Origin of the sequence: Wenzhouxiangella sediminis, from assembly GCF_003410055.1 — a bacterium.
Classification (GTDB): Bacteria; Pseudomonadota; Gammaproteobacteria; order Xanthomonadales; family Wenzhouxiangellaceae; genus Wenzhouxiangella; species Wenzhouxiangella sediminis.
In genome coordinates, this window is sequence record NZ_QUZK01000033.1 from 1 (window position 1) to 57,671 (window position 57,671).

General features: G+C 64.8%; 51 protein-coding genes (1 of these 51 running past the window's edge). 35 read left to right on the forward strand and 16 right to left on the reverse strand.

Annotated elements, in window-relative coordinates:
• Nucleotides 1–195: 195 nt before the first annotated feature.
• Together DZC52_RS06940 and DZC52_RS06945 are read left to right on the forward strand one after the other, a co-directional pair.
• A complete protein-coding gene (locus tag DZC52_RS06940) occupies nt 196–981 on the forward strand; it encodes a type 1 glutamine amidotransferase domain-containing protein (RefSeq protein WP_245960786.1) in 786 nt (261 codons plus the stop codon).
• A gap of 7 nt (nt 982–988) precedes the next feature.
• Entirely contained in the window at nt 989–1,651 is a 663-nt protein-coding gene (locus DZC52_RS06945; protein WP_245960781.1) for a DinB family protein, read from the forward strand.
• Nucleotides 1,652–1,698: 47 nt separating this feature from the next.
• On the opposite strand, the gene yghU is transcribed toward DZC52_RS06945, so the two are convergent.
• Nucleotides 1,699–2,574: a glutathione-dependent disulfide-bond oxidoreductase gene (gene yghU / locus DZC52_RS06950; protein ID WP_116650406.1), complete on the reverse strand. Its 876-nt coding sequence runs from the start codon at nt 2,572–2,574 to the stop codon at nt 1,699–1,701.
• A gap of 187 nt (nt 2,575–2,761) precedes the next feature.
• Here yghU and DZC52_RS06955 point away from each other — a divergent pair, with 187 nt between their 5' ends.
• From DZC52_RS06955 to DZC52_RS15715, 9 genes are all read left to right on the forward strand, one after another.
• Complete coding sequence (locus DZC52_RS06955) at nt 2,762–3,736, forward strand: class I SAM-dependent methyltransferase (RefSeq protein ID WP_116650407.1); 975 nt, start codon at nt 2,762–2,764, stop codon at nt 3,734–3,736.
• A gap of 40 nt (nt 3,737–3,776) precedes the next feature.
• Nucleotides 3,777–5,201, forward strand: coding sequence for a pyruvate kinase (gene pyk, locus DZC52_RS06960; RefSeq protein WP_116650408.1), 1,425 nt, complete (start codon nt 3,777–3,779; stop codon nt 5,199–5,201).
• 283 nt (nt 5,202–5,484) lie between these two features.
• Entirely contained in the window at nt 5,485–6,507 is a 1,023-nt protein-coding gene (locus DZC52_RS06965) for a class I fructose-bisphosphate aldolase (protein ID WP_116650409.1), read from the forward strand.
• A 132-nt stretch (nt 6,508–6,639) separates the two neighbouring features.
• Nucleotides 6,640–8,949, forward strand: coding sequence for an NADP-dependent malic enzyme (locus DZC52_RS06970; RefSeq protein ID WP_116650454.1), 2,310 nt, complete (start codon nt 6,640–6,642; stop codon nt 8,947–8,949).
• A 244-nt stretch (nt 8,950–9,193) separates the two neighbouring features.
• Nucleotides 9,194–9,886 carry a class D sortase gene (locus tag DZC52_RS06975; RefSeq protein ID WP_181918828.1) on the forward strand — a complete coding sequence of 231 codons (693 nt, stop codon included), beginning with the start codon at nt 9,194–9,196 and terminating at the stop codon, nt 9,884–9,886.
• Nucleotides 9,883–10,542: a hypothetical protein gene (locus tag DZC52_RS06980; RefSeq protein ID WP_116650411.1), complete on the forward strand. Its 660-nt coding sequence runs from the start codon at nt 9,883–9,885 to the stop codon at nt 10,540–10,542. Before DZC52_RS06975 ends, DZC52_RS06980 begins: the two co-directional genes overlap by 4 nt.
• A 275-nt stretch (nt 10,543–10,817) precedes the next feature.
• Nucleotides 10,818–12,359 (forward strand): sensor domain-containing protein, encoded by a 1,542-nt coding sequence (locus tag DZC52_RS06985; protein WP_116650412.1) that lies wholly within the window; start codon nt 10,818–10,820, stop codon nt 12,357–12,359.
• The gene (locus tag DZC52_RS06990) at nt 12,356–12,778 is read left to right on the forward strand and encodes a PRC-barrel domain-containing protein (RefSeq protein WP_116650413.1); all 423 of its coding nucleotides are present in this window, start codon (nt 12,356–12,358) and stop codon (nt 12,776–12,778) included. The genes DZC52_RS06985 and DZC52_RS06990 overlap by 4 nt, the downstream gene beginning before the upstream one ends.
• A gap of 94 nt (nt 12,779–12,872) precedes the next feature.
• On the forward strand, nt 12,873–13,199 hold the full coding sequence (locus tag DZC52_RS15715) for a hypothetical protein (RefSeq protein ID WP_245960782.1): 327 nt from the start codon (nt 12,873–12,875) through the stop codon (nt 13,197–13,199).
• Nucleotides 13,200–13,367: 168 nt separating this feature from the next.
• Here DZC52_RS15715 and DZC52_RS15720 read toward each other — a convergent pair whose 3' ends face one another.
• Both DZC52_RS15720 and DZC52_RS07000 read right to left on the reverse strand, forming a co-directional pair.
• Nucleotides 13,368–13,613 (reverse strand): hypothetical protein, encoded by a 246-nt coding sequence (locus DZC52_RS15720; protein WP_245960783.1) that lies wholly within the window; start codon nt 13,611–13,613, stop codon nt 13,368–13,370.
• A 99-nt stretch (nt 13,614–13,712) separates the two neighbouring features.
• Nucleotides 13,713–14,159: a hypothetical protein gene (locus DZC52_RS07000; protein WP_116650414.1), complete on the reverse strand. Its 447-nt coding sequence runs from the start codon at nt 14,157–14,159 to the stop codon at nt 13,713–13,715.
• Between the two features lie 586 nt (nt 14,160–14,745).
• Here DZC52_RS07000 and DZC52_RS07005 point away from each other — a divergent pair.
• The 3 genes from DZC52_RS07005 (at nt 14,746) to DZC52_RS15380 (ending at nt 16,957) form a co-directional block, all read left to right on the forward strand.
• On the forward strand, nt 14,746–14,895 hold the full coding sequence (locus tag DZC52_RS07005) for a lmo0937 family membrane protein (protein ID WP_116650415.1): 150 nt from the start codon (nt 14,746–14,748) through the stop codon (nt 14,893–14,895).
• A gap of 224 nt (nt 14,896–15,119) precedes the next feature.
• Nucleotides 15,120–16,103, forward strand: coding sequence for a M48 family metallopeptidase (locus tag DZC52_RS07010; protein WP_116650416.1), 984 nt, complete (start codon nt 15,120–15,122; stop codon nt 16,101–16,103).
• Between the two features lie 248 nt (nt 16,104–16,351).
• Entirely contained in the window at nt 16,352–16,957 is a 606-nt protein-coding gene (locus DZC52_RS15380; RefSeq protein WP_147307631.1) for a type III secretion system effector protein, read from the forward strand.
• Between the two features lie 54 nt (nt 16,958–17,011).
• Here the strand turns inward: DZC52_RS15380 and DZC52_RS07015 are convergent, their stop codons facing one another.
• From DZC52_RS07015 to DZC52_RS07025, 3 genes are all read right to left on the reverse strand, one after another.
• Nucleotides 17,012–17,683, reverse strand: coding sequence for a Crp/Fnr family transcriptional regulator (locus tag DZC52_RS07015; RefSeq protein WP_220338291.1), 672 nt, complete (start codon nt 17,681–17,683; stop codon nt 17,012–17,014).
• A 199-nt stretch (nt 17,684–17,882) separates the two neighbouring features.
• Nucleotides 17,883–18,596, reverse strand: a complete 714-nt coding sequence (locus DZC52_RS07020) for a Crp/Fnr family transcriptional regulator (protein ID WP_116650418.1) — start codon at nt 18,594–18,596, stop codon at nt 17,883–17,885.
• Nucleotides 18,597–18,820: 224 nt separating this feature from the next.
• Complete coding sequence (locus DZC52_RS07025) at nt 18,821–19,426, reverse strand: exopolysaccharide biosynthesis protein (RefSeq protein ID WP_116650419.1); 606 nt, start codon at nt 19,424–19,426, stop codon at nt 18,821–18,823.
• A 132-nt stretch (nt 19,427–19,558) separates the two neighbouring features.
• On the opposite strand from DZC52_RS07025, the gene DZC52_RS07030 reads away from it, so the two are divergent.
• The 7 genes from DZC52_RS07030 to DZC52_RS07060 all read left to right on the forward strand — a co-directional run bounded on the left by DZC52_RS07030 (nt 19,559) and on the right by DZC52_RS07060 (nt 29,499).
• On the forward strand, nt 19,559–19,834 hold the full coding sequence (locus DZC52_RS07030) for an ElaB/YgaM/YqjD family protein (protein WP_116650420.1): 276 nt from the start codon (nt 19,559–19,561) through the stop codon (nt 19,832–19,834).
• Nucleotides 19,835–19,861: 27 nt separating this feature from the next.
• Entirely contained in the window at nt 19,862–20,329 is a 468-nt protein-coding gene (locus tag DZC52_RS07035; protein ID WP_116650421.1) for a phage holin family protein, read from the forward strand.
• 190 nt (nt 20,330–20,519) lie between these two features.
• Nucleotides 20,520–21,746 carry an efflux RND transporter periplasmic adaptor subunit gene (locus tag DZC52_RS07040; RefSeq protein WP_181918829.1) on the forward strand — a complete coding sequence of 409 codons (1,227 nt, stop codon included), beginning with the start codon at nt 20,520–20,522 and terminating at the stop codon, nt 21,744–21,746.
• A complete protein-coding gene (locus tag DZC52_RS07045; protein WP_116650423.1) occupies nt 21,743–24,859 on the forward strand; it encodes an efflux RND transporter permease subunit in 3,117 nt (1,038 codons plus the stop codon). The genes DZC52_RS07040 and DZC52_RS07045 overlap by 4 nt, the downstream gene beginning before the upstream one ends.
• A 177-nt stretch (nt 24,860–25,036) precedes the next feature.
• Entirely contained in the window at nt 25,037–26,323 is a 1,287-nt protein-coding gene (locus DZC52_RS07050) for an ATP-grasp domain-containing protein (protein WP_245960784.1), read from the forward strand.
• Between the two features lie 51 nt (nt 26,324–26,374).
• Nucleotides 26,375–28,384, forward strand: a complete 2,010-nt coding sequence (locus tag DZC52_RS07055; protein WP_116650424.1) for a hypothetical protein — start codon at nt 26,375–26,377, stop codon at nt 28,382–28,384.
• Nucleotides 28,384–29,499: a histone deacetylase family protein gene (locus DZC52_RS07060; RefSeq protein WP_116650425.1), complete on the forward strand. Its 1,116-nt coding sequence runs from the start codon at nt 28,384–28,386 to the stop codon at nt 29,497–29,499. The genes DZC52_RS07055 and DZC52_RS07060 overlap by 1 nt, the downstream gene beginning before the upstream one ends.
• 5 nt (nt 29,500–29,504) lie before the next feature.
• Here DZC52_RS07060 and DZC52_RS07065 read toward each other — a convergent pair whose 3' ends face one another.
• A complete protein-coding gene (locus tag DZC52_RS07065; protein WP_181918830.1) occupies nt 29,505–29,888 on the reverse strand; it encodes a hypothetical protein in 384 nt (127 codons plus the stop codon).
• A 204-nt stretch (nt 29,889–30,092) separates the two neighbouring features.
• Between DZC52_RS07065 and DZC52_RS07070 the strand changes: the two genes are divergently transcribed.
• Nucleotides 30,093–30,773: a TMEM175 family protein gene (locus DZC52_RS07070; RefSeq protein ID WP_116650427.1), complete on the forward strand. Its 681-nt coding sequence runs from the start codon at nt 30,093–30,095 to the stop codon at nt 30,771–30,773.
• Between the two features lie 161 nt (nt 30,774–30,934).
• Nucleotides 30,935–32,572, forward strand: a complete 1,638-nt coding sequence (locus DZC52_RS07075; RefSeq protein WP_116650428.1) for a right-handed parallel beta-helix repeat-containing protein — start codon at nt 30,935–30,937, stop codon at nt 32,570–32,572.
• Nucleotides 32,573–32,629: 57 nt separating this feature from the next.
• Here DZC52_RS07075 and DZC52_RS07080 read toward each other — a convergent pair whose 3' ends face one another.
• The 7 genes from DZC52_RS07080 to DZC52_RS07110 form a co-directional block, all read right to left on the reverse strand.
• Complete coding sequence (locus DZC52_RS07080) at nt 32,630–33,232, reverse strand: response regulator transcription factor (RefSeq protein ID WP_116650429.1); 603 nt, start codon at nt 33,230–33,232, stop codon at nt 32,630–32,632.
• Nucleotides 33,229–34,338 carry a sensor histidine kinase gene (locus DZC52_RS07085; protein WP_116650430.1) on the reverse strand — a complete coding sequence of 370 codons (1,110 nt, stop codon included), beginning with the start codon at nt 34,336–34,338 and terminating at the stop codon, nt 33,229–33,231. Before DZC52_RS07085 ends, DZC52_RS07080 begins: the two co-directional genes overlap by 4 nt.
• A gap of 62 nt (nt 34,339–34,400) precedes the next feature.
• On the reverse strand, nt 34,401–35,675 hold the full coding sequence (locus tag DZC52_RS07090) for an amidohydrolase family protein (protein WP_116650431.1): 1,275 nt from the start codon (nt 35,673–35,675) through the stop codon (nt 34,401–34,403).
• 15 nt (nt 35,676–35,690) lie between these two features.
• A complete protein-coding gene (locus DZC52_RS07095) occupies nt 35,691–36,425 on the reverse strand; it encodes an ABC transporter permease (protein ID WP_116650432.1) in 735 nt (244 codons plus the stop codon).
• Complete coding sequence (locus DZC52_RS07100) at nt 36,422–37,333, reverse strand: ABC transporter ATP-binding protein (protein ID WP_116650433.1); 912 nt, start codon at nt 37,331–37,333, stop codon at nt 36,422–36,424. Before DZC52_RS07100 ends, DZC52_RS07095 begins: the two co-directional genes overlap by 4 nt.
• Before the next feature lie 92 nt (nt 37,334–37,425).
• Entirely contained in the window at nt 37,426–38,052 is a 627-nt protein-coding gene (locus tag DZC52_RS07105) for a glutathione S-transferase family protein (protein WP_220338292.1), read from the reverse strand.
• Between the two features lie 28 nt (nt 38,053–38,080).
• The gene (locus tag DZC52_RS07110) at nt 38,081–40,252 is read right to left on the reverse strand and encodes a carboxypeptidase-like regulatory domain-containing protein (RefSeq protein ID WP_116650434.1); all 2,172 of its coding nucleotides are present in this window, start codon (nt 40,250–40,252) and stop codon (nt 38,081–38,083) included.
• Nucleotides 40,253–40,435: 183 nt separating this feature from the next.
• On the opposite strand from DZC52_RS07110, the gene DZC52_RS07115 reads away from it, so the two are divergent.
• On the forward strand, nt 40,436–41,305 hold the full coding sequence (locus DZC52_RS07115; protein WP_147307632.1) for a hypothetical protein: 870 nt from the start codon (nt 40,436–40,438) through the stop codon (nt 41,303–41,305).
• Nucleotides 41,302–42,513 (forward strand): hypothetical protein, encoded by a 1,212-nt coding sequence (locus DZC52_RS07120; protein WP_116650436.1) that lies wholly within the window; start codon nt 41,302–41,304, stop codon nt 42,511–42,513. Before DZC52_RS07115 ends, DZC52_RS07120 begins: the two co-directional genes overlap by 4 nt.
• A 6-nt stretch (nt 42,514–42,519) precedes the next feature.
• Here the strand turns inward: DZC52_RS07120 and DZC52_RS07125 are convergent, their stop codons facing one another.
• Nucleotides 42,520–42,795, reverse strand: a complete 276-nt coding sequence (locus DZC52_RS07125; protein WP_116650437.1) for a hypothetical protein — start codon at nt 42,793–42,795, stop codon at nt 42,520–42,522.
• A gap of 169 nt (nt 42,796–42,964) precedes the next feature.
• Between DZC52_RS07125 and DZC52_RS07130 the strand changes: the two genes are divergently transcribed.
• The 9 genes from DZC52_RS07130 (at nt 42,965) to DZC52_RS07170 (ending at nt 55,622) form a co-directional block, all read left to right on the forward strand.
• Complete coding sequence (locus tag DZC52_RS07130) at nt 42,965–43,993, forward strand: sodium:calcium antiporter (protein ID WP_116650438.1); 1,029 nt, start codon at nt 42,965–42,967, stop codon at nt 43,991–43,993.
• A 50-nt stretch (nt 43,994–44,043) separates the two neighbouring features.
• Entirely contained in the window at nt 44,044–45,696 is a 1,653-nt protein-coding gene (locus DZC52_RS07135; RefSeq protein ID WP_116650439.1) for an FAD-binding dehydrogenase, read from the forward strand.
• Between the two features lie 107 nt (nt 45,697–45,803).
• A complete protein-coding gene (locus DZC52_RS07140) occupies nt 45,804–46,319 on the forward strand; it encodes a GNAT family N-acetyltransferase (protein ID WP_116650440.1) in 516 nt (171 codons plus the stop codon).
• Nucleotides 46,320–46,473: 154 nt separating this feature from the next.
• Nucleotides 46,474–49,149: a pyruvate dehydrogenase (acetyl-transferring), homodimeric type gene (aceE, locus tag DZC52_RS07145; RefSeq protein WP_116650441.1), complete on the forward strand. Its 2,676-nt coding sequence runs from the start codon at nt 46,474–46,476 to the stop codon at nt 49,147–49,149.
• Nucleotides 49,150–49,207: 58 nt separating this feature from the next.
• A complete protein-coding gene (locus tag DZC52_RS07150; RefSeq protein ID WP_116650442.1) occupies nt 49,208–50,623 on the forward strand; it encodes a dihydrolipoyllysine-residue acetyltransferase in 1,416 nt (471 codons plus the stop codon).
• Nucleotides 50,620–51,120: a retropepsin-like aspartic protease family protein gene (locus tag DZC52_RS07155; protein WP_220338293.1), complete on the forward strand. Its 501-nt coding sequence runs from the start codon at nt 50,620–50,622 to the stop codon at nt 51,118–51,120. The genes DZC52_RS07150 and DZC52_RS07155 overlap by 4 nt, the downstream gene beginning before the upstream one ends.
• A 152-nt stretch (nt 51,121–51,272) precedes the next feature.
• Nucleotides 51,273–53,123, forward strand: coding sequence for a dihydrolipoyl dehydrogenase (gene lpdA, locus DZC52_RS07160; protein WP_116650443.1), 1,851 nt, complete (start codon nt 51,273–51,275; stop codon nt 53,121–53,123).
• A 102-nt stretch (nt 53,124–53,225) separates the two neighbouring features.
• Entirely contained in the window at nt 53,226–54,962 is a 1,737-nt protein-coding gene (locus DZC52_RS07165) for a multiheme c-type cytochrome (RefSeq protein WP_147307633.1), read from the forward strand.
• Between the two features lie 93 nt (nt 54,963–55,055).
• On the forward strand, nt 55,056–55,622 hold the full coding sequence (locus DZC52_RS07170) for a hypothetical protein (protein ID WP_116650445.1): 567 nt from the start codon (nt 55,056–55,058) through the stop codon (nt 55,620–55,622).
• Here DZC52_RS07170 and DZC52_RS15845 read toward each other — a convergent pair.
• Nucleotides 55,601–55,777 (reverse strand): DUF2256 domain-containing protein, encoded by a 177-nt coding sequence (locus tag DZC52_RS15845; protein WP_116650446.1) that lies wholly within the window; start codon nt 55,775–55,777, stop codon nt 55,601–55,603. The genes DZC52_RS07170 and DZC52_RS15845 overlap by 22 nt on opposite strands.
• A gap of 107 nt (nt 55,778–55,884) precedes the next feature.
• Between DZC52_RS15845 and DZC52_RS07180 the strand changes: the two genes are divergently transcribed.
• Nucleotides 55,885–57,671, forward strand: the 5' portion of a protein-coding gene (locus tag DZC52_RS07180; protein ID WP_181918831.1) for a DUF885 domain-containing protein. Its footprint extends 67 nt past the window's final position; 1,787 of the gene's 1,854 nt are visible here — the first part of the coding sequence; the start codon lies at nt 55,885–55,887; the stop codon falls past the right edge of the window.

The window sequence follows — 57,671 nt, forward strand, 5'->3', positions numbered from 1 at the left end:
GTCAGGTCGATATCGCCGCCTGACTTAAGCCAACGAGCCTCCGCGAAACCCGGGGCGGTTCATGCCGGTAAAAACGCGGGAGGAGTCCATTTCATCACTCAAGTACGCTCGGCCCTTCGGGCCTCCACCGGACGCGGCTAGCGCCGCGCCGCTTGGATAAAAGCATTGGGCACCAGAGGAAGGAATCCGTTGAACGTGAAGCTTATTGCGAAGAAAGCCTATGCTTTTGCGATTGCTTGCTGCCTGATTGCAGCATTAGCTGGCCCGGCTACCACATTCGCTTCGGAGAAGAGTAAGGTTTTATTCGTAGCATCGAATGTGCTCGATATGGGCGATGCCGAGCGGCACGATGCTCGTAACAACCTCTGGGAATATGCGCCGCCTTTCCACATCTTCGTGATGCATGGTTACGAGGTTGATTTCGTCTCACCTCAAGGTGGTCCAGTTGAGTTCATGATGGACCCCCTGGGTATCAGTAGTTATGCAATCAAGTACGAGAACTTCCTCGGGAAGGCCGGAAGCACGCTAGAGCCCGGCCAAGTCGATACGGCCCAGTATGCGGCGGTATATGTTGGTGGTGGCTACGGCACATTGTTCGACGTTGCCCCGAACCCAACGTTGATGAGTCTCATTGGGGAGATTTACGAGCAAGGTGGCGTTGTGGGCGGCTGCGGGCATGGTCCGGGCGGTTTCGCCAACGCCAGGCTGAGGAACGGAGACTATCTGGTCAATGGCAAGCGCGTCGCCGGATTCCCGAATTCGACCGAACGATCCAAGCCCTGGGCGAAGCAAGGGAGCTTGTTGCCCTTTCTTGTCGAGGATCAACTTCGCAGGAATGGGGCGCAGGCTGAAAACAAGGAAACGTTGGCCGACAAGCATGCTGTCGTTGTCGATCAACGCGTTGTTTCAAGTATGTTCCTGCCTTCGGCGGCGTTGGTGGCAGAGGAAATGGTTCGGTTGCTTGAACGTGGGGATCCATGAGTCGGGCGTGGGTGCGCTGGTGCCCAACGAATCGTTGCAGCGGACGTTTGACCCGCCGCCCATTTTTGCTGCCGCTAGAAGCCAGAATGATCCTGGCAAGACCGCTGGCCAAATCATGACTGTGTCCGAAGGGGACTTGATGAGCGCACACCAAGAGCAAATGCGTGGTTTCTCCAGGTATAACCAAGAGTTCAATCGGGTTCTGTACGGGAAGGTGGCGGAACTGGGAGAGGATGAGCGCAAGCGGGATATGGGCGCGTTCTTCGGGTCGATCCACGGCACCCTGAATCATATCCTGCTGGCCGACAGGATCTGGCTTGGCCGGTTTGCGAAAGCGTTTCCCGACATGACCTCGCTGGCCGACGCGGATCTGGTCCACGAGTTTTCGTCACTGTCGCAGGAAATCTGTGCCGACTTCGACGAACTGTCTCTTGAACGCCAGGCCACGGACCGGGTGATTACGGACTGGGCGGAGGAGCTGAGCGATGCATTGCTCGCTCAGACCATGCGCTACAGCAATTCAAGTGGCCAGGTGCGCGAGCATCCCGTCTGGGTGGCGGTTGCCCACCTGTTCAATCATCAGACCCACCATCGGGGGCAGGTGACCACCCTGCTGTCGCAACTCGGCCACGACCCGGGCGTGACCGACTACTTCGCCTACGTGCTGTAGCAGGGGCTGGGCGGCTCCGGTCCGCGAGGTCGCCTGGGTGCGCTTGCCTAGTCCTCGTCTCCCACCTTGTCCCAGGTCCGATGCTCGAAGTCGCTCGGGTCGTGCCGCTCACGCAGCTGGTTCTTCGGTTCGCCGAACACTGAATTGACCATCCGCCCGCGTTTGACGGCCGGCCGTTCGTCGATGGCCTTCGCCCAGCGCATGACGTTCTTGTACTCGTGGGTCTGCAGGAACTCCGCCGCTTCGTAGACGCGGTTGAGCGCCAGGCAGCCGTACCAGGGCCAGATGGCCATGTCGGCGATGGTGTAGTGGTCGCCGGCGATGTATTCCTTCTTCGCCAGTTCGCGGTCGAGGACGTCTAGCTGGCGCTTGACCTCCATGGTGAAGCGGTCGATGGCGTATTTGATCTTGACCGGGGCGTAGTTGTAGAAGTGGCCGAAGCCGCCGCCCAGGAAGGGGGCCGAGCCCATCTGCCAGAATAGCCAGTTGAGGGTCTCGGTGCGGCCGTTCGCGTCGGCGGGCAGGAACTCGCCGAATTTCTCGGCAAGGTAGAGCAGGATCGCGCCCGATTCGAACACGCGCCTGGGCGGGTCGACGCTGTGGTCGGCCATGGCCGGGATCTTGGAGTTGGGGTTGATCTCGACGAAGCCCGAGGAAAACTGCTCGCCTTCGCCGATGCGGACCAGCCAGGCGTCGTACTCGGCATCCGAGTGGCCCTTCTCGAGCAGCTCCTCGAACATGATCGAAGCCTTCACGCCGTTGGGCGTGCCCAGGGAATAGAGCTGGTGCGGGTGCTTGCCGACCGGCAGGGCCTTCTCGTGTGTGGGCCCGGCCTCGGGGCGGTTGATCTTGGCGAACTGCCCGCCGTTTTCGCCCTTTTCCCATTTCCAGATTTTCGGCGGTACGTATTCGTTCTCGCTCATGATCGGGCTCCCTTGATTGGTTGGGTATCGCGATCCGGAAATCGCTCGAACTATGGATTGGTCAATAGCAGTATAGGTGCGGTCGGCGGCCGGGATCGTCAACGGCGGTTCATGCCGGCGTCATTTGCCCGGGGGCGCGGGCGGCGTGATAATCCCCGGTCTGGGATTCCAATTCAGGGAGACTGTCATGCGCACTATCGTTCTGATGTCGACCATCCTGCTGCTCGCCGCCTGCCGGGCCGGCGAGGACGGCGCACCCGAGCCGCAGGCGGCCGAACCCGCCGGCGAGGAACAGGCGATGGCCGAGGCCTCCGCTCCCGAGGAGGAAGCCGCCGAAACCGAATCCGAACAGCCGCACGCCGATCCGCTGCAGTCGGTGCTCGACGCCCAGCCCGACGAGATCCAGGCCCGCTTTGATGCGCGTCATCCGCGCGAGACGCTCGAGTTCTTTGGCATCGAACCGGGCATGATCGTGGTCGAGGGGCTGCCCGGCGGCGGCTGGTACACCCGCATCCTGCTGCCCTACCTGGGCTCGGAAGGCGAGCTGATCGCGGCCAACTATCCGCTCGACATGTGGCCGAACTTCCCATTCGCCGACGAGGCGTTCTTGGAGAACATCCGCAAGTGGCCGGAGGAGTTCCCGCAGCAAACCGAGGGCTGGTGCGACGGTGACTGCGCCGACGTGCGCACCTTCTGGTTCGGCGACATGCCGGCCGAGGTCGAAGGCGCGGCCGATGCGGTGCTGTTCATCCGCGTGCTGCACAACATGGCCGCCTTCCAGAATTCCGGTATCGACAACTACCTCGACCAGGCCTTTGCCGACGCCCACGCCGCGCTCAAGCCCGGCGGCATCCTGGGCGTGGTCCAGCACGAGGCGCGCGAGGACATGCCCGATGACTGGGCCGACGGCAGCGCCGGCTACCTCAAGCAGGCCTTCGTGATCGAGCGCGCCGAAGCCGCCGGTTTCGAGCTGGTCGATTCGAGCGCCATCAATGCCAACCCCAACGACCAGCCCACGACCGACGAGGTGGTCTGGCGCCTGCCGCCCTCGCTGAGCGTGCCCGAAGATGCCGAGAACGCCGAGGCGCTGCGGGCGCAGTACGAGTCGATCGGCGAATCGAACCGGATGACGCTGAAGTTTCGCAAGCCCGGAGAAACCTGATGTCACCGGGCCGGCATGACTTGCTGGTAGTCTCGAAGACATGACAAGAAGAACCAAGATCGTGGCCACCCTGGGGCCGGCCACCGACGAGCCCGACGTACTCGAGCGATTGATCACGGCCGGCTGCGATGTCGTGCGGATCAATTTCTCCCACGGCGATGCCGAAACCCACGCCCGGCGCATCAAGATGGTGCGCGCCGCCGCCCGCGAGCTCGACACCGACGTGGCCGTGCTCGCCGACCTGGCCGGGCCGAAGATCCGCATCGACCGCTTCCGGGAGGGCTCGGTGCTGCTGGCGCCCGACCAGGATTTCGCGCTCTACGCCCGGGAGAATCCGCCCGCCGGAGACGAGAACGGCGTGGGCGTGGCCTACCTGGGCCTGGTCGACGACGTCAAGCCCGGCTCGGAATTGCTGCTCGACGACGGCCTGATGGCGATGCGCGTCGAATCCATCGATGGCGACACCATCCACTGCAAGGTGCTCACCGCCGGCAAGCTGTCGGACCGCAAGGGGCTGAACCTGCGCGGCGGCGGTCTTTCGGTGCCGGGGATCTCGGAGGCCGATGCGCGCGACATCGAGCGCGCCGCCGAATGGCAGGTGGACTACCTGGCGGTGTCCTTCCCGCGCGGGCCCGAGGACATGCAGCGCGCCCGTGAGCTGATGGAAGCCGCCGGCGGGCACGCCGGCCTGGTCTCCAAGATCGAGCGCGCCGAGGCCATCGAGAACCTCGAAGCGATCATCGAAGCCTCCGACGCGGTCCTGGTGGCGCGCGGCGACCTGGGCGTGGAGATCGGCGATGCGGAATTGCCGGGCCTGCAGAAGCGCATCATCGCCGCCTCGCTGGCGGCCAACCGCCCGGTGATCACCGCCACGCAGATGATGCAGTCGATGGTCGAATCGCCGATTCCCACGCGCGCCGAAGTGCTGGACGTGGCCAACGCCGTCATCGACGGCACCGATGCGGTGATGCTCTCGGCTGAAACGGCCGTGGGCCGGCACCCGGTGACCGTCATCGAGGCCATGCGCCGCATCTGCAAGGGCGCCGAGCGCCACGTCGACACCCACCTGCCCATGGGGCGGCTCAACGTCCACGCCGAGCGCATCGACCAGGCGGTGGCGATGGCGACGATGGTGACCGTGCACAACCTGCCGGTGAAGGCCATCATCGCCCTGACCGAGTCGGGCTCGACCGCGCAGTGGCTCAGTCGCGTGCGCTCGCCGGTGCCGATCATCGCGCTCTCGCCCAATCGCTTCAGCCTGCGCAAGATGCGCCTGTTCCAGCACGTGCGCCCGCTGCTGTTCGTGCCGGAGGACATGGCCACGCCCAAGCTGGCCCGCTCGGCCATCGAACACGCCCGCCGCGCCGGCCTGGTCGAAACCGGCGACCGCGTGCTGATGACCCTGGGCGACGAGCAGGGCGTGATGGGCGGGACCAACACGATGAAAGTTCTGACGGTGGAGTAGAGAGGGGCGTGAAAATCAAAACCTGTCAAACGCAAAGACGCCAAGACGCGAAGGAATCAAAAAATGGAGCGGGCTCCATTGATCTTTTGCGAAGCCCTGAGCGACCGGGATTCTCCTCGCATTTTCAAATACACTTTTTTCTTTCTTGGCGTCTTCGCGTCTTTGCGTTTCAAAGATTTTTGCGCTCACGCAGGCACAAGCGGGTGAACTCGGCCCCGTGGCTGGCTACAATAGCGGACTACTCTCATTCACCCTCAAACCGCGTAGCAGGGGACTCAAGGACATGACCGACAAACTCGAACAGCTCGTAGAAACCGCTCAGGCGATGGTCGCCCCCGGCAAGGGCATCCTGGCCATCGACGAATCCACCGGCACCATCCAGAAGCGCCTGTCGGCCGTCGGGGTGGAGTCCACCGAGGACAACCGCCGCGACTACCGCTCGATGATGCTGTCCACGCCCGGCCTGGGCGAGCACATCTCCGGGGCGATCCTGTTCGACGAAACGATTCGCCAGAAGGCTTCGGACGGCACCTCCATGGTCGAGTTGATGAACAAGGCCGGCATCCTGCCGGGCATCAAGGTCGACCGCGGCGCCAAGGCCCTGGCCGGCTTCGAGGGCGAGAAGGTCACCGAGGGCCTCGACGGCCTGCGCGAGCGCCTGGCCGAATACGCCGAGCTCGGTGCCAAGTTCGCCAAGTGGCGCGCGGTGATCACCATCGGCGACGACATTCCCTCGCGCGCCTGCCTGGACGCCAACGCCCACGCCCTGGCCCGCTATGCCGCGCTGTGCCAGGAAGCCGGCATCGTGCCGATCGTCGAGCCGGAAGTGCTGATGGACGGCAGCCACGACCTCGACACCTCCTACGACGTGACCGAGGCCACGCTCAAGGCCCTGTTCGCCCAGCTCTACGAGCAGAACGTGCTGCTCGAGGGTACGATCCTGAAGGCCTCGATGGTGATTTCGGGTTCCGAGGCTTCCGATCGCGCCGGCCCCGAGGAAGTGGCCGAGGCCACGATCGATTGCCTGCTCAACGCCGTTCCGGCCGCCACCGCCGGCATCGTCTTCCTGTCCGGCGGGCAGGGCGACGTGGAAGCCACCCGGCACCTCGACACCATGAACAAGATGGGCGACCTGCCCTGGCCGCTGTCGTTCTCCTACGGCCGCGCCCTGCAGGCCGAGTGCCTCAAGACCTGGGCGGCCGACCCCAAGGGCAATCGCGAACAGGCCCAGCAGATTCTCGCCCACCGCGCGAAGATGAACGGCCTGGCGGCTCTTGGAGAGTGGAGCGAAGACGAAGAAGGCTGATTGGCCTTCTTCTTCAAGGTTTCAGGTTTCAGGGAGGCGCGACTTCGCTGATTGCTGAAGCCTGAATCCGGGTTCGCCGGCTCCGGAGACGTCGGAGCCGGCAAAAAACACAAAAACACCAGCGAGTCGTTGATGTCGGATCAGGACAAGTTTCGCGAAGAGGCCCTCGAGTATCACCGGCAGTATCCGCCGGGCAAGATCAAGCTGGTGCCGACCAAGGCGCTAACCACGGCCAAGGACCTGGCGCTGGCCTATTCGCCGGGGGTGGCCGCGGCTTCGGAGGAGATCGCGGCCGATCCGCTCAAGGCGCTGGACTACACCGCGCGCGGGAACCTGGTGGCGGTGATCTCCAACGGCACGGCGGTGCTCGGCCTGGGCGACATCGGGGCGGCGGCTTCCAAGCCGGTGATGGAAGGCAAGGGCGTGCTGTTCAAGAAGTTCGCCGACATCAACGTCTTCGACATCGAGATCGACGAGCGCGACCCCGACAAGCTGATCGACATCATCGCCAGCCTGGAGCCCACTTTCGGCGGCATCAACCTCGAGGACATCAAGGCGCCGGAGTGCTTCAAGGTGGAAGAAGCGCTCAAGGAGCGCATGAACATTCCCGTCTTCCATGACGATCAGCACGGCACGGCGATCATTGCGGCGGCGGCCCTGGTCAACGGCCTGAAGCTGGTCGACAAGAAGATGGAAGACATTCGCCTGGTCGCCTCGGGCGCGGGCGCGGCCGGCATGGCCTGCCTGGACCTGCTGGTGACCATGGGCGTCAAGCGCGAGAATATCGTGGTCTGCGACCGCGAGGGCGTCATCTACACCGGCCGCGATAGCTACATGGACGATCGCAAGGCCACCTATGCCGTCGACACCGATGCCCGGGAGATGGGCGAGGTCATCGAGGGCGCGGACGTCTTCCTGGGAGTTTCCGCGCCCGGCGTGCTCAAGCCCGAGATGGTCAAGGCCATGGCCGACAAGCCGATCATCCTGGCCCTGGCCAACCCGGTGCCCGAGATCATGCCCGACGAGGCGCGCGAGGCCCGGCCCGACGCGCTGATCGCCACCGGCCGTTCGGACTTCCCCAACCAGGTCAACAATGTCCTGTGCTTCCCCTACATCTTCCGCGGCGCGCTGGATGTGGGGGCGACGGCCATCAACGACGAGATGAAGATGGCCTGCGTGCACGCCATCGCCGAACTGGCCCAGATGGAAGCCTCCGATGTGGCTGCCCAGGCCTACGGCGGCCAGGCACCGAAGTTCGGTCCCGACTACCTGATTCCGCAGCCGTTCGACCCCCGACTGCTCGTGCACCTGGCGCCGGCCGTGGCGAAGGCGGCAATGGACACCGGCGTGGCCACGCGGCCGATCGAGGATCTCAACGCCTACACCGAGCGTCTCTACCAGCACGTCTTCCGCACCGGGTTGCTGATGAAGCCGGTTTTCGATGCTGCGCGTTCCGATCCCAAGCGCGTGGTCTTTGCCGAGGGCGAGGAGGAGACGGTGCTGCGGGCGGTGCAGACCGTGGTTGACGACGGCCTGGCCAAACCCATCCTGATCGGGCGGCCCAAGGTCGTCGACATGCGCATCGAGCGTGCCGGCCTGCGGCTCAAGCCGGGCGAGGACTTCGAACTGGTCAATCCCGAGTCGGATCCGCGATTCAAGGAATACTGGCAGACCTTCCACGAAATTACCCAGCGCAGGGGCGTGACGCCCGATTCGGCCAAGGCACTCGTGCGCACCCGCACGGCGGTGATCGCCGCGGTGATGGTGCACCGCAATGAGGCCGACGCGATGATCTGCGGCGTGGTCGGTCGCTACCAGAAGAAGTTGCAGTACATCACCGAGGTTTTCGGAACGCGCGACGGCAGCGGTACGCTGGGCGCGCTGTCGGCCATGACCAACGAGAACGGCGTGTGGTTCGTCTGTGATACCCACGTCAATCCCGACCCGACTGCCGAGCAGCTCGTCGAGCTGACGCTGATGTCGGCCGAACGCCTGCGCATGTTCGGTATCACGCCGCGGATTGCACTTTGTTCGCATTCCAACTTCGGCAGCCACGTCAATCCGTCGGCTTCCAAGATGCGGAAGGTGTTCAACATGCTCCAGGAACGGGCCCCGGATCTCCAGGTCGAGGGCGAGATGCGCGCCGACGCCGCCCTGATGCCCGCCATCCGCGAGCGAATCTTCCCCAACTCCCGCCTCAAGGGCGAAGCCAACCTGCTGATCATGCCCAACCAGGATGCCGCGCACATCGCGTTCTCGATGGCACGCGTGGTCGGCAAGGGCGTGACCATCGGCCCCATGCTGATGGGCATCGGCCGCCCGGCCCACGTGCTCACGCCCTCGGCCACCGTGCGCCGCGTGGTCAACATGACCGCGATTGCCGTGGTCGACGCCCAGCAGTACGAGCGGCGCACGAAGACCAGCGGCGAGCTGTTCGTCTGAGCGACCGGGCGGCTAGCCCCCGGCGTTGTTGACTGGCCAACTTTGCCCGCGGCGTCTCGCGGGCACCATTGGCCGAGCTTGCGGGGTGCGCTTGCGAACAGACGGCTCCTGAACACGGCCCCATGATGGGCATCTGTTGCAAAGAGCAAATGGATGCCCCGCGATGAATCGCTCCGCCCCGACTCTCTCCCGACGGTCCCGTCTCCTGAATGGGCGCGAGCTGTTGGCCCATGGCACAGGGCGGATGATCCTGGAGGTGGGGTGCTGGGTTGCGGGTATCGCGCTGATAGCGATCTATTTCCTGGTAACCGCCGACCTGGAGGGGCAGCGCAAGCAGGGCATAGAATTGTTCACCCAGGCGAGGGCCGAGGCCTCGGTTGGCCACAGCCTCGAACGACTGCCGCTGCCTGGCCAGACCGCACCATCTTCCGACGATGAGAAAGTCGAGCGTGCGGCCGCGCCGGCACTGGATATCGACGAAGAATCGCTGCCGGTCGCCATTCTGCGCATCGCCAGGATTGGGCTCGAAGTCCCTGTCTATCCCGGACTGAACGAGCTGAACCTGAGCCGCGGCGCGGGCTGGATCGGCGGCACTGCCGCCCCGAATTCGGGCGGGAACATGGCGATTGCAGCGCATCGTGACCAGTACTTTCGGCCACTGAAGGACATCCAGATCGGCGACACCATGGTGCTGGAGAGCCTCTCAGGACGAGGCGAATTTCGCGTGTCCAGTATCGCGATCGTGGATCCGGAGGACGTCTCGGTTCTGGAAGACGCCGCGGTTTCCACCATTACGTTGGTCACCTGCTACCCGTTCTACTTCATTGGCAGCGCACCGCAGCGCTACATCGTGCAGGCCGTTGCCCATGATCCACCCGGGAGTGCGTCAACACAGGACGCGATTCCCACCGCTCCACCATCAGGAGAAACACCATGAACACCCGTTTCAAAATACTTGCCATGGCATCGGCGGCCTTGCTGCTGAACCTGGCGTGGACTGGCCATGCAATGAGTCAGCAATCCGAAATGCCGCGACCCGAAATGGACCGGGCGAGTTGTGAGGAAGTCCAGTGGAATCGCGACTTGCTGCGACATTACCCCTGGGTGGTCGAGGCGTGTCACGAAGCCATCATCGTCGACGGCGAGAAGTGGGCGCGATTCGAAGCCGAGTTCGATCGACTCAATCGTGATGGATCGATTACTTCGACGTTTCGCAATGATCGTGGTCGGTCGCTGGGCCGTGTCCGCCTGATGCCTGGTCGAGATCAGCGGGTACTTCTGGACGGTCGCCCCTATCGGTTCTCCCAGTTGCAACGCGGCCAGGTGCTGAACTTCTATGCGCCCGAAGATATCTACGCCTTTACCACGCAGCCAGGTGCGCCGGCCAGTGAACTCGTCCAGGTCGTCGAGCCTACGGATGCAGAAATTGCCACGCCGCAACTGGCCCAGGCCCAACCCGTCGCAGACCAGCCGCCAGCCACCTTGCCGGCCACCGCGGGACCACTGCCGGTCGTCGCCCTGGCTGGACTGCTGTCCTTGCTGGGCGGGTTCAGCCTCACCATGCGCCGTCGTTCGCAGAGACTGAGTGCCTGAATCCCGGGCGTTGCTGCCGAGCTGCTCCGGGCGATCGCAAGTCGGTCGTCCGGCACTTTCTTGACGAGAAGCCTGGAGCAATTTCACAAGCAGCCGTCGGGTTTGAACACGGGCGCTTATGCGGCTGGGCTGGGAAGATGCCGATCATTGGAATGACCGGGTGAAGGGCAGGTCCAGCGTGGAGCGGGCGACAGCGTGCGCCAGCGAACTGAGGGCAGCCAGGTCCGCCTGTAGGCTGACTGATCAGTCAGGACCAACTCCGCAGGAGAGGAACCATGCCTGATCTCCGGTCCCCTGGATATGATCATCATCGCCGTCACCCCGAGCAACGCTTCGATTCCCTGGCTAGCTGGGAGAATGAAGGCGGCAGCCTTTGTCAGCGTCCCGCGGCCGATCCGGCCGACAGTGGCGATGAGACCACCGGTTCACTCACCCCGGATTATCTGCTCCTCGACGCACTGCCTTTGGGCGTCCTGGTCACCAACCAAGACGGTGAGATCACCTACAGCAACCCCGCGATTCAGAAACTCTACGATGTCTCGGCGGCCGAGCTGCTGGGTGCCCTCTGGTATCGCTGCACCGATGCGCGGGATATCGTCTCGCTTTCGGCCCCGTCGGTGAGCGGCAACAGCGCCGGTCAACCCGGGATTTTCGAGGTACGTATGGTCACTGCCTCCGGAGCGGAGATCTGGACGAAGCACAGCATTGCAGTCCTCGCACTTCAACAGGCGTCCGGCAGTCACATCCATCTCATTGAAGACATCAGCGCCAGAAAGGCGGCCGACAAGGCCAGAATCGCGAGTCAGGAGCTCTTGGCGACAGAGCGGGAGCGAGCACGTGTGACGCTGGAGTCCATTGGCGACGCCGTGATCAGTACCGATCCCACGGGGCGGGTAACCTACCTCAACGGTGTGGCCGAACAGCTCACCGGCTGGCTTCGGGACGAGGCAATCGGGCAGCCGCTCTCCCGCGTCTTCGATGTGCTCGATTCCGAAACCGGCCAGCCCATTTATGACCCCGCCGAACGAGCCATGGATAGGCTCAAGGTCGTGCAGATGCCGGCGAACGGCCTGCTGCAGCGGCCCGATGGCAGTCAGCTGGCCATCGAGGACTCCGCCGCCCCGATTCTGGACAAGGTCGGTCGGCTGGCCGGTGCGGTAGTGATCTTTCGGGATCGCCGGCTGTCGCGGGAAAACACGGCAAGGATGGCGCATCTGGCGCGACATGATGACCTGACCGGGCTACCGAACCGGTTTGCATTCGCCGAACACTTCGAGCAGGCTCTCAAGCTTGCTCGCCGACACGACAAGCGGGTTGGTGTTCTGTTCATTGATCTCGACCAATTCAAGCAGGTCAACGACAGTCTGGGTCATAAGGCGGGTGACCGCCTTCTCAGGAGCGTTGCTCGAGGTATGACTGCCTGCGTACGCGACACCGACCTGGTCTGCCGTCACGGGGGCGACGAGTTCGTCGTGCTTCTCAGCGAAATCAAGGCGCCCAAGGATGCCGCTCGGGTTGCCGAGAAGCTGAAAGCGGCCGTGGCCAGGCCTCGCCGAACCCAGGGCTGCTCCATCGGCCTGGAGCTGAGCATCGGAATCAGTCTCTTTCCTGACGACGGTATCGACATGGAAACGCTGATGCACCGGGCCGATACGGCGATGTATCACGCCAAACTCAACCCGGAGAAAGGTCCCTGCTTTTATCATGACGGCATGAGTTCCCGTTCTCCGGATGGCCCAGGCCCGGCTCAGCGCTTGGGCAAGGCGGGCAAGGCTGCCGGCCAGAGACAAGTCGGGGCCAAGCGGAGTACGTCATGAAGGAACTTCGCCGAAACATGCTCGGTGCGGGCCCGGCCCCCGGACCGAATCCCGAATCCTGGCCGCTCTTGCTTTCGGCCACCACGCTCACCGGCGATGAGGTCTGCAATCGGCAAGGCGAGAGACTGGGTTACGTCAGAGATCTGATGCTCGATATGGACAGCGGAAGAATTCGCTATGTGGTCATGAGCTGCGGTGGCTTCCTTGGCATGGGTGACAGGCTGCTGGCGATTCCCTGGACTGCGCTCGACCTCGATGTGGAGAATCTCTGCTTTCTTCTCGATGTCGATATTGATCGAATCAAATCCGCACCGGGATTCGACAAGGATCACTGGCCGGATATGGCCGACGAGCAATGGGCCGGCAAGGTTCGCTATTATTATCGCAGGCTCAAGGACGGATCGAAGTCGTTGCTTTAGTGGCCCTGACCTACGTTTGATGCCGAACAGAGGTATTGTCCGCTAGCGCGGTCTACTAGTTCCCGAACCTTAAGCATGGCAAGACACTGCAGCCATGAATATCCAAGCGGCCCGGTTGGCTGGAGCCAACGTGACCTATTTCGTCGCCGTCCACTTTCTGGCACTTGTCGTCTCGACGCTGTATGGTCTGTTTGTCGGTTTCAGTGCTTGGGCTTGGCTGGCTGCCGGCGTGATCTGGCTGTTAAGCGGGCTTTCCATTACCGCCGGCTACCATCGACTGTGGTCGCATAGAAGTTACGAGGCAGCCTGGCCACTCAAGCTGTTCTTTGCCGTTTTCGGAACCTTTGCCCTTCAGAACTCGGTTCTGGTCTGGAGCGCTCGTCACCGCGTGCATCACCGCTATGTTGATGACGTCGGGTGACACCCCCACTCGATTCTAAGGGGTATCTGGCATGCGCATATTGGCTGGCTTGCGCTGCTTACCTGGGGTGAGGGTTATCACAACTTCCATCACACTTTCCAGGCCGACTATCGTAACGGTGTGCGCTGGTGGGATTTTGACCCGGGCAAGTGGCTGATCGCCTCCTGTTCATGTGTCGGGTTGGCCGGCGGGCTTAAGCGAACTCCGGCATTCAGAGTTCGGCGCGCTCGGGTCCAGATGCAGCTTCATGAGCTCGAGAGCAAGCTGCAGTCGCTTGACGCCGACGAAACACGGGCCCAGTGCATCGAGCGTGAGTATCAGCAGTTCAGGGAAACGGTTGGCCAGTGGCAGGCTGTTCAGGCCGAACGCTTTCAGGTTGGCGTCTCCGCCATGAGCGATCGCTGGCAGCGGCATCGCTGCAGGGCCCGTTGCCGGGAACTGGACCAGAGCCTTAAGGCACAGGCCCGGCGTCTTGCCGATCTGCAGCGGGAGTGGCAGGCCGGCCGTCGCAGTTCAGTCTGAGTCCGCGGGGCTCGCGATTGGGCGGCTCTTCCCCAGGCTGACCCGGCCGCTCGACCAGAGCCATAACAGCAACAGAACCATGAGCAAGAGTGCTGCTCGCGTCGAGCCGAGCAGTGTGATCCAGTTCGACAGGTCCGCCCGCCATGCGGCCTGTTGCGGGCTTTCTGCACTGAACCAGAAAGCAACGCCAAGTAACATCAGCGCCAGGAGTAGAAGGTCGATTGGCTTGTGCTTGTGTGCGACCGGGATTAATGCAAGCGCGATTACCAAGCCCAATGGCATGTACAAGATCGAGCCGGCCAGCTGAGCTTGCCAGGTCGCAATAGCCGCTGCTATAAGCCCCAGCGCTGCTGACAGGAGTACCAGAGTCCACGCCAGACTGAATCGCAGGTAGTGCGAGACGCGTTTCCCTCTTGCTTGTTCCACAATCCTGTTCATGTTCGGTGCTCAGATCCTCTGAGATGGCAGCGTTTCGACCGCGCCGTCGTGCCCAGTGCAGCCGGATACCACCCGGAAAATGTCGTCGAGGCTGGCATGAGTGGAACTGGCCAGGTTAAGGTCGGCAGCTGCCTCTGCTCTTAGGTCGCTACGATCACCCATGCCTGTAGGAACTGTGGGGAGGGCGGCCGGTGTGGCTGATGCCAAGCCGCCAAGAGTTGATTCCATATCAGCCAGCGCGCATGGGGTGGTCGACTAGGCCGCTGAAGCAACCAACAACGCGACTGATAGCCTGATCGGCACGGGCAAGGAGATGAAGGCCCTTCAGGGTAATTGGCGCGCCATCTCCCGCAAGCATGTACAGGAGCATCCGGTAGCCTCCTTGGACGGTGTGCTTGCCGGAGGATTCCGCCTCGGCTTCCTCTTACGGTCACGCTGAAGTCTCCTGATGGATGCAGTTGGCGCGCTCCTTCCTGCCCAGGTATAGCTTGTAAAGGGCGTTTGACACCGAACAGAGATCCTCGGAGCATTGGCGCATGCTGTGAATGCATAACTGATTCGGTCGACGAACCGAAAGGACGTCAAGATGTTGTTTGCAATCGCTGTCATTCTCGCCGTACTCTGGGCCGTTGGGTTGGTCTCCGGAACCACCTTGGGTGGACTTGTTCACATCCTGCTGGTACTTGCCGTCATCATGGTACTGTTGCAGCTGCTTAGTGGCCGCCGGATGGCCTAGATGGCTGCCAGATTCACGATTTGCATTTCCATTCGTCTAGCAGACCTGATTGTCGACGCCCAGAGCAAGGCGTCGACCTGCCGGATCTCGGCGCCGTTAGTGTATGAATCGGGGTATACCAGAGCACGCCAGGTAGCCGTTCGATAGCGTACTGATGGCCGTCATGATGGTCGGTAGCCTGTGGTCGAATCCATCAGTGTCTTGCTGCGTGAAGGTGCCTTATCATGAATGTTAGAGCAATCAGATCGACCCAGCTATTCACTGTCCTGGCGTTCGCAGTCATGCTGTCACAGGGGTGTGCCGTCAATCCGGTCAGCGGTGATCGCGAGTTTGTCCTGATCAGCGAGAACCAGGAAATTGCAATGGGTTCGGAGGGAGCCAGGAGCGTGCATAAGTCGGTAGGGCTTGTGGAAAATGCGGCGCTTCAAGAGTACGTTCAGGAACTGGGCGTGGGCTTGGCAATGGATTCGGAGCGTCCCCGCCTGCCTTGGTCCTTCGGCGTTATCAACGACCCCACTCCCAATGCGTTCGCCTTTCCTGGCGGCTATATCTTCATTACCCGAGGTCTGATGGGCCTAATGGGTAACGAGGCGGAGCTCGCCAGTGTTCTGGGTCATGAGATCGGGCACGTCACTGCCCGCCATTCGGTTGCCATGATGACCCGTTCGCAGGTTGCTCAAATCGGGCTGGGGGTGGGTAGTATTCTGAGTCCCGAAATTGCCGAGTTCAGCGAGGCGGCGGCGGGCGGATTGTCGCTGCTTTTCCTCAGCTATGGACGTGATGCGGAACGCCAGGCCGACGACCTCGGCTTTAAGTACGCGCTAAGCCACGGTTCTGACGTGCGCGAGATGCCGAACGTGTTTGCATCGCTGCAGCATGCCGACCGACTCGCTGGCGACAGCCCATTGCCCGGCTGGCTTGCAACCCATCCTGACCCGGCTGAAAGAATCCTCCGTATCGAGAAGCGGCTGGGCGATCTGGACCAGCCGCTGGACGGTTCGCGTATCGGCCGGGACGCCTACCTGGCCCGACAGCCCGCTCGCATCGCCATCACGCGCACCTCCGTCGCCATGACGTTGAAGTCTTTCAATGAACGGTTCCCGTCGGTTATCGACATCGATCAGTTGGCCTTGATCAACCAGTTGTCCGGTTCTGATGTGACCGTTCCGGCCGGAACCAAATTGAAACGGGTCATTCAGGCTCCCTAGATTCCGCCCTTCGCTCGGGCAGGGCTCGCTTGCACACGCGATCACCGGACATCGGTCACGGCTGTTGGGTCGAAATGGTGTTCTGGTCCTCATTTATCTCCTAACGTCATCCAGAAACCTTGACCTTAACGTCGGATGAGGTGGACCATGCGATCTGGTGATTGGCTCGGGATGGTTTGTCCCAGGCCAGGAGAAGAGGTGTCGGGAGCGTGTGTACGCGGTTTGGAGGTCTTCTGTTTGCTTCGGCATTGGCGTGTGTCATTTCCTTGGCCCATGCCGGTCAGGAATTCCCAGCCCGTTCTTATCTGGAGCAGAACTTGCTTCGGGCGGCCAAACAGTTTCCCGACGATGTGCCCCGTCAGCGGTGCTGGGCGGCGGCCAATTCAGTTTGGCAGTATGCCCACGATCGTTTTGGCCCGGACCATGCCCGGGCCTGGCGTACGCCGTGGCGGGAAGCCGGTCGCTGGCGCAAGATCTGCGATGGCCAGGGGCTGCGCGCCCTGGACTCGCGCCACTGGGGCATCACCTGTCCGTACCGGTCTTGCCCGGAAGGGGAAGGACCTTACATCAGCATCAATCACGACCGAATTTACTCGGGTCAGTGGTCCGAATCCTGGCTTCACGGGCGCTACTACTATGTCATGGCGCACGAAATGGCGCACGCTATCGGTCACTACTACGGGGACCCGCTCTGGGCGGATGATCATTGGGCCGATGCTGTTGCCCATGCATTCGGTGCCCCGGTCTGTGCGCATTCTCCGTACTGCCGTGATGAGACTTCAGCTTCCGGGATCGCACAGCCGGCGGCGTCCGTGGATGCTGTTGTTCCGCCGCTCGTCCGGGTTGGTGAATGAGCCAACCCGCTCATTCGGACAGGCCATGAATTCAGTCTTCTGTACAGGTTGCTTTCAGTTGAACTGGCGCCGGTAGGCTGCGAGGGCGGCCGGATAACACTCGCAGGCGATCGACTCCAGCCCGGGGCGCGAGAGCACCCGGATGTGCCCGCGGCGGTAGCGGATCATCTCCCTGTCCTGCATTCGACCGGCTGCGATCGTGACTGCACTGCGCCGAACGCCCAACATGTCCGCCAGAAACAGGTGCGTCAGCACGAGGGGCTCGCCCCGGGTGCGGTCATCCATTATCAACAGCCAACGCGCCAGGCGGGCTTCGACTGCATGGAAAGCATTGCAAGCGGCAGAATGAGCGAGTTGTTCCGCCAGCACGAAGAGGTAGCCGTGAAGCGTTTGCTCGAGGCGTTTGCTGTCCTGAAGCAGACCGCGGAAGTCGGCTGCCGATATTTCGTGGGCCTGACCCGCTCCCTGGACGATCGCCCGCAGGGGGTGGCGATCGACGCCCAGCGCCATGGAGGCGCCAAGCATTCCCTCGAAACCGATAACGCCGATCTCCAGCGGATGGTGGCCGCCGATGGCAGCCGTGAGCGAGATGACCGCCGTCGTCGGAAAATGGACCCGGGAGATCGGCGCGCCGGCTGAATTGAGCTCGGTGCCGAACTCGAGGTCGGCTGGTCGGCACTTGGCCAGGAGCGACCTGGCGTCGGCGGCAGGGAGTCGGTCGATCAACTGATTGGTGGAAGCTGGTACAGGTGAGATGGGCATGAGGATTCCCGGGCAACTCGCCGCCACTGCCGGATGGGCGAGTGTTGCGGCATTCTTGCCGGGTTCCATGCTGGCTGCCCCGGCCTTGCCCGTCTGTTCGCCAGGGTACGTTGGAGGCTGCGAGCGCTCTGGTGGCGCTCACACACGACTATCTGGAAGCGGCCTAGAGGTTCCTGGCGTACGCAGAGAGCCGGTCGGTCTCGGTCTTGACCACCCGGTAGCACTCGCAGCAGAGCGCCTCGAGTCGCTTGCGGTCGAGTACGGTGATGTGCCCGCGCTGGTAGCGGATTACACCCAGCTTCTGCAACTTGCCGGCCGCCTCGGTGACGCCCTCTCGGCGAACGCCCAGCATGTTTGCGATGAGTTCCTGGGTCATGGTCAGCTCGTTGGTGGGCAGCCGATCCATGGATAGCAGGAGCCAGCGGCACAGTTGCTGGTCGATGGAGTGGTGCCGGTTGCACACGGCGGTCTGGGCCATTTGCGTGATCAGGGCCTGCGTGTAGCGGAGCATCAGCATGCGCATGGCCGGCTCGCTGTTGAACTCGCGCTTGAGGTCGGAAGCCCGCAGCCGGTATGCCGTCCCGGCGCTCTGGACCATGGCCCGGCTGGGTGTGCTGTCGCCGCCCATGAAGACCGCGACGCCGACGATTCCCTCACGACCCACGACCGAAATCTCGGCCGAAGCGCCGTCGATCATCACATAGAGAAGAGAAATAATGCAGTCGGCCGGAAAGTAGACGGCCTTGATCTCCTGGCCGGCGGCATAGATTTCCTTGCCCAGGGGCAACTCGACTTCGCGCAGTAGTGGAAACACGCGGTCCTTCGATGGTTGCGGCAACGCTGCCAGCAATTCGTTTCGTTCGGGTCCGGTCTCCATTCCAACTCCCCCTCCAGCAGGCCTTGCAGACAGTATCCCGCAGGCATTGCCGGGCCTTATGTTCGATGGCGAACAGACTACCACGGCCGGGCAAGGGTGCTCGTCGTGGCTGGCCGGCTGGCCGGGCGTTGGCGAGCGCCTGGTTGGCGTTGGCCCGTCCCGTTCCTGGCCGACGCGACTGGGCTTCAGGGAGGCGCAGCCTCCGCAATGGCCGGCCCGGGATTCTATGCGCCCAGGATCCAGTCGACGACCAGCACGAAGACCGTACCGGTCAGCGCCAGCGAAAGCAGGGCGAAGAGGCCGTCGCGGGCGATCAGCGCCGCGCCGAACGCGAACAGGGCGATGCCGGCGATGTTGGCGGTGAAGGGAATCAGCTCCAGCACGGGCATGACCAGGCCGACGCCCAGCGCGGCGGCAGCGACGCCGAGGGTCATCACGCTTTCGGACAGGAAGCTCAGGCGCTGGAAAAGGAAGCGGTCGGTGAAGCGCGCCGGGCGCAGCATGAAGTCCAATGCACCCTGCAGGTGGCGGCGCTTTACCGATCGGCGCAGCAGGAACTGCGGCAGCCAGAAATAGCGGCGGCCGGCCAGGATCTGGCCGGCAGTGATCACGACCAGCAGCGCCGTGACGGTGGGCACGCCGGGAATGTCTCCGATGATCGGCGCGAGCACGATAATGCCGGCAATGATGAGGATGGCGCCGAAGGAACGCTGCTCGATCTGCTGCAGGATGACGTGCAGCTCGACTGGATCAACGTCGTCGTCGATGGCGCGAAGTCGCTCGATCAGGCCTTCGAGGCTCTCGATTTGTGGCGATGTGCGTTCATTCATGGCTGCGGCCGGGAGCGATCAGGCGGCTCGCGGCGACCATCAATTGAAACACAGGCGCGGCGAGGATTCCTGTCGGCAGTGTGTTAATGTTCAGTCCAACTTCTCGAAAACGAAGTCAAAACAGGAGGATCCATGGCGACAGGCACTGACAAGGAACTCCAGGAACTGAGAGAAGAATTCAATCAGTTGAAGGACGAACTCTCGGGCATCGGCAAGACCGTCCGTCAGCTGGCCCACACCGCAACCGACGAAGGGCGCGACCGCCTCCGTTCGGCCGCCGAGCATTCGCGGCAGCAGGCGCGCGAGACCTGGAGCGCCTTCGAGCACGAGGTCGAGGAGCGGCCGATGACGAGCATCGCGGTGGCGTTGGGCATCGGTTTCATTCTGGGCAAGCTGCTCGACCGCTAGGCCCCGGGAACGGCTGACCCGACCCGCATGCTGAAGCGCATCAAGAAACGCATGGAGACCGGCGTCCTGGTGGCGGCGATCGTCATTCCCGTGGCGCTGTGCGTCTTCGCCTTCCTGGGCGTTGCCTGCTACTTCGCCCTGCTGGAATCCCTGCCGCCGGCCATGGCCGCCCTGGTCACGGCGGCCTGCGGTATTGTCGTGATCGCGCTCGTGTTGCTGGTCGCGAAGATCGCCGACGGCTCGGGCAAGCGCACAGAAGCCCGGCAGGGCCGGCCGCCTCAGGACGACGAGTTCGAGCGCTTCCTGCGCGAGCACGCCGACCCCGTTCTGGCGCGCTGGATCCAGGACAACCCTGACAAGGCCGCGATGGCGACGCTGGGGCTCGGCATTGCCGCCGGCTACAGCGAGCCGTTTCGTCGCGTGCTCTTCGACCTCTACGTGCGGTACTCCGAATCGGAGACCGTGCGGCGTTCGCGCCCCGACGCCGGGCGCTGAACAACCCGCGGCGGCCGCCGTGGGTTATTCTCGTCATCGATCGCCGGTGGCGAAATCCATTGACGATTTCTTTTCTCGAGCCTGATAGTTTCTGTCGAAACTTTCACGATGTCCGATTGTCCGCTGCAGGGCGGGCCGGTCCATGGGGCCGAGGACGACAAGCACTGACAAGCAAGAGGGTGGCAAGCAGGTGAGCAGCGATTCCGGGGCAGTGAGAGAGGATCGACGCAGCGGCGTGATCAGGACCGTGCTGGTTTGCGCGGCCCTGGTGGCCGTGGCCGGCGTCCTCTTGTTCGTGATCTTCAATACCGAGCCGACGGCGCGGCGCGACGGCGCGGTCCGCCAGTCGGCCTCCCTGGTCGACGTCACGCAGGGTGAGTTCGGCACATTCCGCCCGACCATCGAGGCCATGGGCACCGTCCGTCCCGCCAGGGAAATCTCGCTCGGCGCGCGCGTGAGCGGCGAAATCGTCGAAATCGGCAATTCTTTCGTCCCGGGCGGCTATGTCGATGCCGGCGAAGTGCTGGTCCGCATCGACGACGCCGATTACCAGGTCGCGCTGCAGCAAAGCCGGAGTGCGCTGGACCAGGCCATCGCCGACCTCGAGATCGAGCGCGGCGAGCGGGCCGCGGCCGAGGCCGAGTATCGCCAGTTCAATCGCGAGCTGCCGCCGGAGCGCGAGGCGCTGGTGCTGCGCGAGCCGCAGGGTCGGGCGGCGCGGGCCAATGTGGAGGCCGCGCGCGCCGACGTGCGCCAGGCGGAACTGAACGTCGATCGTGCAACCGTCGAGGCCCCGTTCGACGCCCATGTGCTCGGACGTGCGGTCAACCTGGGCTCACAGGTGAGCCCGGGCGCGGCGCTCGGTCGCCTGGTCGGCCTGGACACCTACTGGATCGAGGCGACCGTGCCGGTCGGCCAGCTGCAGTGGCTGAGCGTGCCCGACGACGACCAGCCCGGCTCCAGCGTGACCGTGCGCAACCGCAACGCCTGGCCCATGAACGTGACCCGGCAGGGCGAGGTGTTTCGCCTCATCGGCGAACTGGAAGGCGACACGCGCCTGGCGCGCATCCTGGTGGCGGTGGACGATCCGCTCGCGCGCGAAACCGAAGAAGACCTGCCCCGGCTGATGCTCGGCGAATACGTCGAGTGCCGCATCGAGGGGCGCGAGCTCAGCGACGTCGTGCGCCTGAATCGGGACTACATCCGCGAGAACGACACCGTCTGGTTGATGGTGGACCAGCGCCTGGTGATCCAGCCGGTGTCCATCCTGTTCGAGGACGAGCGCTACGCCTATATCGACGAAGGTCTGACCGCCGAAGACCGAGTGGTGACCACGCGCCTGGCGACCGTACAGGAGGGCCTGCGCCTGCGCGTGGATACCGACGGTGACGCCGCCGGGGAGGACATCGACGCATGAGTGCTCCCCAGCCCGCTCCGGGCACGCACTCCGGCGGCCCGATCGCGTGGATGGTCAACAACGCGATCGCAGCCAACCTGGCCATGATCATCCTGCTGGCCGGGGGCGTGTGGACGGCCATTACCATGCAGAAGGAAGTCCAGCCGCGCTACGAGCTGGACTACGTGGATGTCAGCGTGTCCTATCCCGGCGCGGCGCCGTCGGAGGTGGAGGAGGGCATCCTGCTGCCGGTCGAGGAGGCCGTGCGCGGCGTGCAGGGGATCAAGGAGATCACCTCCACCGCCCGCGAGGGCTCGGGCTCGATCAGCCTGGAGCTGGTCACCGGCGTCAACCGGATGCGCGTCTACCAGGACGTCGACCAGGCCGTCGCCCAGATCCGTACCTTCCCGATCGACGCCGAGGAGCCCGAAGTGCGCCTGCGTTCCTGGCAGCGCGACGTCATGGAGATCGGCATCTACGGCGATGTCGACATCTGGACGTTGCGCCAGCTAGGCGAGCGCGTGCGCGACCAGCTCCTGTCGCAGCCCAACATCACGCAGGTGGAGATGGGCCGGGTGCCCGGCTACCTGACGCACGTCGAGATTCCCCAGGACGTGCTGCGCGAGTACGACATGACGCTGGCGCAGGTTGCCGACCTGATCGAGCAGTCCAGCCGCGATGTGCCCGCCGGCGCAATCGACACCAGCCAGGGCGAGGTCCTGTTGCGCATGAAGGAGCGCAAGGAGTGGGCGCGCGACATCGACGACATCGTGCTGATCAGTTCCGAGACCGGCGCGCCCGTGCGCCTGGGCGACATCGCCGAGGTGCGCGACGGCTTCGAGGAAGTCGGCTTCCACTCGCAGTTCAACCGCACGCCCTCGATCGAACTCGAGATCTTCCGCGTGGGCACGCAGTCGCCGCTGGAGGTCGCCGAGTCCGTCCAGGCCGTGCTCGACGATCTGACCCACACCCTGCCCGAGGGCGTGACCTGGCGAATCGACTCCAACCGCGCCGAGGAATTCAGCGACCGGCTCTATCTCCTGCTCAAGAACGGCGCCTTCGCCGTCCTGATCATCATCACCATCCTCGCCCTGTTCCTGGAGGCGCGCCTGGCCTTCTGGATCATGATGGGCATGACGATCTCCTTCGTCGGCGCGATCAACTTCCTGCCGAGCTTCGGCATCAGCATCAACATGATCTCGATGTTCGGCTTCCTGGTGGCGCTGGGCATCGTCGTCGACGACGCGATCGTGGTGGGCGAGAACGTCTACGAGCACCGCGAGCGGGGCCTGGGCATGATGGATGCCGCCATCGTCGGGGCGCGCGAGATGGCCTGGCCGGTGACCTTCAGCATCCTGACCAATATCGTGGCCTTCCTGCCGGTGATGTTCATCCCCGGCATCATGGGGCAGTACTGGTGGCCGATGCCCGTGGTGGTCATCACGGTGCTGGCGCTTTCGCTGCTCGAGGCACTGTTCATCCTGCCCTCGCACCTGGCTCACATTCGCGAGCGCTCGCACGCGGCGGTCGGTGATCGCCTGCACAAGGTGCAGCGCGGCTTCGCGCGTGGTTTCGGGCGCTGGATCGACACCCGATACCGGCCTTTCCTGGAGCGTTGCCTGCGGCACCGCTACGTCACGCTGACCGGTGCGGTCGCGCTACTGGCGGTGACCGGCGGCTATGCGCTGAGCGATCACCTGGGCATGGTCATGATGCCCGAGCAGCCGGCTGACGAGATCGAGGCCGGCGTGCGTCTGCCGGTGGGCAGCACGCGCGACGTGGCCGCCGACATGGCTTACCAGATCACCGAGGCCACCCACCGCATGTTCGAGGACAATAACCTGTACGAGGCGGCCGAGGGCATCAAGACCAACGTGCGCGGCAGCAACTTCATCGACGTCGAGATCGTGATGCTGCCGCCGGCCCAGCGCGACATCAGCACGCAGGAAGTGATCGAGCTGTGGCGCGACCAGATCGGCGACATCAAGGGCGTCGACCAGATCACCTTCGAGGCCGAACGCGGCCCGGGCAGCTGGCGCGACGACATCAGCATCGACCTGAGCCATTCCGACATCGGCGTGCTCGAGCGGGCCGCGACCGAGCTGGTCGAGCGACTCGAAGAGTTCGGCAACACCCGCGACGTCAACGACAATTACGAGCGCGGCAAGGCGCAGCTCGACTTCACCCTGCTGCCCGAGGGCCGCGCATTGGGCCTGACGCCGGTCGAGGTCGGACGCCAGTTGCGTGGCGCTTTCTACGGGGATATCGCCCTGCGCTATTTGCGCGGCACCAACGAGATCGAGGTGCGCGTCAAGCTGCCCGAGGAAGAGCGCGAGGACATCCGCACGCTCGAGAATTTCATGGTGCGCACGCCCGACGGTGTGGAAGTGCCGCTTTCGGATGTCGCGCGCGTCGAGCAGGGACAGGCCTTCACGTCCATCAACCGGCGCGACGGCCGGCGAGTGATCAACGTTGGCACCGACGTCGAGCCAAAGAGCGCGGTCAGTCGCGTTCTGGCCGCGATCAACACCGACGTGTTGCCGCAGCTGCGCGCGGACTTCCCGGGCATCACCTGGACCTACGAGGGCAGCCAGGCGGAGCTGCGCGAATCCACCGCCGCGCTCTGGGGCGGGTTCGGCCTGGCGCTGTTCGCCGTCTACGCCCTGCTGGCCATCGCTTTCGGCAGCTACGTGCAGCCCCTGATCGTGATGATGGCCATTCCCTTCGGCATCGTCGGCGGGGTCATCGGGCACATCCTGCTCGGCTACGACCTGTCGCTGGTGAGTATGCTCGGCGTGGTGGCCGTCTCCGGCGTGGTCGTCAACGGCGCGCTGATCATGGTCCATTTCGCCAACTCGCAGCGAAAGGCGCTGTCGGCGCACGACGCCATCCTGCAGGCCGGCATCCGGCGCTTCCGTCCGATCGTGCTGACCACGCTGACCACCTTCGGCGGCCTGGCGCCGATCATCCTCGAGACCTCCATCCAGGCCGTGCACCTGATTCCCATGGCCATTTCGCTGGGCTTCGGCATCGTTTTCGCCACCTCGATCATGCTGGTGGTGGTGCCGTGCTTCTACATGATGCTCGAGGACATTTACGGGGTGTTGCACCGGCGCCGCGCGGCGGCGGCCTGAAGGTCCGTCGCTGGCCGCGAATCTCCGGGGGCGCGAGGGCGCGCAAAAATGGCGTAAATTTGCCAGCATCTGCCGGGAAATGCCTCGAACAGCCGCCTTTTCATCAATTTTTCGGGGTCTGTGTTAGGTTGGAAGCCATATCGATCCATTCCGCGCAGATTGCCAAGGAGGCACCGCATGGTCCAGGAACAGCAACCGACCCCGTCATCGCTCGATCCCCAGGCCGCCGGCAAGCGCTCCGCAGGCAAGGACCCGAACAAGGGCTACATCGCCCTGCTCGGGTGGAGTCTCAATGCAATCGACGCAATGGAGCGTTTCGACCGGCGCTATGTCGTCGTCGCGCCGTCCTGGGCCACGGATTATGCCCGCGAGCACGATATTCCCTTCATCGAGTGGGATTTCGAACGGCTCAACGAGCGTTCGCTTGAAATTGCCGAGACGCTCAAGAAGGAAGGTGTCGATGTCTCCGTGCCCCTGTTCGAGGAAACGGTCGAGTGGGCCGGTGCCATCAACTCCGTGCTGATGGGGCAGCCGCGCTTGCACGGTCAGTCCGTGCTGTTCCGCGACAAGGCCCTGATGAAGCGCCGCGCCCATCTGGGCGGTATCCGCGTCGGGGTATTCGAGGAGGCGCACGATCGAGACGACGTCTACCGCTTCCTGCGCCGGGTCAACCAGACGCTGCTCAAGCTCGACGGCGATCCCAACGATCCGATTCACCTTAAGGCTTTCGACCAGGCCGGCTGCCTGGGCCATCGCGTCATCCGCATGCCCGAGGAGATCGAGTCCATTCCGGACACGGACTTTCCGCTGCTGATGGAATCCCATCTCGACGGCTGGGAATTCGCCGTCGAGGCCTGGATTCACGACGGCGAGATCAAGTTCCTCAACATCTCCGAGTACGTCACGCTGGGCTATTCGGTATTCGTGCCGGCCACGCCGGAACTGGAGAGCTGGCGGGACGCGATCACCAGGGAAGTCGAGAAGCTGATCAAGGCCTTCGACATCAAGTTCGGGCTGATCCACCCCGAGTACTTCGTGACCTCCGACGGCACAATGTATTTCGGCGAGGTCGCCTATCGGCCGCCGGGCTTCAAGGCCTTCGAGTTGATCGAACGGGCCTACGGATTCAACGCCTACCAGGCCACGGCACTGATGTTCGATCCCAAGGCGACGAAGGAAGAAGTCGACGCTTTCTTCCCCGAGCCGGTCAAGGGCGCGAAGGGCCATGCCGGTTGCTTCGGCGTGTTCCCCCGCCGGCGCGTGGTCAGTGAACTGGCGTTTCCGGACGAGACCGCCGAGCACCCCTACTTCGAAAGCCACGAGCTCTATCCCCTGGAGGAAGAGGTCGTGGCCGAACGCGAGGCCTTCGGTACCCACTGGGGCCTGGTCTACTTCTTCGGCGATGATCCGCACAAGATGCGCGACCTGCTCAAGCATCAGGAAGACCTGGACTTCTACGTCTAGTCCATAATCGTGGCCACAGGCCGGGAACGGCCCCGCCCCGAGATTCCGCCCATGGAGTACCAGCGCTTGCAGGATGCATCCCGCAACGACCCGGACCTGAACCGGGCCCAGGAACAGTTCGAGTCCGCCCTGGAAAGCGTCGCGCAGGTGACGTCGATTGCCCGGGCGGGGCATTTGCCGCGCCTGTTCAACGCCACGCTCAGGTTGCTCAAGCTGCCCGGCGGGCCCGCGCGCATTCACGGTCATGCCGGGCGATTCGACGAAGCGGGTGTTTTCGAAGGCAGTGACTGGGACCATCCCGAGCGGCTCCAGCCCGATCTCTCCCGCGGCTCGCTGACCGGGGCGGCCGACGCTGTGGCCGTCGAGGCACTGAGCCGATTGCGCATGCTCGCGATTGCCGAAGGCTCCTACGACCACCCCGACCTGGACGCCGCGGGCGCAAGGGATTTCCTCCAGCGCAGCCTGGTGGTCAATCTGGACCTGCTGCAGCCCGACCATACCGAGGCCGGCCGGGCCGGCAAGGGGCAGCGCGAGGCCGTTCGCCAGCTGCTGTCTTTCGAGCTCGATCGGCTCGGTGGTGCAAGCGTGGTCGAGGCCCTGGTCGCCGAAGCCGATGGCATTCTCGAGCAGCGTCCCATCGACGTATCCGCCCCGCGGCAGCTGCTCGATCACGTCGAGTACCTTCTCGAAAGGGAAGACCTGCCCGACAGTGCCTCGCTGCGACGGGGGCGCCAGCTGCTGGCTGCCTGTCACGGTCCGACCGAACTGACCCGGGCGTCGGTGGCCGAATGCATGACCGGCTTCGAAGCGATGACGGCGGACGAGCGCGAGGCCGAGCTCGCTGCGCTCGGGGAGTCGATGGGCGAGACCGGACTGGCCTGTCCCGGTCACGGCGCTATCGTGGCATTGCTGGCGGACAAGGGCAGCGACCGCCAGCTCAGCCTGGCGATGGGGCTGGACGCCGTCGGCAGCGACAGCCTGGATGCATTCAACCAGTTGGTGCGGGCCCTGATACGCGAAGCGGTCGGCCCGGCAACTGCCCAGTGCCTTGTCGGATTGAGCAACCTGCTGGACCGGGGAACGCTGTTCTTCCCGCCTGTGCCCGGAGCGCTGTGGCGACTGACCAGGCTCGAACCCCTGCCCGAGGTCTCCGCGCACCTGCGCGAGGAGTTCGGACACGCCGACCCGCCGTCCGGGCACAGTCTTTTGCTGGCCGGCGTGATCAGCGTGCTCGGCCTGCCGCTGGGCGTCGGCCAGGGCAACAATCCCACCTGCCAGTCTGCGAGGGCCATCAGCCTGTGGGCACAGGTCGACCCGGGTTTCCTGCTCGAAATGGTGACCTGGGCGGCGCGCGACAACGAAATCGACCTGCACTTCGAAGGCGACCTGATCCGCTCGAGCGAATTGACCGAAGGCCTGATCGAGGATTTCCATACCGATCTCGATACCGTCTCGCTCGTGCTCGTGCCGCACCTGGACAAGATCTACTGGGAAATGGGTCGGCGCATCGTCGGCCGCGGCGAGGACGGGCACCGCTGGATCAATCCCGAGTTCCACGGCTGGTGGGTCAATCGGGGGTTTGCCACGACCATCGACTACGCCACCGGCGCAGTCGCGGATTTCGCGGGCTTCATCCGGCAGTTCCACGCTGCGTATCACCCCGACTTCAACGACGGCGCCGAACTGATCTATCCCCAGCCGGCCGGCATCGTCGCGACCGACCCTTTCGGCAACTACGTGGGCCTGCACGCGATCGCCATCCAGCGCGTCGAGCTCGACGACGAAGGCGTGATGCGGGTCTACTTCTACAATCCCAACAACGAGGGCCGGCAGGACTGGGGGCAGGAGATCGTCACCTCCACGCGCGGTCGCGGCGAGATACCCGGCGAGTCGTCGCTGCCCTTCGAGCAGTTCTGTGCGCGCCTGTACGTCTTTCATTACAACGAGCGTGAGCTGGGCGATCCGCTGGCCGTACCGGACGATTCGGTCGAGTCGATCGCGCGAATGGTTCGTGAAAGCTGGGCCCGCGAACGGGCCTGGCACGAAGTGGTTACCCGCTGATGACCGCGCCGCTGGCAGTGGTCTACCACGACGAAATGCTCGAACACCGCCCGCCGGGGCTGGAGCCGGAGCTGCGCGACTACCATGCCCGCAAGTTGCGCGCGCTGCTCGGTGAACTCGTCGTTTCCGGCCCCTGGAAACATCCGGAGCGGCCCGAGCGCCTGTCGGACCTGGTCGAGCACGTCCGTGGCATCGACGATGGCCGCACCCTCTGGATCGAACCCCCGCGCGCCGACGACGAAGCCCTTCTGCGCGCGCACACACCGGGCCATCTGAAGCATCTGGCCCGATTGCGCGGCAAGACGCGCATGCTGTCCCTGGACACCACGGCCGTCTCACCCGGCAGCATCGACGCCGCTTATCGCGCCGCGGGCGCGGCCATGACGGCCGTCGACACTGTGGTCGAAGGCAGGGCGAAAAGTGCCTTCGCCCTCGTGCGTCCGCCCGGGCACCATGCCCGTGCCGCGCATTTTCGCGGCTTCTGCCTGCTCAACAATGTGGCCGTCGCCGCCCGTCACGCCCGCGCCGCCCACGGCCTCGAGCGCGTGCTGATCATCGATTGGGATGTACACCACGGGGACGGCACGGAGTCGATCTTCGAGTCCGATCCCGATGTCCTGTTCTTCGACCTTCATCGCGCCGCGCCCTACTACCCCGGCAGCGGTGCTCTCGAAAACACGGGTCGGGGCAGGGGGCGGGGCACGACCCTGAACGTCCCGCTACCCGAAGGCGCGGGGGACCAGGCCGTGCTGCGCGCCTTCGACGAGATCCTGGAACCGGCCGCGCGACGATTCCGGCCGGACCTGATCCTGGTCTCGGCCGGATTCGACGGCACGCGTGAGCACCTGGCCTGCCGCTGGAGTACGGCCGTCTATGCGCACTTGACGCGGCGGCTGCTCCGCCTGGCCGATGAACTCTGCCGGGGCCGCCTGGCGATGGTGCTCGAAGGCGGCTACCACATCGACCCCATGCGCCGCGCCCTGGAGCAGTGCCTGTTCACGCTGGTCGCCCCCGACCGCGAACTTCCCCCGGTGCAGCGGAATCGAACCGGCTTGCCCGCGGTGGACCGCGCACGCGATTTCTTCGTTGAATCCGGTCTGCTCGGTCGCCGCTGAGGGGGTCAGTCCCCCGAACCGCCGACGCAGGCCGGACCCTGGCCGAACAGCAGCCATCCGAAGGCCACGGCGAACGCAGCGTGGATCGCGAGGGCCACGATCATCGCCACGGGCAGGACGCCGCCGATCAGGGGTTTGAGCAGCGACAGCGTGGCGACGGCGAAGTAGATGAAGTTGCCCGAGGCGAGCGGGCGCGCGTAGATCCCGCCGATCATGGTTCCCTTGGCCATCCAGTTCATGATGGCGAATCCCAGCAGGGCCGCGCCCAGAAGTTTCAGCATGGGCGTTGCGGCGACGCTGATGTCGAGCCCCGTCGCGACCAGCAGGTCGACGCCCGCGAACGATGTCGCGAGTGCCAGCACCAGAAACCAGGCGGCGCTGGCGATCATGAGCCAACGAGTGTTCTGCATTTCGTTCCCCTTGGCGTGGATCCGCGGGCGAGCCTAGCAAAGGTCGGTGATTTCGCTCAAACGCCGCCGCGATACCGGCTTGGGTTTGCCTGCGCCACCCGATAAGATGCCGGTACCGATACGCCATCGACATTGCAGGGGACGCCACATGAACGAAGTGCGGACGCGCGGGGTGACGTCCTGATGGGGCCGAGGCGCAGCCGGGCCTTGACGCGCCTGGACACATTCACGGACGCGGCGTTTGCGTTTGCGGTGACCATGCTCGCCATCTCGATCGACGAGATCCCCGGGTCGTATCCGGAACTGATCGAGGCGCTCAAGGGCGCGCCCGCCTTCATCGTCAGCTTCGCCATGCTGCTGCTGTACTGGCGCGCACACCAGACCTGGAGCGAGCGTTTCGGCCTTGACGACCTGCCGTCCGTGTTGCTGACCGCGGCACTGATCGTCGTCGTGATGATCTACGTCTACCCCTTGAAGATCATGTTCGGTGCCGGATTGAGCTCGGTCAGCGGCGGTTGGTTGCCTTCCAACTTCGACATCGAAACGCACTACCGATTCAGGGTGGTCGCGACGATCTTCAGCATCGGCTTTGCCTGCCTCAGCGGCATCATCGCCGCGTTGTACCTGCACGCCTGGCGAAAGCGCTCAGAGCTGGAGATGTCGGCACCGGAGGCCTTCGACACGGCGGCCGAGAGCCTGGCCTGGGCCATCGTGGCCGGCTGGGGTGGGCTGTCGATCCTGTTGGCATGGACCCTGAACGCCGACTGGTTGCCCCTGGCGGTGTGGATCTACTGCGGCCTTGCCGTGTTCGGCCCCGCCTTTGATTTCTTCCAGCGAAGGGTGGCGAGAAAGCGTTTCGCTTGATCGAAGCAGCGGGCGACATCCCACCCTGGTCGCGCGCGATGCGGTAGGCTTCGATGCGGTTTTCGGCCTGCAGCGGCGGCACGTTTACCGGCCCCCGTCCACTCGTCTAGACTGCGTTCCGGTTGGGGGACGTTGAGCGAGTCATTCTGGAGGCCAGCATAATGTCATTTCCCCAGCGCATCATTGCCGCCCTGTCGGTGGCCGCCGCCGGCCTGTGGGCGGCGCCTGCTCCGGCAGTGGAGTATTTCGTCGCCCCGGGTGGCGACGACGCCGATCCCGGCACGGAGTCCCAGCCCTTCGCGACCATGACGCACGCCATAGATCAGCTTGCCGAGGGCGACACCCTGACCCTGCGCGGCGGCGAGTACCGGCTTGTGGACGAGGACGGCCCCGGTTTCATCGACGTGCCGGGCATCACGATCCAGGGGTTCGCAGGCGAGACCGCCGTGCTGCTCGGATCGGCCAGCACCGACGGCATGACCTGGGATGCCTACAATGCCGACGTCTGGCGTATTCCGGCGGAGTTCCTGTCCAGCGATCCCAAGGGCCTGTTCAACGGCAGCCGCCGCATTGCCCACTCGACCGACTTCAGCAACGGGCGCGATCACAGCGACGTCTCCGAGTTGACCGAACCCGGTTTGTGGACCAAGGCGGACGTCAACGGCGAGCAGTGCGATGACGACAATGCCGGCTGCTATATCTACCTCTACCCGCCGGCAGGCGAGACGCCAGGCGAGGAAACCTACGAGCTGGCCCAGCGCGGCCTGGCGCGGATCGTTGCCGACCACGTCACCTTGCGCAACCTCGAGTTCTATTACACCCAGTCGTCGCCGGTGTTCTTCGAAGGCGCCGACTACGCCGTGATCGAGCACAGTGTTTTCGGCCACAACTCCAACGGCAACGACAACAGCTACGGCCTGCGCATCTGGGACTCGCAGGGCACGATCGTGCGCCACAACCGCGTGTTCGATTCGGTCTATTGGGGCGGGGTGTCCAACAGCAAGGGCATCACGTTCATGGTGTCCAAGCTCGGGGACCCCAACATCGTCGAGTACAACGAGATCCACGACATTCCGGGGTTTGCCGCGGTGGGTACCAAGGGCGGTGTGTCGGGGCTGATCGTGCGCCACAACTACATCCACGACGTCTACGCGGCCATCGAGCCGGGCGACGAGCGTTGCGTCTGGGCGTCCGACAATCCGAGCTGCGAATCGACCGACGAGGAGTACCGTCCCGGGGGGCAGTGGGAGATCTACGGCAATGTCATCGTCAACGCCGAGATCGGCGTGAGGCTCCCCGGCTTCACCAGCGACGGGCACGGCAATCGCGTCTACAACAACGTCTTCCATCAGGGCCGAACGGGGATCGACCTGGGCTGGGATGGTGCCTATGGCAACGTGTTCGCCAACAACATCTTTTCGGCCAACGAAGCGGGTATCTACCTGAGCAGCGGCGGCACCGACACCACGGTGCCCGACTATCTCGACCAGTTCGTGTCCGACAACAACCTCTTCTTCGGCAACAGCCTGGCCGATATCCATCTGCGGCCGAACTGGGGCGGCAATTACTCATCGGGCACGCCCTACTCGCTGGCCGAATTCCGCGATGCCTTCGGGCGCGAGGTGGATTCCATCGCCGGTGACCCGAGCTTCGTCAATGCGCCCTCGGATTTCCACCTGAACAACGACAGCCCGGCACGAGGGCAGGGCGATCGCAGTTTCTGGCCGGGGGCGCCGGCGGTCGATATCGGCGCCCATCCCTTCGGCAGTCTGCTGTTCTTCGACGCCTTCGAGCAGTAGACGACCCATTGATGCTGGGCAGGGTGGGGCCGCCGGCCCGCTCGCGCGAGCGGTTCGCTACAGCCAGCCCTGGTCGCGGGCGATGCGGTAGGCCTCGGTGCGATTGTCGGCCTGCAGCTTGCCGATGGCTTCCGACAGGTAGTTGCGCACCGTGCCCTCGGCCAGGTGCAGGCGCTGGCCGATCTCGGCGTTGCCCAGGCCTTCGCCCGCCAGCCTGAGCACCTGACGCTCGCGGTCGGTGAGCGGGTCGCTGCTGTCGAAGGCGGTCAGCGCCAGTTCGGGATCGATCACCCGCTGGCCTGCGTGGATGCGGCGAATGGCGTCGGCCAACTGTTCGGCCGGCGTTTCCTTGAGCAGGTAACCGCGCACGCCGGCTTCGAGCGCGCGCCTCAGATAGCCGGGTCGCGCGAAGGTGGTCAGGATGGCCACAGCGGTGCCGGGCGCGTTGCCGCGCGCCCAGTCGGCCAGGTCCAGGCCGGTGCTGCCCGGCATCTCGATGTCGGTCAGCAGCAGGTCGGGTTTCTCGGACTCGACCAGGCCACGAGCCTCGTCGCCGCTGGTGGCGCGCCCGACCACCTCGATGTCGTCCTCGAGCTCGAGCAGTGAGGCGAGTGCGCCCAGCAAAAGGGTCTGGTCTTCGGCGAGTACGAGTCGGATCATGCGGCCTCCAGTGGTAAGCGGGCGCTCAGGCTGGACGGGCCGTCGGATCCGATGTCGAGCCGGCCGCCGAGGGATTCGATGCGCGCGCGCATGCCCTGGATGCCGTTGCCGTCCATGCGGATGCTGCCGCCGCCGTCGTCGTCGACCGACAGGTTCAGTTCACCCTGTGAAGCTTCGAGCCGGATGCGGCAGCGGCGGGCCTGCGAGTGACGAATGACGTTGGTGACCGCCTCGCGGATGACCAGGGCCAGCATGCCCTGGGTCTGTGCGGGCAGCTCGACGACCCCGTCGACCTCGATGACCGGGTCGATGTCGGCCGCGCGCAGGCTCAGGCGCATGTGTTCGAGGGTTTCGGCAAGGGTCTGCCGCTGGTAGCCGCTGATGGCCTCGCGTACGTCGGCCAGTGCCTTGCGGGCGCTCTCGCCCATGGAGCGGATCTCCTCGCGCGCCTTGTCGCCGTCGCGCTCGACCAGGCGCTCGGCCAGCTCGCTCTTGACCGCGATCATCGACAGGGTGTGGCCGAGCACGTCGTGCAGGTCGCGCGCGATGCGCTCGCGCTCGGCCACGCGAGCCAGGCGCTTGATCTCTGCCTGGCTGAGCTTGAGCTCGGCGTTCTTGCGCCCCTGTTCGGCGAAGAAGATATTGGTCAGGCCGATAATGATGCTGATGAAAACGCCCGGCAGCCAGTAGAAGGGTTCGGGCCGGGCCAGGGGCGCGATCAGGCCCGCGAAGGCGGCCACGCCGAGGACGACCCAGACCGATCGTCTCGGTGGCCCCACCAGGTGGGCAAAGGCGGCGGCGTAGATGAACAGCACGCTGGCGCCGGCGTTGGCCCAGCTCCAGGCCGCGGCCATCGCGGTGATGGCGACGATGTGCGCCAGCGCCGTGCGGCGGGTCCGGCTCCGGAACGCGCTGAAGTACAGGACGAGGAAAACGGCAATGGTCGCCATGCCCAGGGTCATCTCGACCGGGCCGACAGGGCGGAAGTACCACTCGACGAAGAAGAAGCTCAGATAGACCAGCCAGACGTAGGCCGTCCAGCCCTGGCCGCTTTCGGGGGGCACCAGGGACTCGTGAATTCTCTTGAGGCGTTGTCGGGCGCTCATCGACGGTTTCCTTCGACGGCCCGGTCGGCCCGGGCCTGCCTGAATTGTAGTGCCATCGCGGGCTATTCCACCGAGTCACCGGGCGGAAAGCCGTTTTTCCAGACTGCAGCGATGCGAGCCGTGTGCCGGATGTCTTCGAGCGGGTTGCCGTCGACGACGACCAGGTCGGCGCGGCAACCCGGCTTCAGGCAGCCGCGACCTTCCAGCCCGAATTCGCGTGCAGGCAGGCCCGTCGCCGAGCGCAGCGCCTCGGCGGGTGTCAGACCCGCTTCCACCAGCAGGGCCAGTTCGTGGTGCAGGCTCGGGCCGTGGGCCGTGCCGGGGTTGCCGGCGTCGCTGCCGGCCAGCAGGGGCACGCCGGCTTCGTGCAGCTTGCGGATGTTGTCGAAGACCACCGGCCAGCGCGCGCTGCGCATTCCGGAACCCGGAAAGGACTGCGCGAGCATGGTCTGCTGCTGCGGCGAGATCCGGCCCTCGGCGTGGTCGCCGTTGGTGAGCCAGTCGGGGACGGACTGGCCGTGGCTCGCGGCCAGCACGGGCGTCGTGGGCACGATCCAGATCCCGGCCTCGCTTGCCATCTCGATGAATTCATCGTCGACGGGCTGGTCGGCGAACAGGTGCACCAGTCCGTCGACGCCGGCGCGGACCGCCATCTTCGCGGCCGATTGCGTCGACGCGTGGGCGACGGCCAGCACGTCGTTGGCGTGAGCGGCTTCGACCAGGGCCTCGACCATGGCTGCGTCCAGGGTCGGCAGCGGCCGGCCCCAGGTCGAGCCGTCCTCGATGATGATCTTGATGTAGTCCGAGCCTTCCTCGAGGCGCTGCTCGACCCACGCTTCGGCCGTCTCGGGCGATTCGGGGACGGGCACGGGCAATCCGTACTGGGTGCCGTGGCCGCCCTCGGCGGTGGCCAGGTAGCCGGCCGAGAACAGGTCGGCCTGGTCGGTGGGCTGCAGCGACTCGCGCTGATTGATGATCAACGGCTGGTCGGTGGGCGCGCGGAACATATCGAGCAGGGTGGTCACGCCCATGCGCAGGGCGTCGCTGCGGGCATTGCCGTAGGCGTGGACGTGGGCGTCGATCAGGCCCGGAAGCACGGTCCGGCCCCGGCCCTCGACGACCGTCGCGTCTTCGGGGACGGTTACCTGCGGGCCGATCCCGGCGATTCGCCCATCGCTGATGAGCAGCGTGGCTTGTTCGATCATGCGCTCGCCGTCGAACACGCGCACGTCGGTGAAGGCCGTCATGCCCCGCTTGCCGTCGACCGGCCCGGGCAGGAGCAGCAGGGTGGCGATCGCGGCGAGCACGATGGCGATGATTCCGTAAAGGCTTCTCATGGTCCTGGACTCCTGTCAGGAAACGCCGGCGAGCCGGCGCCAGCCCAGCGCCGTCATCACGGCAAAGACCAGCCCGAAGACGCCCAGCACGGCCAGGGAGTGGCCCCAGTCGGCCGGCTTCGCGCCGGTGATGTCGAGCGCCAGCGCGGCCAGGTGATAGGGCGGCAGCCACTCGGCCACCGACTGCAGCCAGCCCGGGAAGACCGTCGAGGGAATCCACAGGCCCGAGAGGAAACCCAGCGGCAGGTAGACGATATTGAGCACCGCCGGCGCGGCGTTGGGGCTCAGCCACAGACCGAGCGCCAGACCCATCAGGCAGAAGGGCAGGGCGCCAAGGGTGAGTATTCCGGCCAGTCCGAGCCATTGGCTCGTCTCCAGGCGGACTTCGCCGAAGGCCGCGGCCAGCGCGGCCATCATCACCACGATGACGATCGCGAACAGGAGCGCGCCGAAGGCCTTGCCGGCGATGACGGCCGACACCGGGGCCGGCGAGGCCCGCAGGAGCAATAGCCAGCCCTGGGCGCGCTCGGTGGCGATGCTCACGCCGAAGGAGAACAGCGCCGCGCCCATGACGCCGAAGGTGGCGAAGGTGCACAGCAGCCACAGCGACTGGCCGCGCAGCATCAGCAGCCCGAAGAAGACGTAGAACATCACCGGGAAGAGCAGCGTGGGCAGGGTGTAGGCCGGCGTGCGCAGCAGGTTGAGCCACTGCGCGCGGATGAGCTGGATCGAGGGATTGGCGGCGTTCATGCGGCCTCCTGTTCGGGTTGGGCGGAGTCGGTCAGGGCGAGAAAGGCGGTCTCCAGGTCGGCGCCGGCCACTTCGAGATCGTCGACGGTGTCGTCGGCGGCGAGGAGGGCACGAACCGTGTCGATGCCGCGGCGGCTGAGGATTTCGACGCGATCCTCGCCGGCGTGCACGGCCTGGACGGCCGGCAGGGTGCGCAGTTTCTCCTTCGGCAGCGCGGTGCGGGCGAGGATGCGGTCGCTGGGCACGCGCCGGCGGATGGCGTCGGGCGAGCCCTGATCGAGAACGCGGCCGCGGTCGAGCACGACGACGTGGTCGGCCAGTTTCTGCGCCTCGTCCATGAAGTGCGTGCACAGCAGGATCGAGACCCCGGCGCGGCGGCGCGCCTCGATGGCGCGCCACAGGATCCGGCGCGCGGCGGGGTCAAGGCCGGTCGTCGGCTCGTCGAGGATCAGCCAGTCCGGCCGGCCGACGACGGCCAGCGCGAAGAGCGCGCGTTGTTTCTGGCCGCCCGAGAGGCGGTCGAAGCGGCGGTCGGCGAGATCGACCAGGTCGAGTTCATCGAGCAGGCCGATCTGCGAATCCGGTTCGGGGTAGAAGCTGGCGAACAGGGCCAGCAGCTCGGACACCGTCAGGTTGTCCTGTACGCCGCTGGCCTGGAGCATGACGCCGATGCGCCGCTGCGCCTCGGTGCGGCCCGGCTCGAGATCGCCGAACAGGCTGATCTTCCCGCGCTGAACGGAGAGGATGCCCAGCAGCAGGTGGATCAGCGTGGTCTTGCCCGCGCCGTTGGGGCCGAGCAGGGCGGTGACGCGACCGCCGTGAAGGGTCAGGTCGATGCCGGCCAGCGCCGGCGTCGACCCGTAGTCGTGGTGCAGTGCCGAACACTCGGCGACGACTGGCTTGTCCATGTGGTTTGCTCCCGATCAAGTGTCGGGAACAGTCTGGGCAAGCCGGCCGCTTCGTCCCAGTGACGCGCCTCAGGAATCGGGCATGACATTTGTCACTCGCGTCCGGCCTGCTCCATCGCTTCGCGCATGAACCGGTCGGCGACCTGCCGTGCTGGCCGGTCCTTGAGGCCTTCCCAGTACGCCACGAATTCGGGTCGCTCATCCATCGTGCCGAACTGCATGCCCCAGCCGATGTGCGAGCCGACGTAGACGTCGGCGGCGCTGAAGCGATCGCCGGCGATGTAGCGGCGGTCGCGCACCGCGCCGGCCAGGGTGTCGAGCGTGGCCTCGAGGGTGCCGAAGCCCAGCGTCCGCTGGTTCTCCTCGCTGGGCTCGAAGCCGCAGGCGCGCGTGCTGACCGCCGCCTCGACCGGGCCGGCGGCGAAGAACAGCCAGCGGTAGTAGTCGGCTCGATTCTTCGGGTCCGGCGCCAGGCCGGCCTCCGGAAAGGCGTCGGCCAGGTAGGCGCAGATGGCGGCCACTTCCGTGACCACCTTGCCGCCATGGACGATGGCCGGCACCTTGCCCATCGGGTTGACGGCCAGGAAATCGTCGGACTTCATGGGCGCGCCGTAGTCGACGACTTTCAGCTCATAAGGCTGCCCGACTTCCTCGAGCATCCAGTGGGCAATGCCGCCGCGCGACATCGGGTTGGTGTAGAAAACCAGTTCGCTTGTCACCTTTTTCTCTCCCCGGAATGCGGCACGCTCAGTTCGTGCCGGAGAAATTGTCGTTGAACAGGCGGTCGATGGCGCGGTCGACGACCTGAAGGTCGGCTTCGACGCTCTCGGTGCCGATGGTGACCTGGAAGCCGTCGTCCGGCCCGGGTACACCGCGGCTCGTCGGCATGTTGCCGCCCGTCGTGGTCACGCTACTGTAAGCCGGAGAGACGTCCGGCACCAGCGTGTAGGTGCCGGGCGGCAGGGCCGTGGTCTGGTAGCGGGCGTTGAAGAATTCGAGCTTGTAGCTGCCCACGAAATCGCCGGTGTCGGTATAGACCTCGACCTTGCCGCGCGGAATGGCGAATCCGCTGGGCACTTCGAGGATCTGTCCGGAGATGACCGGGCCCGAAGTGACTTCGAGGTTGCCCACGGAGTGGTCAGTGCTGCCGTCGAGCGTGATCATGGTGCCCGTGGTCGGGTCGCACAGCGCCTCGGAACAGTTGCCGGCAGCGCCGTGAACCTTGTCGAAGTACGCGAACTGGACGCCGTAGTGACCGGGACCCACCGACGAGCTCATGCTAGTGCGCACGTAGTAGTCGCCGGCCGGCAGCGCGCCGAAGCGGAAGTCGCCGTTGGCGTCGGTCATCACGACCGACAACGTTTCCCCCGAGGCATCCACGACACGGACGATGGTCTCTGCGATCGGATTGTTCGTGCCGGCATCCACGACCGTGCCGTCGATATGGCTGCCGGTGGTGATCTCCATGATGATCGAAGTCGTGTTGCCGGCGGTCACCGATACGGTGCTGGCGGCCGACAGGTCGCAGTCGATACCGGCACAGGGCTCGTCCGGGTAGACGGCGTCCGTGTAGTTGTCCAGCGCCTCGTCCGAGTAGAAATCGGGGTGACTGATTGAGTCGCCGAGGAATTCTCCGTAGGTGCGAACGAAGTAGTTGCCGGGCGGAATTGCGGCAGAGGGTTCCAGCGACACCGCGCCGGTAGCGTCAGTGACGATATCGGCGCCACCGACCACTTGACCGCTTGCATCGATGACGTCGTAGGAACCAAGATCCGCATTTGCGGGAGAACCCGCCGGAATGCCGTTGGTGTCGGCATCGATGATGATGCCTTCGACCTGCCCGCCCTGGCTGAGCGTTCGTGCCGGAAGTGAAAGGCTGGCGCCGGCGGGAACGGTCAGCGGCGTGCCGCGAGCGCGTTCGCAGCCGCCCCAGGGACAATGCAGCCCATTGTGCAGTTCGCGCAAGTAGGGGTTGTGGTTGATCGGGCCGAGCTGGATGTAGTAGCTGCCGCCACGCAGGCCGTTGAACGCCCAAGCCGTTTCGGGGAGCTGAGGCGAATCAATGAAGCGGAATGTCTTGTGCTGGCCGGAGCCGTCGTACAGATAGATCAATTTCTCGATATCGGGAGGGTTGAGGTTGCCGGTGATCGTGGCCCCCGGTGCGAGGACGAAATCCACACCCGTGGTCGTCGAACCCGACGAGATATGGACGGTGTCGGTGTTTCCCAGAGGACAACTGCCCAGTTCACAGGTCCGGTCGTTCCATGCCTCGGCTACATAATTGTCGACGTACAGCGGGAAGTCTCCAATTCGCGGCTCGGCAATGACGTGATAATCGCCGGGTTCGATGGCCAGTGAACTCGAATAACTTCCGTCGCTGGCGGTGGTCGCGCCGAAATGACTGGAGTACTCACGGAACGAGCCCTCCTGGAAAACGCGGATTCGGGCATTCTCGAGCCCGGAGCCGGTGTCTTCGGCGGTGATTGTTCCTGAAAGTCGCCCGCCGGCATCGAGCGCAATGTCGATACCGGTCAGCGAGTCCCCACTGCTGAGCGTGATCTCTCCGCCGGCCACGCATTTGAAGTAGCAGGGAAGTGGATCCGTAATTCCGTGGCGGGCCGGCGCGTGATCAGGGCCCGCGGCTTCCACGATGATGTCGCGGGTTTCGCCCGCCGGTACCGAAACGGTGATCGAGTACCCACCGGAGGCGTTGGTCGTGTCCGTGATGAAGGGCGAGTTGCCGCCGGTTGTCGGGTCGGAAATGGCAACCGTGGCGCCGGCGATCGGGTCGCCGCTGCCGCTCTCGGTGATCGTGCCCTCGATCGTGGCCGACTGGCCGAAGGTCGGGCCTGCCCAGGCAAGGCACAGGAAAGCGAATACCGCGATCGGCGGGCAATGGAGTGGCTTCCGTTGTCGCATGGGTTCTCCGGGTCATCTCTGGCAATTGATGTCGATAGGCCGCAATCGAGGCAGCCTTCCATCCACCCTATACGCAATCCGGGACATCTTCATGCCGCCGCTGAATTGTCACCCCGTCGCGCTGTCACTAGATAAGATGGGTGGCGGGCGGTTGGCCCGGTTGGCAGAACTGGAGCGAATGGAATGAGTGAAAGGACTGAATCGAGCATTTACGGGCGCCGGGGCCGAGCATGGCTGGTGCTGCTGTTGGGCGTCGTGCTGGCGATGCCGGCTGTCGCCGCCGAGGCGCCCTCGTTCATGCGCATGAAAACGGGCGCCGAAGGCGAGCCGAAGGCCCTGCAGGTGGGGCTGGCCCGCTATCGCGACGACGCCGGCCGCACGCTCGATCTCGTCGGCGCGGTGCACGTGGCTGACCGCGATTACTTCCAGGACCTCGACCGACGTTTCGAGGACTATGACGTGGTGCTCTACGAGCTCGTCGGCGACCCGGACGGCGGGGAGAGGCGCCCCGCCGGCGTCGGGTTGAACCTGGTCGGGCTGATGCAGGGCGGCATGAAGGAGGCGATGGGCCTGGCCTTCCAGCTCGAGGAAATCGACTACGAACGCGATAACTTCGTCCACGCCGACATGACGGCCGGCGAGTTCAGCGCGAGCATGCGTGATCGCGACGAGTCCTGGACCGGCACCTTCGTGCAGCTTTGGGCCGCCTCGGTACTTTCCCAGGACGCCGCCGCCCAGCAGGCACAGATGCTCGAAGTGCTGTTCGCCAGCGACCGCCAGCTGGCCTTCAAGCGCCTCATGGCCGAATCGATGATCGACCAGGCGCGCGTGCTGGAGGTGCTCGCCGGCGAGGACGGTTCGGTGCTGATCACCGAACGCAATCGCAAGGCGCTTTCGGTGCTCGAGCGTGAGCTTGGAGACGGCGCCCGCAATCTCGCGCTGTTCTACGGCGCCGGCCACCTGCCCGATTTCCACCGACGCCTGACCGGCGAGCTCGGCTTCGAACTCGAGGTCGTCGAATGGCTCGACGCGTGGGACCTGAGAGGCGAATGAGTTCTGCGCGCAACTCGGTGCTCCCCACGCGCTTCCGCTATCGCCTCAGCCCGGTCAACATGAAGCGCGGCCTCTGGATCGTTTTCGTTTCGCTGGCCGTGCTGATCGGTCTCGGGATGCTCGGCTCCGAGAGCCTGGGCGAGACGATCCTGGAAGACCTGCAGGAGCAGCCCGCCTGGGCGCTCGGTGCCGCGCTCGTCGGCATTGTGGCGCTGGTCGCGCTGATCGGCCGGATCGTGTCGCTGGCACGCGAGGCCTGGCTGACGGTCGATTCGAGCGGCATTCAGTGCTCGCCCCACAAGCACCATGGTCCGCGGAACTGGCTGCGCCAGGACTGGCAGCTGCCCTGGTCGGCCATCGACAAGGCGATCGTCCAGCGGCCCGGACCGAAGGCCCAGCACGTCCAGAGCTGGATCAATACCACGCTCACGCTCGAGAGCGGGCAGGGACAGCACGACCTCGCCCTGCTGCTCTGGGATCCGGTGGATGATCCGCTCGAGCGCCCCGGCCTCACAGCCTTCCGTCCGGGTACGCGGCTTCACGAGATGACCGAGACACATCCGCTGATCCGCCACCTGGAACAGCGCGGCATCGAGATCGATTACCAGCCGCTGGGCTTTCGCGGTCGATGGGGCATGGGCAAGCCGTCCGAGGATCGACCCGAGGCGGGCGCCGGCGATGCGCCGGTCGACCTGTTCAATTTCAAGTCGCTGGTGTTGATGCTTTCGTTGATGGGTGCGATTGCCGTGGCGGCTGCGCTGCACTTCATGGTCCTGCCGCCGATCCGCCCGCTGTGGTCGCCCGCCTGGGGGATGATGGCGCTGGCCGGCAGCGCGGTCTTTCTGGCCGGAGCGCTGTTGCCGCGCGCCGCCCCCGTGCGGGAGAGAACGGTCGTTGCCCTGTTGCTGGGTGCAACGGTCGGGGCGCTTGCGCACCCGCTGTCGGTCCGCCTGGAGGCCATGACCGCTGAAGCGCCGCAGACGGTGGACTACGTCGTGGCGGCGCCCGGCGTGTTCGAGCCGATCGATTCCGGGCTCCCCGCACTCGATCTAAGCGACCTCGAAGTGCCCGAGTACTGGAACAGTTTGCCGGACGGAGAAATCCATCCCTTCGATCTGCAGCGCACCGGGGAGTCCCGGTATGTCCTGAGGCTGGGCCCACTGTTCGAACGGACCCGCGCGTTCTATGCCGGCCGGGAGGCCGACTAGGCAAGGTCAGCTGCAGGCCGTTCCCGACTGACCGGCCACGCCGTCGCCATCGACCATCGCTTTGAGTACCGCCGTGGATCGGACCGGGCGGAGGCGTTCGCGCTCGGGATTCGGCGATAACCGGTCTCCGAGCAACGCCATCAGGGCCTTGCCCGGTTCGGAAACCTGCTCGAACACGAATTCGATCCGTTCGTGCACCGACTTCGGGGGCCACACCCCGTCGACGCGGATGCTCAGGGCCATGCACACCAGTACCAGGAAGATCACGAGAAACGTTCGCATGGCTGAACTCCTTGCGGCCATTTTTGCCGCCTGTCCTGTTGCTATGACGTCCGGAGAGGACATTTGGTTGCATTCGGTCGCGCCGACACCGGTCGCGATGGGTGCTAGACTGCCCGCGCGCCGGCGCGGCCTTGCACGCTGGCGGATGTGATCCCTGACGGAAACGTGGATGGATGTTCTTTTCTGGCTGATCGTGGCCCTGGCTTCGACGGGCATCGTCTGGGTCGGCAGCGGCCTGCTCGAATCCTCGAGCGCACGGCTTTCGGCCTGGTATTCGCTGCCCGAGATCGTGCAGGGGGCGATCGTGGTGGCCATCGGCTCGAGCTTTCCCGAACTGGCCACCGTGGTGATGTCGACGCTGCTGCACGGTGAGTTCGAGCTCGGTGTCGCGGCCATCGTCGGCTCGGCCCTGTTCAACATCCTGATCATTCCCGCGATCTCTGGCCTCGTCAGCAAGGAGCAACTGCGCGCCAACCGTGACCTTGTCTACAAGGAAGCGCAGTTCTACATGATCGCGGTAGCGGTGCTGACGCTGACCTTTTCGTTCGCAGCGATCTACCACCCGATTTCTTCCGGCGACGGTTCGATCCGCGGCGAGATGACGCGCTGGCTGGCCCTGATGCCGTTGGCGCTCTACGCGCTCTACATCTTCGTGCAGTACCACGACACCATCGACCAGCCCGAGGAAGTCGACACGACCGGGATCCGTCCCGGCCGGGAATGGGCCAGGCTCGGCGGATCGCTGCTGGTCATCCTGGTCGGCGTCGAGGGCCTGATCCGGGCAGCGGTGAGTTTCGGCGAGATCTTCGACACGCCCTCGTTCCTGTGGGGCATCACGGTGGTCGCCGCCGGCACTTCCATTCCCGATGCCTTCGTCTCGATCCGGGCGGCCCGCAAGGGGCGGGCGGTCACCAGCATTGCCAACGTGCTCGGCAGCAACACCTTCGACCTGCTGGTCTGCATTCCGGTGGGTGTGCTGATTGCGGGTACGGCGGTGATCAACTTCTCGATCGCCGCGCCGATGATGGCGGTGCTGACGGTCGCGACCGTGGCGCTGTTCCTGATGATGCGCACGCACCTGGTGCTTTCCCGAGCGGAGTCCTGGGTGCTGCTGGTGATCTACGTGCTGTTCGTTGCCTGGGTCAGCGGAGAAAGCTTCGGCCTGGTCGACTGGGTGCCCACCCTGCCTCCCGACTGAGCACGTTCGGCGATTGACAGGTTTTCGCGTGGCCTGTCTATACTGGTTCCATGAACGCTGATGCAATCGTGATCGGTGGTGGCCTGGCCGGCCTCGTGGCGGCCTGCGAGCTGTGTGATGCGGGCAAGCGGGTGATCGTGCTCGAGCAGGAGGGCGAGAACAGCCTGGGCGGCCAGGCGTTCTGGTCGCTGGGCGGCCTGTTCTTCGTCGACAGCCCCGAGCAGCGTCGCATGCGCATTGCCGACAGCCCGGAACTGGCCCTGCAGGACTGGCTGGGTTCGGCGCAGTTCGACCGCGAAGAGGACTACTGGCCGCGCAAGGTGGCCGAAGCCTACATCGATTTCGCCGCCGGCGAGATGCGGCCCTGGCTGCACTCGATGGGCATGCGCTGGTTTCCCGTCGTCGGCTGGGCCGAGCGCGGCGGGGCGCTGGCGAACGGACACGGCAATTCCGTGCCGCGCTTCCACATCACCTGGGGTACCGGCCCCGGCGTGGTCAAACCCTTCGTCGATCGTCTGATGGCTCACGTGGAAGCCGGCCGGGCCGAAGTGCGTTGCCGTCATCGCGTGACCGAACTGCACACCGCCTCCGGCGCGGTTTCCGGCGTGAGCGGCGACATCCTCGAGCCGTCGACGGTGCAACGGGGCGAGCGTTCGGGCCGCGAGGTGATCGACGCCTTCGAGCTGGCCTGCGGCTGCGTGATCGTGACCTCCGGCGGCATCGGCGGCAACCACGACCTGGTGCGCAAGAACTGGCCGGTCGATGCACTCGGCCCGGCGCCGAAGCGCATGGTCGCCGGCGTGCCGCATCACGTCGACGGGCTGATGATCGACGTCGCCCGCTCGGCGGGTGCGGCGGTGATCAACGCCGACCGGATGTGGCACTACACCGAAGGCGTGCAGAACTGGAACCCGATCTGGCCCAACCACGGCATCCGGATTCTGCCCGGTCCCTCGTCGCTGTGGTTCGACGCAAACGGCGAGCGTCTCGAAGCGCCCTGCATGCCGGGTTTCGACACCCGGTCGACGCTCAAGCGGATCCTGTCCACCGGGTACGAGCATTCCTGGTTCATTCTCAACCGCGAGATCATCCGCAAGGAATTCTCGCTGTCGGGCTCGGAACAGAACCCCGACCTGACCGGCGCGAAGTGGTCGCTGGTCATAAAGAACCGCAAGGGCGGTCGGGTGCCGCCGACGGTGCAGGCCTTCATGGATCACGGCGAGGACTTCGTCGTCGCCGACGATCTGACCGAGCTTGTCGAGGGGATGAACCGCATCACCCCGGACACCCCGCTCGATCTCGACCGCATCCGCGGCCAGATCGAGGCCCGTGATCGGGAAGTCGCCAACCCGTATTCGAAGGATGTCCAGATCACCGCGATCCATGGCGCGCGTCGTTACCTGGGCGACAAGCTGATCCGCACCGCCAAACCCCATCGCCTTCTCGATCCCGACAAGGGGCCGCTGATCGCCGTGCGGCTCAACATTCTCACGCGCAAGACCCTGGGCGGGCTGCACACCGACCTGGACTCACGCGTGCTCGACGCGGCGGGTGAACCCATCGACGGGCTATACGCTGCCGGCGAGTGCGCGGGTTTCGGCGGCGGCGGATACCACGGGTACAACGCCCTGGAAGGCACCTTCCTGGGCGGCTGCATCTTTTCGGGCCGCAACGCGGGCCGGCACGCGGCCGGTCGCGAGTGAAGCGCTGTTCCGGCTAGCGCAAAGCCCGACACCACCGTATCGGCAGAACGGACCCTGCTGCTGGCCTGCAAGCGGCGGGAACCAGAACACCCATCAGGCTGTATCACATGACGAAGATCGAAATCTCAACCGAACGTGCCTCGGACATTCCGATGATCCACGCCGTCCATTCGGAGGCCTTCGAGACCGAGGCGGAGGCGCGCCTGGTCGATCGGCTGCGCCAGAGCGCCGACCCTTTCTTGTCGTTGGTCGCGCGTTTCGGTGATGTCGTTGTGGGCCACATCCTGTTCACGCCCGTCCATCTGGCCGATCGGGGCAAGGCCGGGCTGCTCGGCCTGGCCCCGATGGCGGTGTTGCCCGCTTTCCAGGGCCAGGGCATCGGCGGGCAACTGATCGAGCGGGGATTGGCGGCGGCGCGTGAACTCGGCGCGCGGGGTGTCGTCGTCCTCGGCCACGCCGCTTACTACCCGCGTTTCGGATTCCGGCCGGCCTCCGAGTTCGGCCTGTCCAACGAGTTCCGCGCGCCGGCCGAGAACTTCATGGCGCTGGAATTGGTGCCGGATGGATTGAGTGCGGCCTCCGGCCAGGTTCGTTACCACGCCGCTTTCTCCGGTTCCGCCTGATCCTCATCACCCGGCGGGATCCATCGGTCTCCCACGGAGTCGGCAATACGCTGCAGTATGGTGATTCCGAAGGGCTTTCCCTGCCGGACACGTGCACGGGCAGTCGGTACAATAGCCGGCCCGAACAAGCAAAACGCCCCGCGAGAGGACTGGCATGGTGCAACAGTATCCCCATCCCGACGACATCGATTCGCAGGAGACTCAGGAGTGGCTCGAGTCGCTGGCCGCGGTCGTCGACCGTGACGGCCCGGAGCGAGCGCACTTTCTGCTCGAACGCTGTGTCGAGCTCGCTCGTCGATCCGGGGCGCATCTGCCGTTCGACCTGACGACCGCCTACATCAACACGATTCCGCCGCATCGCGAGCCCAACATGCCAGGCGACGGCTCGCTGGAGCGGCGCATTCGTTCGATCATCCGCTGGAACGCCATGGCCATGGTCGTTCGCGCCGCGCGCCGAGGCGGTGAACTGGGTGGGCATATCGCCAGCTTCGCCTCGGCGGCCACGCTCTACGACGTGGGCTTCAATCATTTCTTCAAGGGGCCGGATCACGAGGACGGCGGCGACCTGGTCTACATCCAGGGCCATTCCTCGCCGGGCATCTATGCCCGCGCCTTTCTCGAGGGGCGCCTGAGCGAGGAGCAGCTCGACGGCTTCCGCCAGGAAGTCGACGGCGAGGGCATCAGCTCCTATCCGCATCCCTGGCTGATGCCGGATTTCTGGCAGTTTCCGACGGTGTCGATGGGCCTGGGCCCCATCATGTCGATCTACCAGGCGCGTTTCCTCAAGTACCTGACCAACCGCGGTATCACCGACGCGAGCAAGCGCAAGGTCTGGAGCTTCCTGGGCGACGGCGAGATGGACGAGCCCGAATCGCTGGGCGCGATCTCGCTCGCCGGCCGCGAGAAGCTCGACAACCTGGTCTTCGTGGTCAACTGCAACCTGCAGCGTCTCGACGGTCCGGTGCGCGGCAACGGCAAGATCATCCAGGAGCTGGAAGGCTTCTTCCGGGGTGCGGGCTGGAACGTCGTCAAGGTCATCTGGGGCTCCTACTGGGATCCGCTGCTGGCGCGCGACACCAAGGGCCTGCTGCGCCGCCGCATGGAAGAAGCGCTCGACGGCGACTACCAGAAGTACAAGGCCAACGACGGCGCCTACGTGCGCGAGCATTTCTTCGGCGCATACGACGAATTGAAGGAAATGGTCGCCGATATGTCCGACGAGGACATCTGGCGGCTCAACCGCGGTGGCCACGATCCGCACAAGATCCACGCGGCCTACCACGCCGCGACTCACACCGAAGGCCGCCCGACCGTCATCCTGGCCAAGACGATCAAGGGTTACGGCCTGGGTGAATCGGGCGAGGGTCAGAACATCTCGCACCAGCAGAAGAAGCTCGACGACGAGGGCGTGAAGTACTTCCGCGATCGTTTCAACGTGCCGGTCTCCGACGAAAGCCTCTCCGAGGTGCCGTACTTCCATCCCGGCGAGGACTCCGAGGAAGTGAAGTACATGAAGAAGCGGCGGGAAGAACTCGGCGGCTTCCTGCCTCAGCGCAAGGTCGAAGCGGAGAAGCTCGAGGTGCCGGGCCTGGACGATTTCTCCAAGGTGATGGAATCGAGCGGCGAGCGCGAGATCTCGACCACCATGGCCTTCGTGCGCTGCCTGACCGTGATGCTGCGCGACAAGAACATCAAGAAGCACGTCGTGCCGATCATCTGCGACGAGGCGCGCACCTTCGGCATGGAGGGGCTGTTCCGCCAGATCGGCATCTACGCTCCCTTCGGGCAGCTCTACGAGCCGGTCGATTCGGACCAGCTTGCTTATTACAAGGAAGCCAAGGAAGGCCAGGTCTTGCAGGAAGGCATCACCGAAGCCGGTTCGATGAGCTCCTGGATCGCCGCGGCGACCAGCTACGCCTCGACCGGCGTGCCGATGATTCCCTTCTACGCCTTCTACTCGATGTTCGGATTCCAGCGCATCCAGGACCTGGCCTGGGCGGCCGGCGACATGCGCGCCAAGGGCTTCCTCATCGGCGGCACGTCGGGGCGAACCACCCTCAACGGCGAAGGCCTGCAGCACGAGGACGGCCACAGCCAGGTGCAGGCCGGGCTGATTCCCAACTGCGTGTCCTACGACCCGACCTTCGCCTACGAGCTGGCGGTGATCCTGCAGGACGGCCTGCGTCGCATGTACGGTGAGGGCGAGGATGTCTACTACTACATCACCGTGCTCAACGAGAACTATCCGCAGCCCGACATGCCCGAGGGTGCCGAGGAAGGCATTCGCAAGGGCATGTACCTGTTCCGCGAGGGCGGAAACGACAAGGACAAGCCGCGCGTCCAGCTGATGGGATCCGGTTCGATCCTGCGTGAAGTGATCGCAGCGGCCGACATCCTGAAGGACGACTACGGCGTCGAAGCCGACATCTGGTCGGTGACGAGCTTCAACGAGGTGCGCAAGGAAGGCTACGAGGTCAGCCGGCGCAACCGGCTCAAACCCGACGAATCGTCGAAGACGCCCTATGTCACCGGCCTGCTCAAGGATCGCCAGGGCCCCGCGATCGCAGCGACCGATTACGTACGCGCTTTCGCCGACCAGGTGCGCGAGTTCGTCCCCCAGGATGAATACATCGTTTTGGGCACCGACGGTTACGGCCGCTCGGATACGCGCGAGAACCTGCGCCGATTCTTCGAGGTGGATCGCTACAACGTGGCCTGGGCCGCGCTGGTCGGGCTCAACCGTGAAGGCAAGTTCGACGACGACAAGCTGGTCAAGGCCAGAAGCGCGCTGAACATCGATCCCGAAAAGCCGTTGCCGACGACGGTATGACGGCAAACGGGTATGGGCGCGCAGGTCACGGACTCAGACAGACAACGAGACGAATGCGATGAGCAATAGACAAGAGATCAAGGTCCCCGATATCGGCGATTTCGACAAGGTGCCGGTCATCGAGGTGCTGGTATCGGAAGGCGACGAGATCGAGAAGGAGCAGTCGCTGGTCACCCTCGAGTCGGACAAGGCGACCATGGAAGTGCCTGCTTCGACGGGCGGCAAGCTCGTCGAGCTGAAGGTTTCCGAGGGCGATGAGGTCGGGGAAGGCGATGTCATTGCCGTTGTCGAAGTGGCTTCGGAGAGCGAGTCGGAGGCTTCCGATGACGATGGCTCCGGGGATGAAGAAGAAAAGGGTTCAGGGGCGTCTTCGGATGACACTGAGGAGGCTGATGGATCCGCTGGCTCCGACAATGGCGACGAAGCCCGCCCTGAAACCCGAAACCTGAAACCTGAAACCTCATCCGACGGAGACGGCGAACGCTCAGCCAGTAAGGGGTCCGCTAGAGGCGATGAGCTGCCAGCTCCGCCGGTGCCTTTCGACGGCATGGATCAGGATCCTTCGAAGCTGCCGCACGCCTCGCCGGCGGTGCGCAAGCTCGCGCGCGAGTTGGGGGTCGATCTGACCGGCGTTTCGGGGTCGGGCCGCAAGGGTCGAATTACCGAGGAGGATTTGAAGGGTCACGTCAAGCAGACGATGGAATCCGGCGGCGCTGGCGCAGCCGGCGGTGTCGGCCTGAACATTGCCGAGCCGCCGCAGGTCGACTTCTCGAAGTTCGGCGAGATCGTCGAAGAGAAGCTTTCGCGCATCAAGCAGATTTCCGGCCCCAACCTGCATCGCAACTGGGTGTCGATTCCGCACGTCACGCAGTTCGACGAGGCCGACATCACCGAGATGGAGGCCTTCCGCAAGGCCAACAAGAAGGCCGCCGAGGACGCCGGCACCAAGATGACGCCGCTGGTCTTCCTGATCAAGGCGGTGGTCGCTGCGCTGAAGCAGTTTCCGCACTTCAATGCCTCGCTGTCGAACGACGGCAAGTCGCTCATCAAGAAGAAGTACTTCCACATCGGCGTGGCCGTCGACACGCCCAACGGCCTGGTCGTGCCGGTCATCCGGGATGCCGACCGGAAGGGCCTGATCGAGCTGGCGCAGGAACTCACCGACCTGTCCACGCGCGCCCGCGACGGCAAGCTCAAGGGCGATGAGATGAAGGGTGGCTGCTTCTCGATTTCGAGCCTGGGCGGCATCGGCGGCACGGCGTTCACGCCGATCATCAACGCCCCCGAACTGGCCATCCTGGGCGTGTCGCGCTCGGAGACGAAGCCGGTCTGGGATGGTGGGGCGTTCCAGCCGCGCCTGATGCTGCCGCTGTCGCTGTCCTACGACCACCGGGTGATCGATGGCGCGGACGCGGCGCGCTTCACCCGCTACCTGGCCGAGCAGCTCGAGGATTTGAGGCGCCTGCTGCTTTGAGCCAGCACCGCACCGGTTTCGGCATGATGCTGGCCGCCGCGGTCGGCTTCCTGCTGTTGCTGACATTCGTGTTTTCGGGCCTGATCGATGATCGGCGCAACCCCAACCAGCAGGTGCAGAGCCAGCGCGTGGGCGGTGGCGTGGAGGTCGTCCTGGATTCCGACCGGCAGGGACATTTCATCGCCAGCGGCGCCATCAACGGCCGCGACGTGACTTTCCTGGTCGACACCGGGGCCACGCTGGTGTCCGTGCCCGAGGACATGGCCGATGAGCTCGGCCTGGAGCGCATGGCCCGAATCGGCCTGGAAACCGCCGCCGGCCCGGTCACCGGCTGGATGACGCGCATCGACGAGGTGCGCCTGGGCGAGATTGTGCAGCGCGATGTGCGTGCCGCGATCAGCCCCGGCCGCAGCGAAACGATCCTGCTGGGGATGAGCTTCCTGCGGGATCTGGAGATGACCCAGTCCGACGGCCAGTTGCGCCTGATGACAAACTGATTGACCGAGTTTATGGAAGCCGCAGATCACGGTGATTTGCGCAGATTCTTTCGTGGGTTTCTTGTCCACGGATCCCGGTCGGAGATATCCGATCCGCTGCAATCTGCATAGTCTGCGGTTCAAACAAACTCCAGAAGCTGGAGACGCATGTCATGAGCAATAGACAAGAGATCAAGGTTCCCGACATCGGCGATTTCGACAAGGTGCCCGTCATCGAGGTGCTGGTCGCCGAGGGTGACGAACTGGAGGCCGAGCAGTCGCTGATCACGCTCGAGTCCGACAAGGCGACGATGGAAGTTCCGTCGCCGGCGGCCGGCAAGCTGGTCGAGCTGAAGGTCTCAGAAGGTGATGAGGTCGGGGAAGGGGATGTCATTGGCGTGTTGGAGGTTTCCGAAGAGTCTGGCGAAGACTCCGCCGAAGGTGGCTCCGATCATGAAGAAGAAAGGGGTTCAGGGTTCAGTGTTCAGGGTTCAGGGGAGTCGTCGGATGACGCTGGCGAAGCCGAAGAGCCCGCCGGTTCCGGCGAGGGTGACGAAGGCCGCCCTGAAACCCGAAACCTGAAACCTGAAACCTCATCCGATCCGACCGATCACGATCATGAATATGACCTCGCCGTGCTGGGTTCGGGGCCGGCCGGGTATACGGCGGCCTTCCGGGCCGCGGACCTGGGGCTGAAGGTGGCGCTGATCGAGCGTTACGACTCGATCGGGGGCGTGTGCCTCAACGTCGGCTGCATTCCGTCCAAGGCGCTGCTTCACGTCGGGCAGGTGATCGATTCGGCCGCGCACCTGGGCGAGCACGGGGTGTCCTTCGGCGAGCCCGATATCGATATCGACAAGCTCAGGGGCTTCAAGGACTCGGTGGTCGAGAAGCTTACCGGCGGCCTGGCCGGCATGGCCAGGAAGCGCAAGGTAGAGATCGTCCAGGGCATGGGCCAGTTCAGCGGCGAGCACGAACTGGTCGTCGAGCACGAGGGCTCCGAGCGCACCGTCGGTTTCAATCAGTGCATCATCGCCGCCGGCTCGCGGGTGATCGAGATTCCCAACGTGCCCTGGGACGACGATCGCGTGATGGATTCGACCGGCGCGCTGGAACTGGCCGACGTGCCCGAACGACTGCTGGTGATCGGCGGGGGCATCATCGGGCTCGAGATGGCCTGCGTCTATCGCGCCCTGGGCTCGAAGGTCACTGTCGTGGAGATGATGAAACAGCTCATGCCCGGCGCGGACGCCGACCTGGTCAAGCCGTTGCAGCAGCACCTCAAGAAGCAGGGCGTCGAATTCCACCTCGACACGAAGGTCGAGAAAGTGGAGGCTGGCGACAGCGCCCTGACCGCTCACCTGGACGGCAAGGATGCGCCGGACAGCGCCGATTTCGATCGCGTGCTGGTCTGCGTGGGTCGCCGTCCCAACGGCGACCAGCTCAACGCGGAAGCCGCCGGCGTCGAAGTCGATGACAAGGGCTTCATCGCCGTTGACGGGCAGATGCGAACGAACCGGGGCCACATCTTCGCCATCGGCGACATCGTCGGCCAGCCGATGCTGGCCCACAAGGGTTCCTACGAAGGCAAGGTGGCCGCCGAGGTCGCCGCCGGCCACAAGCGTGCCGCCGATGCACGCGTGATTCCGTCGGTGGCCTACACCGACCCCGAAGTGGCCTGGGTCGGCCTGACCGAAGGGCAGGCGAAGGACCAGGGTATCGACTATGGTGTCGGCAAGTTCCCCTGGGCGGCTTCCGGCCGTGCGCTCGGCATGGACCGTTCCGAGGGTTTCACCAAGCTGATCTTCGAGAAGGGCAGCGACCGGTTGATCGGCGCGGGCGTCGTGGGAATGCACGCCGGCGACCTGATCGCCGAACTGGCCCTGGCCATCGAGATGGGTTGCGATGCGGCCGATATCGGCCTGACCATCCACCCGCATCCGACCCTGTCGGAATCGGTGATGATGGCGGCCGAGGCTTACGAGGGCACGATCACCGACCTGTACATGCCGAAGAAGGGCTGACCGGGTCCGGCAGGGCGATTGACCGAACTTTGGTGCTTTTGCAACATTACATTAACTAGTGCTAATGTAAAAGGGTCTTTTCCCTGATTCGAGGAATTGCCCGTGGCCTCCAATGCCAGAGTTGAAAGCGCGCGCTGCCGCGCCCGATTGAACGCCCAGCCGGGCCCCCGCTTGCTGTTGGCGTTCTGGCTCGTCACCATGGTTCCGGCGGCCCTGGCGCAGCAAATCACCGGCCGGGTCATCGATGCCGACAGCGGCCAGCCCGTGGTCGGCGCGAGAGTCCACGAGCAGGCCCGTCCCGCCCTCGATGTCGTGATCACCGACGCCCAGGGGCAATTTGCGCTGCCGGTGTCCGCCGGTGCGACCAACGTGCCCGTTGCGGCTGCCTTGCCGTATTCCGTCGACGCTCCGGTCAATTACGAAACCGAAGTCGATCTCGCCGACGAGGGCGACGACATCGTCATTTCGCTGCGGCCGATCCCCGACCAGGAGAACGTGGACTACCAGCCCATCGTGGGCGCGCCTCCGGAAGGCTGCGGCAGCTGTCATACCGAGCAGTACGCCCAGTGGCAGGAGAGCAATCACTCGCGGGCGGCGGTCAATGTGCGCGTGCGCGATCTCTACTCTGGAGACGGCACCGGGGACGGCACCGGCCCCGAGGCCGACGGCTACGTGTTCACCGAACTGCACGACGCTGAAGACACGGGGTTCTGCGCGACCTGCCACTCGCCCAACGAGAACCCGGCCGATCCCGGCGGCGTGAAATTCAACGAAACCTCGACCGCGGCCGGGCTGGAAGGTGTGACCTGCACCAGCTGCCACCAGCTCCACGTCATCAACGATGACATCGAGTCGATTCACTTGTTGGGCACTTCCGAGTTCCGGTTCCCCCTCTCTTTTCGCGGCGGCAATGAAGTGACCCACGAGCATGTCTGGGGGCCGCTTGACGATGTTGGCTTCGGGCAGATGCGGGCGGCTTATGCCCCGTTTTTCAAGACGTCGAAGATGTGCGCACAGTGCCACGAGTACGAGAACCCGGAGACCGGTGCGCCCGGCCAGGACACCTACAGTGAATGGCTGGGTTCTCCCGCAGCCGCCGCCGGCGTGCAGTGCCAGACCTGTCACATGCCGGAGGCCGACGCGCCGGGACCGATCGCCGCCATCGGTGCGGCACCGCAACGCCCCGCCGAACAGCGTCATGACCACAGTTTCCCGGGCGTCTATTCGGGTGTGCTCGGCGATCCTGTCGAACTGGAGGTCGAGATCGAGCCGACCGGAGCCAGGGTGGAAATCGTCACCCGGGTTCACAACCGGGTGACCGGGCATGACTGGCCGACGGGCGTGGACGTGCGCAATGCCATGCTGGTCGTCGAGGTCTCACTCAACGGCGAGGCTCTCGTTCAGGTCGCCGGCGACCAGGTGCCCGGCTGGGCGAATGATGCCGAACCGGGCGTCCAGCCCGGTGACTTCGGCGGGCTCGCCGGTCGAGGTTATGCGCACGTTCTGGAAGGGCGTATCAACGGCGAAGGTCCGGTGGTCAGCCCCGTCAATTTCATCGATGCTGATGCGCTCGTGTCCCACAGCACGATTCCGCCCGGGCAGACGGATCTCGGCCGGTTCTCCTTCGAACTGCCGCCCACCGCGTTGCCCGGCGACGAACTGGCGGTGCGGGCCCGCGTGGTCTACCGCCGGGTCTGGCGTGAAATCGCGGTAACCAAGGGCTGGACCGAACAGGACTTCGATGAGCCCTGGGAGCGGGTGGTCGAGGATCAGACGATCACCCGTAGCCTGACGGAAGGTGACCTGGACCGCATCTTCTTCGACCGCTTCGGCTCGTGAGCCGATGCGTGCCTGAAGTCCGGCCGCGAGCGTCGTCATTCGTGATACGGAGTAGACTGCGAGCCTGAGTCGCCGTCCGAGAGACGATCCGGGATGAACCGTTCCAGCGCCAGGCGCCCCTGGCACCAGCACTTCGAGACCGTGGGGTCGATCACCGCCATTGTGGTCGGCGTCGCCGCATTGTTCGTCAGCTTCGACCAGAGCCGGGTCATGCGCGAGGAGATCCGGGCCTCGATCTGGCCGGCGCTGCAGGTCGATGGATTCGCTTCCCTGGAAAACGGCACCCTGGCGATCGGTCTCAGCGTCCAGAATGCCGGGGTCGGCCCCGCCCTGGTGGAACGAGTGACCATCCGCCACGACGACTCGCCGGTGGAAGATCTCGATGCGCTGCGGGCATTGATGCCTCCCGGCGCCGACTTGTCGAGGACCTCCCTGACAGGCCGGGTCGTTGCGGCCGGCGCATCCGTTCGTCCGTTCGAATTGCGTTATCCGGCCGAAGAGAGCGACGATGCCATCGACGTCCTCAATCGCCTGCTGTCGAGATGGTCCGCTGAAGTCTGTTATTGCTCGACGCTCGGGCAGTGCTGGGTGGCCAGTGACGATCCAGGCGCGCCGACGATGGTCGACAGCTGTGAAGGTCAGCCCGGCGGCGACTTCTGATCACTGCGGGTCTGTCGATTGCGCCGCCGGCCTTCACTGCTGCACCGTTTGGAGCAGTAACGAACCTCGTCCCAGCAATCGCGCCATTTGCGACGCCAGGTGAACGGGCGCTTGCAGACAACGCAGATGCGAGTTGGCAGTTCGGACTTTTTCACACCGTATAGTCGATCACGCGGGCATTCACGAGCGGGTGAATCCTCCAGTATTCTGGCCGGTACACGCGTCGGGTATGCTGACCGACCTTGCCGACCGGACGATGCCGATGCCCCGAATTTTCATAGTCCTCTCCCTCTTCGCAGCCATGATCATGGCGGTGGCCTGCAGTCCGGTTTCTCAAACGGGTGAAGGGGAAGGGGGAGGCCGGGAATCCCGCGTCGCACTGAACGCCTTCTTCGAGCGTGTCGAGTCCGAAAGGCGGGCGCTGAGTCCGCAGGCCATGGCTGCCCACACGCTGGGAACGGCCGAAGAGGAACGATATCTCGGCAGGCTCGATGTGCCCTCGGTCGACAAGACCCAACGCGAACTCGCCCTGGCGCGGCAGCACCTGGAGACGCTCCGGGACTTCGACAGAGATTCACTCGACGGTCAGGACGCCTTGTCGCGCGACATCATGGCCTGGCAGCTCGAGCATCAGGTCGAGGGTGCTTCTTTCGTCTGGCACGACTACCCGGTCAATCAGTTGATGTCCTTCCACAACATGCTGCCGGGCTACATGACCGGCCAGCATCCCTTGCGCAACGATGCCGACGTCGACTTCTACATCGAACGCCTGAAACGCTTCCCCGACGTTTTCGCGGGCGCGGTCGAAGTCGTTCAGCATCGCGTAGAGCGCGGCATCGTGCCGCCGCGTTTTGCCATCGAAAAGACCATGCGCGATGCGCGCGCATTCGTCGACGGTGCGGCCGAGGACAATCCGCTGGTGACCGAGATTGTGGCGCGGGCCGATCGCAGCGGCGCTTTGTCGGCCGAACGTCGAGAGGGACTGGAGGCCGAACTGGCCGCCGTGGTCAGGGAACAGGTCGTGCCGGCCTATCATCACCTGGCCGACTACCTGGAAGGCCTGCTCGCGCTCGAGCCGACCAATGACGGCGTCTGGCGACTGCCGGACGGCGATGCCTACTATCGCTGGCTGCTCGAGGGGCACACCACCACCGATCTCGGCCCGGAGGTCATTCACCAGCTCGGGCTCGACGAGGTGGATCGCATCTCGGCAAGAATGGATGAGCTGCTCTGCGGCCAGGGCTATTGCGAAGGCACGGTGGGTGAACGCATGGTCGCCCTCAACGGGGAGGCGCGATTCCTTTTCGAGGATTCCGATGCCGGCCGCGGGCGCATCCTGGCCGCCTACCGCGAGATCGTCGCCGAGATCGAGGACGGCCTGGACGGCTGGTTCCACCAAGGGCCGGCCGCGCCGATCGAGGTCAGGCGCGTGCCCGCGTATCGCGAAGCCACCGCTTTCGGCGCCTACTATATGCGCCCGTCGGTCGACGGCAGCCGGCCGGGCCAGTTTTTCGTCAACCTGCGCTCGGTCGATGAGCACCCGCGCTATGCCATGCGCACGCTGGCCTACCACGAGTCCATCCCCGGGCATCATCTCCAGATCACCCGCATGCAGGCGATGGAGAACGTACCGGACTTTCGCCGAAGCTTGAGCCTGCACGCACACGCCGAGGGTTGGGCGCTCTACGCCGAAGGTCTGGCCGCCGAGATGGGTTTTCACGATGACCCGTTCAGCGACCTGGGCCGCCTGCGCGCCGAGCTGTTCCGAGCCGTGCGACTGGTTGTCGACACCGGCATGCATCATCACCGCTGGTCGCGCGAGCGCGCCATCGGCTATATGCATTCGGTGACCGGCATGCCGATGACCGACGTGGTTGCCGAGATCGAGCGCTACCTGGTCATTCCGGGCCAGGCCTGCTCTTTCAAGATCGGGATGCTCCGCATCCAGGCCATGCGCCAGCGGGCCGCCGAGGCACTGGGCGACGATTTCGACATTCGCGATTTCCACCGCGTGATTCTCGACAACGGCGCCATGCCTCTGGCCCTGCT

Bases quoted from the DNA above. Each gene is read 5' to 3' on its own strand.
- yghU (WP_116650406.1), bottom strand. From the start codon at position 2,574: ATGAGCGAGAACGAATACGTACCGCCGAAAATCTGGAAATGGGAAAAG.
- DZC52_RS06955 (WP_116650407.1), top strand. From the start codon at position 2,762: ATGCGCACTATCGTTCTGATGTCGACCATCCTGCTGCTCGCCGCCTGC.
- pyk (WP_116650408.1), top strand. From the start codon at position 3,777: ATGACAAGAAGAACCAAGATCGTGGCCACCCTGGGGCCGGCCACCGAC.
- DZC52_RS06965 (WP_116650409.1), top strand. From the start codon at position 5,485: ATGACCGACAAACTCGAACAGCTCGTAGAAACCGCTCAGGCGATGGTC.
- DZC52_RS06970 (WP_116650454.1), top strand. From the start codon at position 6,640: ATGTCGGATCAGGACAAGTTTCGCGAAGAGGCCCTCGAGTATCACCGG.
- DZC52_RS06975 (WP_181918828.1), top strand. From the start codon at position 9,194: ATGATCCTGGAGGTGGGGTGCTGGGTTGCGGGTATCGCGCTGATAGCG.
- DZC52_RS06980 (WP_116650411.1), top strand. From the start codon at position 9,883: ATGAACACCCGTTTCAAAATACTTGCCATGGCATCGGCGGCCTTGCTG.
- DZC52_RS06985 (WP_116650412.1), top strand. From the start codon at position 10,818: ATGCCTGATCTCCGGTCCCCTGGATATGATCATCATCGCCGTCACCCC.
- DZC52_RS06990 (WP_116650413.1), top strand. From the start codon at position 12,356: ATGAAGGAACTTCGCCGAAACATGCTCGGTGCGGGCCCGGCCCCCGGA.
- DZC52_RS15715 (WP_245960782.1), top strand. From the start codon at position 12,873: ATGAATATCCAAGCGGCCCGGTTGGCTGGAGCCAACGTGACCTATTTC.
- DZC52_RS15720 (WP_245960783.1), bottom strand. From the start codon at position 13,613: ATGCCGCTGCCAGCGATCGCTCATGGCGGAGACGCCAACCTGAAAGCG.
- DZC52_RS07000 (WP_116650414.1), bottom strand. From the start codon at position 14,159: ATGAACAGGATTGTGGAACAAGCAAGAGGGAAACGCGTCTCGCACTAC.
- DZC52_RS07005 (WP_116650415.1), top strand. From the start codon at position 14,746: ATGTTGTTTGCAATCGCTGTCATTCTCGCCGTACTCTGGGCCGTTGGG.
- DZC52_RS07010 (WP_116650416.1), top strand. From the start codon at position 15,120: ATGAATGTTAGAGCAATCAGATCGACCCAGCTATTCACTGTCCTGGCG.
- DZC52_RS07020 (WP_116650418.1), bottom strand. From the start codon at position 18,596: ATGGAGACCGGACCCGAACGAAACGAATTGCTGGCAGCGTTGCCGCAA.
- DZC52_RS07025 (WP_116650419.1), bottom strand. From the start codon at position 19,426: ATGAATGAACGCACATCGCCACAAATCGAGAGCCTCGAAGGCCTGATC.
- DZC52_RS07030 (WP_116650420.1), top strand. From the start codon at position 19,559: ATGGCGACAGGCACTGACAAGGAACTCCAGGAACTGAGAGAAGAATTC.
- DZC52_RS07035 (WP_116650421.1), top strand. From the start codon at position 19,862: ATGCTGAAGCGCATCAAGAAACGCATGGAGACCGGCGTCCTGGTGGCG.
- DZC52_RS07045 (WP_116650423.1), top strand. From the start codon at position 21,743: ATGAGTGCTCCCCAGCCCGCTCCGGGCACGCACTCCGGCGGCCCGATC.
- DZC52_RS07050 (WP_245960784.1), top strand. From the start codon at position 25,037: ATGGTCCAGGAACAGCAACCGACCCCGTCATCGCTCGATCCCCAGGCC.
- DZC52_RS07055 (WP_116650424.1), top strand. From the start codon at position 26,375: ATGGAGTACCAGCGCTTGCAGGATGCATCCCGCAACGACCCGGACCTG.
- DZC52_RS07060 (WP_116650425.1), top strand. From the start codon at position 28,384: ATGACCGCGCCGCTGGCAGTGGTCTACCACGACGAAATGCTCGAACAC.
- DZC52_RS07065 (WP_181918830.1), bottom strand. From the start codon at position 29,888: ATGATCGCCAGCGCCGCCTGGTTTCTGGTGCTGGCACTCGCGACATCG.
- DZC52_RS07070 (WP_116650427.1), top strand. From the start codon at position 30,093: ATGGGGCCGAGGCGCAGCCGGGCCTTGACGCGCCTGGACACATTCACG.
- DZC52_RS07075 (WP_116650428.1), top strand. From the start codon at position 30,935: ATGTCATTTCCCCAGCGCATCATTGCCGCCCTGTCGGTGGCCGCCGCC.
- DZC52_RS07080 (WP_116650429.1), bottom strand. From the start codon at position 33,232: ATGATCCGACTCGTACTCGCCGAAGACCAGACCCTTTTGCTGGGCGCA.
- DZC52_RS07085 (WP_116650430.1), bottom strand. From the start codon at position 34,338: ATGAGCGCCCGACAACGCCTCAAGAGAATTCACGAGTCCCTGGTGCCC.
- DZC52_RS07090 (WP_116650431.1), bottom strand. From the start codon at position 35,675: ATGAGAAGCCTTTACGGAATCATCGCCATCGTGCTCGCCGCGATCGCC.
- DZC52_RS07095 (WP_116650432.1), bottom strand. From the start codon at position 36,425: ATGAACGCCGCCAATCCCTCGATCCAGCTCATCCGCGCGCAGTGGCTC.
- DZC52_RS07100 (WP_116650433.1), bottom strand. From the start codon at position 37,333: ATGGACAAGCCAGTCGTCGCCGAGTGTTCGGCACTGCACCACGACTAC.
- DZC52_RS07110 (WP_116650434.1), bottom strand. From the start codon at position 40,252: ATGCGACAACGGAAGCCACTCCATTGCCCGCCGATCGCGGTATTCGCT.
- DZC52_RS07115 (WP_147307632.1), top strand. From the start codon at position 40,436: ATGAGTGAAAGGACTGAATCGAGCATTTACGGGCGCCGGGGCCGAGCA.
- DZC52_RS07120 (WP_116650436.1), top strand. From the start codon at position 41,302: ATGAGTTCTGCGCGCAACTCGGTGCTCCCCACGCGCTTCCGCTATCGC.
- DZC52_RS07125 (WP_116650437.1), bottom strand. From the start codon at position 42,795: ATGCGAACGTTTCTCGTGATCTTCCTGGTACTGGTGTGCATGGCCCTG.
- DZC52_RS07130 (WP_116650438.1), top strand. From the start codon at position 42,965: ATGGATGTTCTTTTCTGGCTGATCGTGGCCCTGGCTTCGACGGGCATC.
- DZC52_RS07135 (WP_116650439.1), top strand. From the start codon at position 44,044: ATGAACGCTGATGCAATCGTGATCGGTGGTGGCCTGGCCGGCCTCGTG.
- DZC52_RS07140 (WP_116650440.1), top strand. From the start codon at position 45,804: ATGACGAAGATCGAAATCTCAACCGAACGTGCCTCGGACATTCCGATG.
- aceE (WP_116650441.1), top strand. From the start codon at position 46,474: ATGGTGCAACAGTATCCCCATCCCGACGACATCGATTCGCAGGAGACT.
- DZC52_RS07150 (WP_116650442.1), top strand. From the start codon at position 49,208: ATGAGCAATAGACAAGAGATCAAGGTCCCCGATATCGGCGATTTCGAC.
- lpdA (WP_116650443.1), top strand. From the start codon at position 51,273: ATGAGCAATAGACAAGAGATCAAGGTTCCCGACATCGGCGATTTCGAC.
- DZC52_RS07170 (WP_116650445.1), top strand. From the start codon at position 55,056: ATGAACCGTTCCAGCGCCAGGCGCCCCTGGCACCAGCACTTCGAGACC.